A 56254-nucleotide genomic window follows, 5' to 3' on the forward strand; every position below is an offset into this window, starting at 1 on the left:
AGGCCTGCGGCAGATGGCGGCCATCGCATCCATATCGTCCCTGGTGGCCGGGTGCGGCGTACTGTCGTCGGACGCCTCAGGCGAGGAGGGGACGATCGCCGTGGGGACGACCAGCGCCCCCAGCACCCTTGACCCCGCCGCGTCCTGGGACGGCTCCTGGGAATTGTTCCGCAACATTTACCAGACGTTGCTCAGCTACCCCTCCGGCGCTTCCGTCCCGGAGCCGGACGCGGCCGAGAGCTGTGCCTTCACCGACGCGACGAACACGGCGTACCGCTGCGAGCTGCGTGAGGACCTGAAGTTCTCCGACGGCAGCGTGCTCGACGCACAGGCCGTGAAGCACTCGATCGACCGGATCAGGAAGATCGGCGTCAACGGCGGTCCCGCCGGTCTGCTCGGCAGCCTCGACCGGGTCCAGGCGCGAGGCGACCGTGAGGTCGTCTTCCACCTCAACCAGCCGGACGCCACCTTCCCGTTCGTGCTCGCCACGCCCGCCATGTCGATCGTCGACCCCGACGCATACCCGGCAGACGCCCTGCGCGAGGACGGTGGAGTCGTCGGGTCGGGGCCGTACACCCTGGAGTCCTACGACGACGGCAAGCAGGCCGAGCTGGTCAAGAACGAGTCGTACGACGGGATCGCGGAGCGCAGAAACGATGCGGTGACCATCCGTTATTTCCAGGACTCGACCACCATGACCACCGCACTCCAGGACAAGGAGCTGGACGTCGCATTCCGCGGTCTCGCCGCCGACGACATCGTCGACCTCCAGGACCAGGACTCCGAGGGCGAGCTCCAGCTCGTCGAGGGCTCCGGCACCGAGATCAGTTACCTGGTGTTCAACCCGAAGGACCCCTGGGCCGCGAAGCCCGCCGTGCGCAAGGCGGTCGCCCAGGTCGTCGACCGCGCGGCGATCGCGCACAACGTCTACAAGGACACCGTCGAGCCGCTGTACTCCATGGTCCCGAAGGGCGTGACCGGCCACACCACCGGCTTCTTCGACGACTTCGGCAACCCCAGCACCGCCAAGGCCCGCAAGATTCTCACCGACGCGGGCATCACCGAGACCGTCCCGCTCACGTTCTGGTACACCAGCGACCGCTACGGCTCCGCCACCAAGGCGGAGTTCGAGGAGCTCAAGCGCCAGCTGGAGGAGTCCGGCCTCTTCAAGATCACCCTCAAGAGCCGCCCCTGGAACACCTATGTGACGGGCTACCAGAACGGCGAGTACCCGGTGTTCGGGCGCGGCTGGTTCCCTGACTTCCCGGACGCCGACAACTTCATCGCCCCGTTCGTCGGCGAGCAGAACGCGCTCGGTACGCCCTACGAGGTGCCCGAGATCACCGATGACCTGCTGCCCCGCTCCCGTGGGGAGAGCGACCGTGCCAACGTGGTGCGGGACTTCGAGGAGGCCCAGCAGATCCTGGTCGACGACGCACGGCTGATCCCGCTGTGGCAGGGCCGGCAGTACGTGGCCGCGAGCGAGGACATCTCGGGTGCGGCCCAGGCCCTCGACCCGTCGACGATCATGATGATGTGGGAGCTGTCCCGGAAGACCAGCTGGTAGTGCGGGAGGCGGCGCCGATTGTCAGTGGTCGCCGGTAGGTTCTGGGACATCGAAGCGACCGCACATCGTAAGGAAGTCGACGTGACCGACATCTCCATGCTGCCCGAGTCCTGGCGCGGGGTTCTGGGCGACGAACTGCAGCAGCCCTACTTCAAGGAGCTGACGGAGTTCGTCGAGGAGGAGCGGGCGAAGGGTCCCGTCTACCCTCCGCGCGAGGAGGTCTTCGCCGCGCTGGCGGCGACGCCGTACGACAAGGTGAAGGTCCTGATCCTCGGCCAGGACCCGTACCACGGCGAGGGCCAGGGGCACGGCCTGTGCTTCTCGGTCCGCCCCGGGGTGAAGACCCCGCCCTCCCTCCGCAACATCTACAAGGAGATGCAGGCCGAGCTGGGCACGCCCGTCCCGGACAACGGCTATCTCATGCCCTGGGCAGAGCAGGGCGTCCTCCTGCTCAACGCGGTGCTCACGGTCCGCGCCGGCGAGGCCAACTCGCACAAGGGCAAGGGCTGGGAGAAGTTCACCGACGCGGTGATCCGGGCCGTGGCCGGCCGCCCGGACCCGGCGGTCTTCGTCCTGTGGGGGAACTACGCGCAGAAGAAGCTCCCGCTGATCGACGAGCAGCGCCATGCGGTGGTGAAGGGCGCGCACCCCTCCCCGCTGTCGGCGAAGAAGTTCTTCGGCTCCCGCCCCTTCACGCAGATCGATGAGGCCGTCGCCCGGCAGGGCCACGAGCCGATCGACTGGCGCCTCCCGAACCTCGGCTGACCTGGAAGGGGCCGACTCCTGGGCCGACTCCCGGGTCGGCCCCGCCTCGCCGGGATTGTCAGTGGCTGCGGTTAGCGTCGTCAGCGAGTGACATCGGTGACGGGCTGGGAGGGTGCGGTGGCGGAGCGACAGGAGCAGGCGGCGCCGGATGCGGTCATGACCCGGATCGGCCAGGTCGTCATGCTGCACCACGCGGGCGACCGCGAGGAGGCCCGGCACCGCTTCCTGGACCTGTGGGCGGAGATCGGCGAGAGCGGGGATCCGCTGCACCGCTGCACTCTGGCGCACTACATGGCCGACACCCAGGATGATCCCGTGGACGAACTGGCCTGGGACCTGCGGGCGTTGACCGCGGCGGAAGAACTCACAAACGAGCGGCTCGCCGAGCACGAGGGGGCTCTGGCGGCGCGGGCGCTGTATCCCTCCCTGCATCTCAATCTCGCCGCCGACTATGTGAAGCTGGGCCGCGCAGAGGCCGCGCGTGCGCATGTCCGGCGGGCGCGAGGTGCGGTGGACGCCCTGGGGGACGATCCCTACGGGGACGGGGTGCGGGCCGCCATCAGCCGGCTGGAACTGCGGTTGGGGACGTAGGGAGCGGTCCGGCGCGACCACCACCCGGCATCCTCAACGCCCGTACGTCTGCTCGCAGATCCTCGACTGCGGGCTGTCCTGCGGCCACCCGCCGTACTGTCTGCCGAGGTCACAGACATCGCCGAGGTCCATGGGAGCCGTCTGGGGCACCTCGGCGCGCGGACGCTGCGGTGCCTGGGGGGTCCGCGGTGCCGGACGCGGCTGTCTCGGGCGTGACGGCGCCGGTTTCCCGGTGGCCGGCATCGGCCGGGCGGGCCGCCGCGCCGATGCCGTCGCCGACGGCTCACGCGGCGGTGTCCGGGGCCGCCCGATCCGCTCCAGCGCCTCCCGCGCCGGCGCCTGCACGACCTGCGGCTCCGCACTTGCGTCCGGCCGGGACGGAACGGTCCGGGACGGCGGTGCGGAGGGCGCCGACGCGGGCGGCAGCTGGACCGTCACACAGCCGGAGAGGGCCGAGACGGCCATGGTGACCAGGAGCGTTGCGGTGGTCGACGTTCGATGCACACGCGCAACTCTGCTGCGTCGGCTGCCTTCTGGGGCGCCGGTCGGCCCAGGATGCCCCGCATGGGTGATCGACGCCCGGTACGGACGCGCGTCGGCGTCAGTCGCCGGTGCTGCCGTCGATCCGCTCACGGATCAGGTCGGCGTGGCCGTTGTGGCGGGCGTATTCCTCGATCATGTGGGTGTAGAGCCAGCGCAGGTTGAATCGCTTGCCGGTACGCCGGTGCTTGCCCTCGCTGAGGTCGTCCAGGCCGAAGCGGGCCGCGTTGCGCCGGGCGACCTCGATCTCGGCCTGCCATGTGGCGCGGGCCTCGTCCCAGGTGTCCGCCTCGGTGAGGCGGAACTCGCCGTCCGGATCCGCGTCGCTGTAGTAGAGGGGCCCCGCGTCTTCGTCCGTGAGCACCCTGCGGAACCAGCTCCGCTCCACCTCCGCCATGTGGCGCACCAGCCCCATCAGGGAGAGCGAGGACGGCTCCACGGAGGAGCTTCTGAGCTGGGCGTCGGTCAGACCCTCGCATTTCAGCACGAGCGTCTGGCGGTGATACTCCAGCCAGCCCTCCAGCATCGTGCGTTCGTCGGCGGTGTTCCCGGGAAGTCGGCGCTCGATGGTCATGCCAGCATCTTGACCCAACTTCTCGGGTCCTACCAGGAATTAAGGATGCCCCGGGCAGCAGGCGGGACCGGCGCTGTTTCTGCCGGGCTGCGACGGGATCGCCGGCCGGCGGCCACCGCGGCCACCGTATGCTTCCGAGGAGACCCAGGCAGGCAACCGTCAGAGGAGCGCACCCCGTGAAGGTCGGCTGCATCGGACTCGGTGATATCGCGCAGAAGGCGTACCTTCCGGTGCTGGGCACGCAGCCGGACGTCGAACTGCACCTTCAGACCCGTACGCCCGCGACGCTCGACCGTGTCGCCGACACGTTGCACCTTCCCGGCACCCGGCGCCACCGGGACCTCGACGCGCTCCTCGCCGAGGATCTCGACGCCGCGTTCGTGCACGCGCCCACCGTCGCGCACCCCGAGATCGTCGCCCGGCTGCTGGAGGCGGGCGTACCGACGTACGTCGACAAACCGTTGGCGTACCAGCTCGCCGACTCCGAGCGGCTGGTGGCGCTCGCGGAGCAGCGCGGCGTTTCGCTGGCCGTCGGGTTCAACCGGCGGTACGCGCCCGGGTATGTGCAGTGTGCCGATCACCCGCGCGAGCTGATCCTGATGCAGAAAAACCGGGTCGGGCTGCCGGAGGAGCCGCGCACGATGGTCCTCGACGACTTCATCCATGTCGTGGACACGCTGCGCTTCCTGGTGCCCGGTCCGGTCGACGACGTGACCGTGCGCGCCCGCGCCGAGGGGGGTCTGCTGCACCACGTCGTGCTCCAGCTCTCCGGGGACGGCTTCACCGCGCTCGGTGTGATGAACAGGCTCAGCGGCTCGGCGGAGGAGATCCTGGAGGTGTCGGGGCAGGACACCAAGCGTCAGGTGGTCAACCTCGCCGAGGTGATCGACCACAAGGGGCAGCCGACGGTGCGGCGACGCGGCGACTGGGTGCCGGTGGCCCGGCAGCGCGGCATCGAGCAGGCCGCGGGTGCCTTCCTCGACGCGGTGCGCGCGGGCAAGGTGCTCAGTGCCCGTGACGCGCTGGCCACCCACGAGCTGTGCGAACGGGTCGTACGGGCGGTCGAGGAGCGTGCCGCCTGAACCGCAGCGTCCGTACGCCCTCGACGGTGCACCACGCGGCCATGATCAGTAGCGCGGCCTTCACTGTCCAGTCGCCGTAGCGGACGTACGGCGTGACGCCATGGGCCAGCGGCACGTCGTAGACCCGCGAGGCGCTCTCGCTCGTGCCGAGCCACGCACCCACGCGCTCTCCGTCGGGCCCGTAGACCGCGGAGACGCCGGTCAGCGTGGCGTGCACCATCGGGCGGCCGGTCTCGGCGGCCCGTAGCGCGGCGAGCGAGGCATGCTGCTCGGGGGCCCAGCTCTGCTGGAACGTCGAGGTCGCAGACTGGGCGATCAGTACGTCGGCGCCGTCGTCGGCGAGATGGCGGCTCATGTCGGGAAACGCGGACTCGAAGCACACCATCGGCCCGACCCGCAGCCCCTCGCCCACGTCCATGACGACCTGCTCGGTGCCGCGCCTGCGGTCCTCGCCCGCCGCCTCGCCGACGGAGGTCGCCCAGCCGAGGACCGAGCGGAACGGGACGTACTCGCCGAAGGGGACGAGCCGCATCTTGTCGTAGCGGGCGCCGGTGTAACCGTTCGGGCCGACGAGCACCGAGCTCTTGTAGATGCCGGGCCGGTCGGAGCGCCGGGCGTCCACGTTGACGAGGATTTCCGCCGCGGTCTCACGGGACAGCGCGGCGATCCGCCGTTCGAGGTCGGGACGCTCGCCGAGGTCGTAGCCGACGCTGCTCTCGCCCCAGACGATCAGGTCGAGGTCCTGTCCGGCCAGCTCGCGGGTGAGCTGCTCCTCGCGCGTGAAGCGGTTGTCGGGGCCGGGGACGACGCCCGGCTGCACGACGGCGATCCGCATCCGGCCGTCCGTGTCGGGGCGCGGTGCCCACACCCACACCGCCGAGGTGGCGGCCGCGGTGGCGACGAGCCCGGCGACGGCGGGCATGCGGGACGCCCGTATCGCCACGAGCACGGTGACCGCGACGTTCACGGCGACCATCAGGAAGCTCAGCAGCCACACCCCGCCGACCGAGGCGAGCCGCAGCGCGGGTTCCACCTGCCACTGGCTGGAGCCGAGCATGCCCCACGGCCCGCCCAGCCCCTGCCAGGACCGCACCAGCTCGATCATCAGCCAGCCGGCCGGCAGGACGGCCAGCGCGGCGGCGACGCGGGCCGCGGACGGCCTGCCGGTCAGGAAATGCCGTACCAGCCAGCCCCACGGGGCCCAGAGGGCGCCGAGCAGGGCCGCGATCACGAAGGTGAAGACGTGCAGGTTCGGCAGCAGCCAGTGGTGCATCGCCAGCATGAACCCGAAGCCGCCGCTCCAGCCGTCGTACAGGGCCCGTCTCCTGGTCGGTGCGGAGCGGATCAGCGCGATCCAGGGGACCAGGGCGACGTAGGCGAACCACCACAGCGACGGCGCGGGGTACGCGAGCACGGGCAGGGCGCCGGCCAAGGCGGCGAGCGTGGAACGGCGCCACGGGGAGCTGAGCCACTGCCCGAACGACTTCATACGGCGCCTCCCAGAACGGTGTCCCTCCAGTGTGCGCGCCTGGATGATCGCGGGACAGACAGCCTAGTCCGACTTGATCACGCCGGGGCTGTCAGGGCGTCGGCTGTCCGCCAGTGACATCGGCCGGTCAGCCGAGGGCCGCCCTCCGGCGCCGGGGAGGCTGCAGGCCGGTCGGGGCGGCGGTCGGGGCGGTGCGGTCGGGGCTCGGCGGTTGGCGCGGTGCGGTTTGTGCGGCGGGTGCGGTGGGCGGTGCGGTCAGTGCGGCGGGTGCGGTGGGCGGTGCGGTCGGGGCGGTGCGGTCTGTGCGGCGGGTGCGGTGGGCGGTGCGGTCGGGGCGGTGCGGTCGGGGCGGTGCGGTCTGTGCGGCGGGTGCGGTGGGCGGCGTGGTCAGGCGGTGCGGTCAGGGCGGTGCGGTCAGGGCGCCGTCGCCCGGTCGGGCATGCGGCGCCACTTCTCCTGCACCACGACCTCGCGCAGCCGCCAGCCGTCGTACGTGCGCAGCAGGGAGAAGGCGTAACGGCCGCCGCACAGGAAGTCCGGAGCGGCCGACCCGCCGTCGTCACCGGCGAACCGCATCGGATTCACATAGTCGGCCTGCACCCGGGCGGTGTCGCCGGTGTCCTGCTCCAGGACCCCGAACCGCACCCGGCGGTTGACGATCAGGTGCTGCCGCATCGGAAACAGCCGCATGGTCTCCGCGAGCCAGCCGGCGACGTTCCCAGCGTCCCCCTCGATCCCGCCGGCCGAGCGGTAGTCCGCCCGCCCGTCCGCCGTGAACAACTTCCGGTACGCCTCCCAGTCGCCGTCGTCCACGGCTACCGCGTAGTCGGTGATCAGTCCGTCGACCGCCAGCCGGTCCATCACGGTGGCGAGCTCCACACGCTGCGTCATCGGCTCAGTTTTGGGCATGTGACGAGCCGAGCCAAGGGGTACGCGGCGATATTCGAGGGCCATTCAGGGGACGGTACCGAGCGGTGTACGCCTTCTGCGAAGCTGGGGTGATCTTCATGCCGTGATCGAGCCAGGAGGTACTGATGAGCCGTCCCGTCACCGTGGTCACCGGCGGCAGCCGGGGCATCGGCGCCGCGACCTGTCTGCGGCTCGCCGCGGAGGGGCACGACGTCGTGGTGGGGTACGTCCGGGACGCCGAGGCCGCCGAGACGGTCGCCGACGGGGTGCGGAAAGCCGGCGGCCGGTCGGTGCCGGTGCGGGTGGACACATCGGTCGAGGCGGATGTGGTGCGGCTGTTCGAGGTGGCGGAGGATCGACTCGGGCCGGTGACAGGGCTGGTGAACAACGCCGCGGTGACCGGCCCGCTGGGGCGGTTCGCGGACACCGACCCCGCGGTACTGCGGCGGGTCGTCGACGTCAACCTGCTGGGCCCGCTGCTGTGTTCGCGCCGGGCGGCGCAGCTGATGACGGGACGGGGCAGCGGTGTGATCGTGAACGTCTCGTCGGCTGCCGCGACCCTGGGCAGCCCCGGCGAGTACGTGCACTACGCGGCGACCAAGGCGGCGGTGGACGCGTTGACCCTGGGCCTGGCCAAGGAGCTGGGGCCGGACGGCATCCGTGTCAACGCCGTGGCGCCCGGTGTGATCGACACCGAGATGCACGCGACCATGGGCGACCCGGATCGCGCTCGGCGCGCGGCCGCCACGATCCCGCTGCGCCGTCCGGGACAGGCCGAGGAGATCGCCGCCGCGGTGGCGTGGCTGATGTCACCGGACGCGTCCTACGCGACGGGGGCGGTGCTGCGGGTGTCGGGCGGAAGATGACCTGCCGCTTCGCCGAACGCTCACACCACGGGCGGGGCGCCACCAGACCCCGCCTCGGTTTCGCCGACCGCTGACGCTCGCCTCGGTGTCGCTGAACGCTGAGGCTCGCCTTGGTTTCGCCGACCGCTCGGGTCCGCTTCGGTGTTGCTGAAGGCTCAGGTCCGCCTGGGTTCTGAGCGCTGAGGCTCGCCTCGGTGTCGCTGAACGCTGAGGCTCGCCCCGGTTTCGCCGACCGCTCAGGCTGCCTCGATCACATCGCCGCGGATCGCGGTCGCCCACTCGACCACCAACAGCTCGTACTCCGCGCGCTCCTGGGCCGACAGCGAGCCGCCCGCGCGCAGCCACAGCGCGCGGATCTGCTCGTTCACCTCGGCGGCAGACCGCAGGGATCCAGAGGACAAGGATTCGGGGGGCATGCGGACAAGCCTAGGGGCAAGGACTGACACTGCGCTACCGGACGGCTACTCATTCCTGTGCGGTTGGTCACGGGCGCCGGGACGGCCTACGGCACCGGCAAGTACCGCAGTGCCGCGAGGAGTTGCGGTCGGCGCGGGCGAGACCCGCCTCCCGTGGCCGTCGGTGAATCCCACACCGGCCCGCGGCTGCGCGACACCGTGTGGGAGGGGCTGCGGAAACAGCTCGGCGAGGTCGAGGCGCTTGAGGCCCTCGTCCTCGCCGGGAGGTATCGCATGCCCGCAGAGTGGGTGTCAGCCCGCCGACTCCGCCGCGTGCGGGCTCAGGACGCCCGCCGTCACGAGTATGACGATCACGATGCCGAGCGCTATGCGGTACCAGACGAACGGCATGAAGCTCTTGGTCGAGATGAACTTCATGAACCAGGCGATCACGACATATCCGCTCGCGAACGCGATCACCGTCGCGAACGCCGTCGGCCCCCAGGCGACGTGGTCGGTCTGCATCGCGTCCCTGAGCTCGAACAGGCCGGAGGCGAGCACGGCGGGGATGGCGAGGAGGAACGAGTAGCGGGCCGCGGCCTCGCGCTGGTAGCCCATGAAGAGGCCGCCGCTGATCGTCGCGCCGGAGCGGGAGACGCCGGGGATGAGGGCCATGGCCTGGCAGACGCCGTATATCAGGCCGTCCCGCGCATTCAGGTCCGCGAGCTGCTTGCGCTGCTTGGCGGCGCGGTGCCGGCCGCCGCTCTCGTCCCGGGCCGCCAGCCGGTCGGCGACGCCGATGATGATGCCGACCACGATCAGCATGGTCGCCGTGATCCGCAGATCGCGGAACGGCCCCTCGATCTGGTCCGTCAGCGTCAGGCCGAGCACGCCGATCGGGATCGAGCCGATGATCACCAGCCAGCCCATCTGCGCGTCGTGGTTCTTGCGCATGGCCTTGTTGGTGAGCGATCTCGACCAGGCCCAGATGATGCGCCCGATGTCCTTGCGGAAGTAGATCAGCACCGCGGTCTCCGTGCCGATCTGGGTGATCGCCGTGAAGGCCGCGCCAGGGTCCTCCCAACCCGAGAAGGCCGCCGTCAGCCGCAGATGCGCGCTGGAGGAGACGGGCAGAAACTCGGTCAGCCCCTGGACGAGTCCGAGGATGAGGGATTCAAACCAAGACATGAAGTTTCGGAGTCCAAGTGCTGATCGGGCCGGAACGACGGGTGCCCCAGCCGCCGGGTGCGGTGATCGCTGGTGTCGAGGGGCAGCGTAGCGTCCCGGGACGACCCGCCCGGCACAGGGGCGTCGTAGCCGGGCGCTCGCACCGGGTTCGACGGTGTTGACCTGCGGCGGGGGCGGCGCTTACGTTGCAGCGGTCGAGAAAGCGCTTGCTGGCTCCCTGGGGAGTCCTGCTCGTTCCCTGAGGAGTGCTGATCACGTCCATGCCAGAATCCGAGTCCGAACCCTGGACGTATCGTCCGCACTCCGCCCCGCCGGGACGCGCACCGCGCGGAAGCGCGAGTACGTCCGGTACGGCGACTTCCGCCGGTACGGCAACTTCCGCCGGTACGGCAACTTCCGCCGGTACGGGAACCTCCGCCGGTACGGGAACCTCCGCCCGGCATGCCGAGGGCACCCACGTGGAATCGCCGCCCGGCCGGCCCTCCGCGCGGACGACGCCACTTCCGGCACGGGCCCTGGCCGGCCGCCGCGTCAAGGTCGCTGTCGTCGGCACCGGCGCGGTCGCCCGTGACTCGCATCTGCCCGCGCTGGCCCGGCTCGCCGAGGAGGGCGAGGTCGAGGTCGTCGCCGCCGTTGACATCGATGCCGCCTCGGCGGACGCCTTCTGCGCGGAGGCCGGTATTCCGCACGCGTACACCGACCTGGACCGGATGCTCCGGGAACAGCGGCCCGACCTGGTCACCATCTGCACCCCGCCGACGCTCCACCGCGACCAGACCGTCGCCGCTCTGCGCGCCGGTGCCTGGGTGTGGTGCGAGAAGCCGCCGGTGCCGACGCTGGCCGACTTCGACGCCGTCGAGGCCGTGGAGGGCGAGGGCGGTGGGCCGTACGCCGCCATCGTCTTCCAGCACCGCTTCGGCTCCGGCTCCCGGCATGTACGGCGGCTGCTTGCCGAGCAGACCCTGGGCCGGCCGCTGGTCGCGCACTGCCAGACCACCTGGTACCGCGACACCGCCTACTACGCGGTGCCCTGGCGCGGGCGCTGGCAGACCGAGGGCGGAGGCCCGGCCATGGGCCACGGCATCCATCAGATGGATCTGCTGCTCGATCTGCTCGGACCGTGGACCGAGGTCCGGGCGATGGCCGGACGGCTGGTGCACGACGTGGAGACGGAGGACGTCTCCACCGCCCTGGTGCGCTTCGAGAACGGCGCGCTGGCGACCGTCGTCAACAGCGTCCTGTCGCCCGACGAGGTCAGCCGCATCCGCATCGACTGCGCCCGCGCCACCGTCGAGCTCACCCACCTCTACGGCCACAGCAACGCTCACTGGCGCATCACCCCGGCCTCCGACGTGCCCGCCGAACTCGCCGCGCGCTGGCAGGACTTCGGTCAGGACGAGCCCAGCTCGCATCTCGCGCAGCTGCGGGAGCTGGTCGCGAGCATGCGGGCCGGACAGCGACCGCGCAGCAGCGGCGTGGACGGGCGGACGAGCCTGGAACTGATCGCCGCGCTCTACAAGTCGGCGTTCACGGACGCGACCGTGAAGGCGGGCGAGATCGGCCCGGGCGACCCGTACTACACGGCGATGCACGGGGGCGCTCCCGGCTGGGCGCCCGTCGCCGGCGAGGGGGTGTCCGCGTGACCGGGCTGCGTATCACGCACGCGTACGGCGACCGCATCACGGTGACCGAGCCGGTCACCGGTGTGGAACTGCTCGCCTATGTCTACCGGCCGGAGGCCGCCTGGGAGGCGCCGAGGCCGTACGTCCATCCGATCCGGACCCTGGCGGGCGACGTCGTCACCGACTACCGGCCCCATGACCACCGCTGGCACAAGGGCCTGTCGCTCACGGCCTCGCATCTGTCCGGCGCGAATCTGTGGGGCGGCAACACGTATGTGCACGGGCAGGGGTATCTCGAACTCCCGGAGCGCGTCGGGTCGATGGCACACGCCGGCTTCGACGAGGTCTCCTCGGACGGTGACCGCCTCGTCATCGCCGAGCGGCTGACCTGGCATCCCTACGACGGCGAGTTGTGGGCCGAGGAGCAGCGCCGGATCGAGGTGCACGACGTCGATCCCGCGGCGGGGTCCTGGGCGCTGACCTGGACGACCGCGGTCACCAACCGGCGTGCCGAGCCGCTGCGGTTCGGCAGCCCGACCACCGCCGGGCGCGACATGGCCGGCTACACGGGCCTGTTCTGGCGCGGCCCGCGCGCCTTCCGGGACGGGCGGATCATCGGGCCGGACGGCGAGGGCCCGGAGCTGATGGGCACCCAGGCGCCCTGGCTCGCCCTGTCCGGTGAGCACGACGGCACCGACGGCCACGCGACCCTCGTCTTCGCGCACGCCCCCGAGAACGACCACCTCGGCGACCGCGGGGCGCACCCCGCCCACTGGTTCGTCCGTAACGAGCCCTTCGCCGGCGTCGCCCCCTCGTGGGCCTTCTTCGACGAACTGGAACTCGCTCCCGGCGCCACGCTCACCCGCCGCTACCGGATCGTCGTGGCCGACGGCGCCTGGGAGCGGGACGAGGTCGCCAAGTACCTGGAGACGCACGCATGGTGACTCCGGCGGCGTGTCATGCGCTTCATGCGCCGCAGACGATGTGCGAGGCGGGCGGGCCGGCCGGCGCGATGGTGCCGGAGCGGGGCTGACCGGCCGTCAACGCCGGCGCAGATGATGGCGCTTGCGCCAGGCCACGACCACCCCCGCGAGCGCCGGCAGGGCTATGGCGGCCGTCGCGATCAGGAACGCCGGAGACGTCGGCGTCGAGGCCCGGGCGCCGGCGACGACGTACGCGGCGACGTTGGGGATCGTACCGAGCGCGGTGGCGAGCAGGAACGGCACGTAACCCATGCGGGAGACGGCGGCGGCGTAGTTCGCGGCCCAGAACGGCACACCGGGGAACAGGCGCACCGCCAGCATCGACCGGAAGCCGTGCTTGCTGAACTGGCCGTCCAGCGCTTTCAGCAACCTGCCGCGCAGCAGCGGGCGCAGCGCGTCCTGGCCGAGCATCCGGCCGAGGGTGAAGGAGATGCCGGCGCCCAGCACCGTGCCCATCATGGCCGCGGCTATGCCCAGTTCCGAGCCGAAGAGCGCGCCCGCGGCGAGGTTCAGCAGTGGCCGCGGCACGAACGCCACGGCGATCAGCCCGTAGGCCACCGCGAACAGCGCCACCGCCGAGCTGCCCTCGACCTGCGGCGGCCAGCCGTCGGCCAGGAGCTTGTGCGGCTGGAACAGCAGCACGGACGCCCCGGCCCCCGCCAGCAGGACCAGGAGCAGCGAGAGCCGCGACCACGGCGAGAGCAGCGCTCTTCTGCAGCGCGCGGCGAGCCCGGTGGGTGAGGCGGCGGGTACGGCGGCGGCGAGTTCCGCGACGGAAGCCGGGGGAGAGGCCGTGGCGGTGCCCCCAGGGCCGGTGGTGGCATCGAGCATTCGGCGACAGTAACCGACGTAGTTGTGTGATCGCCGTATGGTCCGTCTCATGAGCGTCACAGACGCGGGAACCACGAAAGTCCCCCGCAGCGACATCGCCGACACCGTCCTGGAACGGCTCACCACCACCTATGCCGCCGCGGCGGACCCGGAGCGGGCCGCGGCCATGCGGGCGTACATGAGAGATGTCACTCCCTTCCTCGGCCTCCCCACACCCGTGCGACGCGCCCTGTCCCGCACCGTCCTGGCCGGCGTGCCCCGCCCCGACGAATCCGACTGCGCGGCGATCGCCCTGCGCTGCTGGCGGCTGCCCGAGCGGGAGTACCACTACTTCGCCGTCGACTGTCTGCGCCGTCACGTCGGCCGCTGCACCTCGGGCTTCCTGCCGGTGGTCCGGCACCTGGTGAGCACCGTCCCGTGGTGGGACACCGTCGACGCACTCGCCTCCCACGTGGTGGGAGGCCTGGTCGCCGCCGATCCGAAGCTGAAGACCGAGATGGACGCCTGGATCGTCGACGACGACCTGTGGATCGCCCGCACGGCCCTGCTCCACCAGCTGCGCTACAAGGAACGCACCGACGCCGAGCGCCTCTTCGCCTACTGCCTGCATCAGTCGGGTCACCCGGACTTCTTCATCCGCAAGGCGATCGGCTGGTGCCTGCGCGAGTACGCCAAGACCGACCCGGAGGCCGTACGGGCCTTCCTGGCCCGGGAGCAGGGGAGGCTCGCGCCGCTGTCGGTGCGGGAGGCGCTGAAGAACATCGGAGCCTGAACTCCGCCGCCCCGGAAAATCATTCGACGTCGGGCAAAGCGTCGGCAATGATCGGAGCCATGTTCCGGTACGCCTTCGTCGTTGCAGCATCCGCGGTCGCGGATGCTCCGAAGGCTGCCGTCGCGCTCTTCCCGGCCGCTGCCGACGGCGCCCGAAGCTGACCCTCTCCGGATCGTCCGGCGGACCCCGCAGGGGGAGGGTCGGCAAGTCCTCGGGGTCCCCGCTCTCCACACCAGAGACTTCGAGGTACAGCCATGCCCAAGACGGCGTACGTGCGCACCAAACCGCATCTGAACATCGGCACGATGGGCCACGTAGACCATGGCAAGACCACCCTGACCGCCGCCATCACCAAGGTGCTCGCCGAGCGCGGCGCCGCGTCCTTCGTCCCGTTCGACCGGATCGACCGGGCGCCGGAGGAGGCCGCGCGCGGTATCACCATCAACATCGCGCACGTCGAGTACGAGACCGACACCCGGCACTACGCGCATGTGGACATGCCGGGTCACGCCGACTACGTCAAGAACATGGTCACCGGGGCCGCGCAGCTCGACGGGGCGATCCTCGTCGTCTCCGCGCTCGACGGGATCATGCCGCAGACCGCCGAACACGTCCTGCTCGCCCGGCAGGTGGGCGTCGACCACATCGTCGTCGCCCTGAACAAGGCCGACGCGGGCGACGAGGAACTGACCGACCTGGTCGAGCTGGAGGTGCGTGACCTGCTCTCCCAGCACGGGTACGGCGGTGACGCGGCGCCTGTCGTACGGGTCTCCGGGCTGAAGGCGCTGGAGGGGGACCCGCGCTGGACGGCGTCCGTGGAGGCGCTGCTGGACGCCGTAGACACCTATGTGCCGATGCCGGAGCGGTACGTGGACGCGCCGTTCCTGTTGTCCGTCGAGAACGTGCTCACCATCACCGGCCGGGGGACCGTGGTGACCGGCGCGGTCGAACGGGGCACCGTGCGGGTGGGTGACCGGGTCGACGTGCTTGGCGCCTCCGTCGACACCGTGGTCACCGGCCTGGAGACCTTCGGCAAGCCGATGGAGGAGGCGCAGGCAGGGGACAACGTGGCGCTGTTGCTGCGGGGGGTCGCCCGCGATGTGGTGCGGCGCGGGCATGTCGTGGCTGCGCCCGGCAGTGTGGTGCCCAGTCGTCGGTTCTCGGCGCGGGTGTATGTCCTGTCGGCGCGTGAAGGTGGGCGTACGACGCCGGTTTCGACCGGGTATCGGCCGCAGTTCTATATCCGGACCGCGGATGTGGTGGGGGACATCGACCTCGGTGAGGTGGGGGTCGCACGGCCTGGGGAGACGGTGGCGATGACCGTCGAGCTGGGGCGGGAGGTTCCCCTGGAGCCCGGACTCGGATTCGCCGTCCGTGAGGGCGGACGAACCGTCGGGGCGGGGACCGTGACTGCCGTCGTGTGAGGGCGGTGCGGGTTTGCGGGGGACTGCGGGGCCGTTGTGGCCGGTCGCGCAGTCCCCCGCGCCGCTGAAGGGGCGCCGCGGCCCGGGCACAATGGGATCGTGAAGGACGAGCCCGTACCCGTGACCAGGACGGTCGATCACGGCACCGCCAAGCTCATGCCCGACGTCGACCGGAAGCGGGCCTGGCTGCTCACCGTCGACGGGGCGCCCCAGTCGTACATCGACCTGGATGAGCCCACGCATCTGGAGTTCGAGTACGCGCGACGGCTCGGGCACGTCCTGGACATCCTTGCCGAGCCGGGGCTGCCGCTGGACGTCCTGCACCTCGGTGGGGGAGCGCTCACCCTGCCCCGGTATGTGGCAGCCACGCGGCCCGGCTCCCGGCAGGACGTCGTGGAGGCCGACCGCGCACTGCTGGCGCTGGTCGGCGAGCACCTGCCGCTCCCGGACGGGTCCGGCATCGCCCGGCATGCCGGGGACGCGCGTGCGTGGCTGGCGGACGCACCCGCCGACTCGGCGGACGTCATCGTCGCGGACGTCTTCGGCGGCTCACGTGTCCCGGCGCATCTGACGTCGGTCGCCTACGCCGCGGAGGCCGACCGGGTGCTGCGCGCCGGGGGCGTCTATCTCGCCAACCTCGCCGACGCCGCGCCCTTCGACTTCCTGCGCTCCCAACTCGCCACCTTCGCCACGGTGTTCCAGGAGCTGGCGCTGATCGCCGAACCCGCCGTCCTGCGCGGCCGGCGCTTCGGCAACGTGGTGCTCGTCGCCGCGCACCACCCCGTCGACACCACCGCGCTGACCCGGCTCACCGCCGCCGACCCCTTTCCGGCCCGCGTCGAACACGGCCGCCCCCTACGCCACTTCACCGGCGACGCCCGTCCGGTCCGGGACGAGAACGCCGTGCCGTCCCCCGAGCCCCCAGACGGGGCGTTCGGTGTCGGCTGAGCTGGTGTCCGTGCTCGGGCCTTCTTGGTGACGGGCGTTGAGGCGTGTGGCGGTTTTCGTACGTTGGGCATGGCGTGGAACGCGGGCTCGTCCGTGGTGTTTTTCCGGTGAGGCGTTTTGGGTGCGGGGTGTGGGGGCTGTGCCGTCACCCGAGGTCTCCGATGGGGTGTTCGGTGTCGGCTGAGCCGTTGTCCGTGCTCGGGGTCCTCTTGGTGACGGGCGTTGAGGCGCGGCGCAGATTTCGTACGTCTGGTGTGCAGAGTGCCGCTGTGGTCACCACGACGACGAGCGCCGCGCAACCCCACAGCGCGTTCGTCCGCCCGACCGCCTCCTCCGCGGGACCGGCCAGCGCCGTCGCCAGTGGCACGAGAGCGACCGAGCCGAACCAGTCGTAGGCGGCGACCCGCGAGAGCTTGTCCTCGGGGATCTCCTGGTGGAGTGCGGTCATCCAGGAAACGCCGAAGACCTCAAGGGTCACCCCGGTCACGAACATCACCACGGACAGCGCGGCGATCGGCACGGGCACGGCGAGGGCGGCGGACGGCAGGGCGAGGGGGAAGACGCAGAGGGTGCCGGCGAGGAGGAGACGGCGTGGCTTCCAGCGGGTCATCAGGAGCGCCCCGGCGACCGTGCCCGCGCCGAAGCAGGCGAGTGCCACACCCCAGGGGCCCGCCCCGCCGAGGTGGTCCCGGGCGACGAGGGGGCCGTAGACCGCCTCGGCCGCGGCGACGACGGCGTTGGCGACGGAGAACTGCACCACGACGGCCCACAGCCACGGCCGGCCGGTGAACTCCCGCCAGCCTTCCCGGAGGTCGGCGAGGAGCCCGCCGCCCGGCTCGCGCGGTGGAATGTGGCCGACGTCGAGGAAGGACCGCAGCGATGCGGCGACCGCGAAGGCGGCGGCGTCGGCGGCGAGGACCCAGCCGGGCCCGGTCGCGGCGACCATCGCGCCGCCCAGGGCGGCACCGCCCACCGCCGCCCCTTGCATCGCCATCCGGAACACCGCGAACGCGCGGCTCGCCTGCTCCCCGCTGACCGTGGACAGCAGCATGCCCTCCGCTGCCGGGCTGAAGAACGCGTGACCGGTGCCGCCCAGCGCGGTCAGCAGCATCATCTGCCACAGCCGCGGCTCCCCGGCGAGGACCAGCACGGCGAACACGCCCTGCGAGAGCATGTTGAGGAGGTTCGCCGCGACCATCACGCGATGCCGGGGCAGCCGGTCCGCGACGGCGCCGCCGATCAGCAGGAAGAGCACCAGCGGCACGGTGCGGGCGGCGGCCACCAGGCCCACGTCGCCGCCGTCGCCACCGGTCTCGATCACCGCGAACGCGGCGGCGATCAGCGCGCCGTTGCTGCCGAGGTTCGTGACGAACGCGGCGGCGGTCAGCAGGCTGTAGTTGCGGCCCGCCCACTCGGGCCTGCGAGGGCGTCGGGCGGAGGATTCGGCAGGGGAGGTCACCGGCCGACTATCCCCGCCGCGGCCCCGGCTTGCCAAACCTCTTTCCGGCCGTCAGGGACGTGGTGACTCCGGCCACAGGGATCTGGCCAGCCAGTGCTACTCGCGGGTAACATGCCGGTCATGAGCGCAGACCAGATGTCGATCGGCGAACTGCTCGCCGCCACGGTGCCGATGGTTCGGACCCTGAACCTGGCGTACCTGGAGACCACCCCGGAGAAGGCCGTGCTGGCCCTTCCGGACCAGAGCGAGTACCGCAATCACGTCGGCGGTCCGCACGCCGGAGCGATGTTCACCCTCGGCGAGTCCGCCAGCGGCGCGATCGTCCTGGCCGCCTTCGGGGACCAGCTCTCGCGCGCCGTACCGCTTCCGGTCAACGCCGAGATCGCCTTCAAGAAGATCGCGCTCGGCCCGGTCAGGGCCACCGCGACCCTCGGTCGCCCGGCCGCCGACGTCGTCGCCGAACTCGACGAGGGAGGGCGTCCGGAATTCCCGGTGACCGTCGTCATCCAGCGCGAGGACGGCGCCGTCACCGGCGAGATGACGGTCGTGTGGACACTACGGCCCCATGGCTGAGCAGCTGTCGTGAGGACGAAGGCCCCGGGGCGTGTCCCGGCGCCTTCGCGCGGGCGCCCTGCCGGTCAGGCGGCGAACCGTTCGCCAGGTCGTGCCCCGGCGTCGCTCTCAAGTCCGGTGACGAACTCCTTGAGCCAGGCGGTGAATTCGGGCCCGAGGTCGGGCCGGTCGCAGGCCAGCCGTACCACCGTGCGCAGATAGTCGGCCTTGTCACCGGTGTCGTAGCGCAGTCCGTCGAAGACGGCCCCGTGGACCGTGCCGCCCGCGGCCAGTTCCTGGAGGGCGTCGGTCAGCTGGATCTCGCCGCCGCGGCCCGGCGCGGTGCCTTCCAGGACGTCGAAGACGGCGGCGTCGAGGACGTAGCGGCCGATGACGGCGAGGTTGCTGGGCGCGTCCTGGCGTGCGGGCTTCTCGACCAGGCCGGTGACGCGTACGACGCCGTCCTCGCCGGTGGGCTCTACGGCCGCGCAGCCGTAGAGGTGGACCTGCTCCGGCTCCACCTCCATGAGGGCGATCACGCTGCCGTCGTACCGGTCGCGGATGTCGAGCATCCGGCTGAGCAGGGTCTCGCGCGGGTCGATCAGGTCGTCACCGAGGAGGACGGCGAACGGCTCGGCGCCGACGTGCTTCCGGGCGCAGAGCACCGCATGCCCGAGGCCGAGGGGTTCGCCCTGGCGGATGTGGTGGACGTTGGCCAGGCGTGCCGGGTCGCGCACGGCGCCCAGGCGCACGGTGTCGCCCTTGGCCACGAGTGCCTGTTCCAGTTCGAGGGCGTTGTCGAAGTGGTCCTCGATGGCCCGCTTGTGGCGGCCGGTGACCATCAGCACGTCGTCGAGTCCGGCCGCGGCGGCCTCCTCGACGACGTACTGGATGGCGGGCTTGTCGACGACCGGGAGCATCTCCTTCGGCGTGGCCTTCGTCGCGGGCAGGAACCGCGTGCCGAGCCCGGCGGCCGGGACGACCGCCTTGCGGACCGTGCGGGTGGCGTCGGGGGTGGGGTGGGGGATGGAGTGGGTGGAGATCATGCGGCCCATGGTCGGAGACCGGAATGAGAGCGTCCCGAGAAATCCATGGGAGGTGGCTGTGAGTGCGTGCGGCTTCTTCTTGCAGGCGAGAGTTGGAGGTTTCGTGTGCCAACCCGCTTTGAACGCACACAACTTGGGGGCACACTCCGGCAATTTTTCGAATGCGGGTACGGATACCGTTGGTAACGGTTCCGAACTCCCCGCTTTTTGAACATAGGTCACTCGAACTTCTTGTTCCCCGTGAGTCGTTTGTGCGAAAGTGAGCCACCCCGCGAGAAGTCCAAGGTCAGGGGCCTGTCTCCGGTCTGCACCCATCACGCACCTGCTTTTTCCGACGGGCGGCCTTTCCCTTTGCCGCCCAGCGGCTTGGAAGGAAACGGTTCCGTGCAATCTCCCTACCCCCCACGGCCCCCGTATCCGCCACGGCCCGGAGCGAGCCCGGGGGAGTCCGACCACCATCTCGTCGCCCAGGCGAACGGACCCGAGGGCGGCGGGCGTGCCGTCGCGCTGCTGCTGGCCCGGCATTGGCGGGCGACGTACGAATACGCCGTCATCTGCCTTGCCTCCTCGGAGAGTTCCGCGGCGATGGCGGCCACCGCCGCGTTCGACCAGGTGCTCGCCCGGCCCACCGGCGGCGCGCTGCGGCCCCGCCTCCTCGCAGCCGTCCGGGACACGGTCAAGGCGTGGGCCGCCGACGAGGCCATTTCCGCGGTGCTGCCCGAACTCCGCAAACCGACCGGTGGTCGCGGACTGCTCGCGGCGCGCTCCGTGTCGCCCGAAAGGCGGCGGCTCGCCGAGCGCGCTTTCCAAGCCCTTCCGGGGGCGTCGCAATGCCTGCTCTGGCACACCGAGGCCGAGGCCGAACCCATATCCGTACCAGCCGGTCTGCTGGGGGTGGATTCGGGCACCGCGGGAGCCGCTCTCGAACAGGCTCGGGAGCAATTCCGGGTGGGCTGTGTACGTGCCCACCGGGAACTCGCGCCCTCGGCGGAATGCCGCTTCTACAACCGCCTCCTCGACGTCCCGATTCGCCGTGGCGGTGCGCTGCTGCCGGATGTCCAGCGCCATCTGATGGAGTGCCGGTACTGCCGTCACGCCGCCGAGCAGCTCAGTCATTTCGAAGGCGGCCTGGAAGTGCTGCTCGCCGAAACGGTGCTCGGCTGGGGGGCCGTCCGCTATCTCGACTCACGGCCCGGCCGCGGCGGGCCCCCGGAACTGCCCGCCGCACGCGCGATCGCCCGTCCCAGAAGCGGCGGACGCCACCGTCCCGCGCCTGACGGCCTCCTCGCTGCGGTCCGACGGCGCACCAAGGCCGTCATCGGAGTCGGCCTGACCGTCCTGGTGCTGGTGGCCACCGTGCTCACCGCCAAGTGCTGGTCCGATGACGACGGTGTCCCCGGCGCGCAGGCCGCCCGGGATGTGCCCAGCGGCAGCTCCGGGCGGCCGAGCACGGCGTCCCAGCCGTCGTCCGCCACAGCGCAGCGGCCGACGGGGGCCGGGCGCGGCAGGTTCCGCACCCTGGCCGCCGACGCGTGCCTCGATGTCGGCGACGGCCGGGTGCAGCCCGGTGCGGTGGCCCTACCGGCGGCCTGTTCGTCCGGCGGGTCGCCGCAGTGGTCGTACGAGAACGACGGTCTGCTGCGCGCTCTCGCCGATCCGGCCCTCTTCCGCGCCTCCGACGCCGACCGGGGAGCGGTCGCGCCGGCCCGCTGCGTGGTGCACGCGGGACAGGTGCGGTACGACCTGACCCTGCGCGGTGAACTTCCGCTCCGCCGGCCCGACGCGCGGGCCGTCACGCCCGGCCGGGCCAGGACGTGATCGTCGCCGACCGGGACGGATCCCGGGACCAGAGACGGGTGCTCGAACCGGGGAACGACGCGACCGACGGGTCCAGGGCCCCCGAGCCGGAGGTACGGAAGGCTTCCGTCCCAGGGTCACGTCCTGGAGGCGGCGTCGGCGCCGACTGCGCCCGTCCCCGCATCTCTTGAAGCCGTTCTCCCCTGATCACCCGGTCACCCTGCCGAGGGGTGAACCCGCACCCTCGCACATAGATTTCCCGCCGCCCCCGTGGTGTCTAACGGAGTGTCAAGTCGTTCTGGCGCATAGTGCGTTCAAAGGGTGAATGCCGCCACGGGCGCCCGGCGCGTCCGCGGTGCACACCGTCGTGCCCGCACACCGAAGGAGTGACGGCCCATGACCGACACCGTCTCCCGGCGATCCACGCTGCGTCTGCTGGGCGCCGCGATCGCCGTCGCCACGGCGGCCTCCGGCGGACTCACCCCGCCGTCGCGCGCCCATGCGCAGGGCAAGCCCGGTGCGGGGGCCGGGCCCCGCGTCGAGGAACTCATCGCCAAGCTCACGCTCGACGAGAAGATCTCCCTGCTGCACGGCGCCACCGACCCCGCCACACTCGGCCAGGCGGGCTACGTCCCCGGAGTGAAACGCCTCGGCATCCCGCCGCTGCGCCTCGCCGACGGCCCGGCCGGAGTCCGCGTCACCCGGCACGCCACCGCCCTGCCCGCCCCCGTGCTGCTGGCGTCCGCCTTCGATCCGGCCCTCGCTCGCCGCTACGGACAGGTCATCGGACGCGAGGGCCGCGCCCTCGGCCAGGACGTCCTGCTGTCCCCGATGGTCAACCTCATCCGCACCCCGTACGCGGGCCGCAACTTCGAGACCTTCAGCGAGGACCCGCTGCTCTCCTCCGACCTGGTCGCCGCCGAGATCGAGGGCATCCAGGGCGAGGGGCTCATCGCGACCGTCAAGCACTACGCGATGAACAACCAGGAGAAGGACCGTACGACCGTCGACGTGCGGGTCGACGAGCAGACCATGAACGAGACCGAACTGCGAGCCTTCGAAGCGGCCGTCAAGGCCGGCACCGGCGCGGTCATGGGCGCCTACAACAAGGTCAACGGCACCTACGCCTGCGAGAACAAGGCCCTCCTCACTGACGTCCTGCGCACCCGGTGGGGCTTCGACGGCTGGGTGATGACGGACTGGCGGGCCGCGCACAGCACCGCCAAGGCCCTGACCGCGGGCCTCGACATGGAGATGCCGGGCGACGTCTATTTCGGCGAGGCGCTCAAGAAGGCCGCCGAGAACCGCAGCGTGCCCGAGCACCACATCGACCAGGCGGTACGCCGCATCCTCACCGTGCTCGACCGCTTCGGCCTGCTCGACGGCAGCGCCCCGGCCCGCCCCGCCCGGGACGCCGACGCGGGCGCGGCCGTCGCTCTGGAGGTCGCCAAGGCGGGCGCGACCCTGCTGCACAACGAGCGCGACACCCTCCCGCTGACCGCCGGCGACATCGCGGTGATCGGCCCGACCGGCGGCCTGCCCTTCGTCAGCGGCGGCGGCAGCGCCCATGTCGTCCCCGACCGCGCAGACAGCCCCCTCGACGCGATCCGGGTGCGCGCCGGACGGGCCGCGAAGGTGACGTACGCGCTCGGCGAGGACCTCTACGGCAGAGCGCTCCCGGCGTCCGCGCTCTCCCCCGGCCTCAAGAGCGAGGGCCAGGGCGTCGGCGCCGGGACGACATGGACGTACGACGGAGAACTGACCGTCTCCGAGACCGATGAGTGGACCTTCGTCATCCACTACTCGGGCGCGGCCGAACTCCGACCCAGGGTGCTCGTCGACGGCAAGGACCTCTTCCCGGTCAGGCCCGGCTACGGCGAATGGTTCAGCGGCGGCCTCATCTACACCGCGCCCGACCAGCTGTCCGTGCGCCGTACGACCCTGCAACTCGCCAAGGGCACCCACACCCTGAAGATCACCGCGCAGGGCGGGGACACCGGCCAGCTGTTCCGGCTGCGGCACACCACCGGCGCGATCCGTACCCAGGACGTCGCCGAGGCGGTACGCGCCGCCCGCGCCGCCCGCCATGCCGTGCTGTTCGCCTACGAGGACGCCACCGAGGGCCAGGACCGCACCACCATCGCGCTCCCCGGCCACCAGGATGAGCTGATCGACGCGGTGACCTCGGCGAACCCGCGTACCACCGTCGTTCTCAACACGTCGTCCGCCACGTCGATGCCGTGGCTGACCCGTACCGGCGCCGTGCTCCAGATGTACTACCCGGGCCAGGAGGGCGCCGCCGCAACCGCCGCCGTCCTGTTCGGCGACTGCGACCCGGGCGGCCGGCTCACCCAGACCTTCCCCGTCGACGACGACCACCATCCCGTCGCGGGCGACGCCGCCCGCTACCCCGGTGTCGGCGGCCGTGAGGAGTACTCGGAGGGCATCCACCTCGGCTACCGCTGGTACGAGGCCGAGGGTGTGCCGCCCCTGTTCCCCTTCGGGCACGGGCTGTCGTACACCTCCTTCTCCTACGAGGACCTGACCGTGAGCCCCTCCCGAGGCGGGCTCGACGTCACCTTCGCCGTCCGCAACACGGGCCGACGTGCCGGTGTCGCCGTGCCGCAGGTGTACGTCGGGAAGTCCCCCGACCTCCAACTCGACCAGGCGGTACGGGTGCTGGGTGCCTACCGGCGGCTCTCCCTGCCCCCGGGCGGACAGCGTCGCGTCACCCTGCGCGTCGCCGCCCGCACCCTCTCCTCATGGGACCCGACGCGCCACGACTGGACGCTCGGCACGGGCCTGCGCGTGGTGTGGGTCGGGGCGTCGGCGCGGGATCTGCGGCTGCGGGGTCTGGGAGAGGTGCGCGGGTAGGGCGGCGCGCGCATGCACTCGGCGCGCGCGATCGTGGTCCTGGGCGCCTGACCGGCGCCGTTTCCCGCCCTACTCCCGGGCGAGCACCCGGTGAACACCCTGCAACCTGTGCGACGCCTTGGTGTCCGGTGTGACCCGGTAGGCTTCCCGCCGTGCGCCCGGAGCCGGGGGCACGCCGGGCAGAGATGCAGGATGCGGATCGGGAGGAAGCGGCGTTGCACGTCCAGGAATGGCTTGAGACGGTACCCGCGGTCGCCATCTACGCACTGGTGGGCGTGGTGATCGGCCTGGAGAGCCTGGGCATCCCGCTGCCGGGCGAGATCATCCTGGTCTCCTCCGCGCTGCTCGCCTCCCAGCACGGCGAAATCGACCCCGTCATCCTCGGCGCGTGCGCCAGCGCCGGTGCCATCGTCGGCGACTCCATCGGCTACGCCATCGGCCGCAGGGGCGGACGTCCCCTGCTGGCCTGGCTCGGCAAGAGGTTCCCCAAACACTTCAGTGAGGGGCACATCGCCACCGCCGAGCGCTCCTTCCAGAAGTGGGGCATGTGGGCCGTCTTCTTCGGCCGCTTCGTCGCCCTCCTCCGCATCTTCGCCGGCCCTCTCGCGGGCGTCCTGCGCATGCCGTACTGGAAGTTCCTCGTCGCCAACGTCTTCGGCGGCATCCTCTGGGCGGGCGGCACCACCGCGGTCATCTACTACGTCGGCGTCGTGGCCGAGTCCTGGCTGCGGCGCTTCTCATGGCTGGGCCTGGTGGCAGCGGCCCTGATCGGCCTGACGTCGATGCTGATCATCAGGCGCAGGGCGAAGGCGGCCCAGGTCGTGCAGTCGGAGCCGGATCCCGTCCCCGCCGGGGACTGAGGCGCCCCGCTCGTACGGCTCAGCCCCCGTGCTCTTCCCGGTGCGCCTTCGCCAACTCCGCGTACATGGTCCCGTTGAGCGTGACGCCCTCACGCTCCTCACCCGTCAGCTCCCGCCTGACCTTTGCGGGAACGCCCGCGACCAGCGATCCGGGCGGCACCCGCATCCCCTGCGGCACCAACGCCTGCGCGGCGACCAGGGAACCCGCCCCGATCACCGCACCGTTGAGAACCGTCGCCCCCATCCCGATCAGACAGTCGTCCTCCACGGTCGCCCCATGCACCACCGCGTTGTGCCCCACGGACACCCGCGCACCGATGCTCACGGGGAAACCGGGGTCGGCGTGCAGGGTGCAGTTGTCCTGGATGTTGCTCTGGGCCCCGACGGAGATCCGCTCCACATCGCCCCGCACCACCGCGCCGTACCAGACGCTCGCGCCCGCCTCCAGCGTCACGTCGCCGATCACCGAGGCTGTCGGCGCCACGAAGGCCTCGTCGTCCACCTCCGGGTCCCTGTCCCCGATCCCCGTGATCAGCGCCCTGCGCGTCATCGGCCTCTCCTCACCGCGAACGTCGTAGACGAACCGTACGCCACCGCGTAGGGCGAAGATCACAGGCCTCCCATCTCAAAAGGGCGCCGCACGCTCAGTACGGTGACCTCGTGCCGAAGCGCAAGAACACGTTCTCATCCTGGCGGCGCCGACTGGCGCAGCGCGCCGTCCACGCGGGCTGGGCCTGGGCGCAGCGCACGGGTTCGGTGACGGCCGAGAGCCCCGGCCGATTCCACTTCGGCGCGATCGGCGAGGCCACCCGCCTCGCCTTCCCGCTCGGCACGGTCTTCGGCGAACCGTGGATCCACCTCGGCTCCCACTGCATCGTCGGCGAGCAGGTGACGCTGACCGCCGGTCTGATGCCCGACCTGGACCTCGGCCCGGAGCCGATCCTGCGCGTAGGCGACGGAGTCGTCCTGGGCCGCGGCAGCCATGTCATCGCCGACACGACGGTCACCATCGGCAGCGACTGCTACTTCGGGCCGTACGTCTACGTCACGTCCACGAACCACTCCTACGACGATCCGCACCAGCCCATCGGCAAGCAGTGGCCGCGGATGGAGCCGGTGGAGATCGGTCCGGGCTGCTGGATCGGTACCGGCGCGGTGATCCTGCCCGGCGCCCGGATCGGACGGAACGTCGTGGTGGCGGCGGGTGCGGTCGTACGAGGTGTGGTGCCCGACCATGCCGTGGTGGCGGGGGCGCCGGCCCGGGTCGTACGGCGGTGGATTTCCGGCGAGGGCTGGCAGCCGCCGCTGCGGACCCCGGCGCCGGTGCCGATTCCGGACGGCGTCACCCCCGAGCAGTTGCTGGCGCTGGGCGAGTTGGACGAGGAGGCCGCGGCCAGGCTCGCCCAACTGGATGCCGAGGCCTGAGCGGCGGCGGGCGGCATGGGGCGTGCCGGCCACCTCACCGGGGGCGCTCAGCCCGCCGCCAGCAGCAGCGTGCCGACCAGGGCGAGGCCCGCGCCGGCCGCCTGGACCGTCCGCAGCCGTTCGCTGAGGAAGCCGCGCGCGGCCAGGGCGGTCACCACCGGGTAGAGCGAGGCGAGTACCGCGGCCACCGTGACCGGGCCGTGCTGGGCGGCGATCGAGTAGGTGCCGTTCGCCGCCACGTCCGCCAGACCGACGAAGGCCAGCGCGGGCAGGGACCCCCACGGGAAGCCGCCCTCGGGGACGGCCGCGGCGCCCCTCCGCACGGAGGCGTACAGCGCGAGGCCGCCCGCCGCCACGTTCGTCACGCGCTGCACGAAGAGCGCGAGGAAGAGTCCGGTGACGGTGGTCGACGCCTCCGCGATCAGCGCGAACACCGTCCCGAATCCGACCGCCGCGACCAGGGTGAGGAGGATGGCCTGCCGCTGCACCGGCAGGCCCCTGAGCTGCGGTCCGCCCGCGAGGGCGACACCGAGGACGGCGACCGCGATGCCCGCGACCTGCACCAGGCCGGGCCGTTCACCGAGGAACAGCCCGACACCGACCGGGACGGCGATGCCCAGCGTGCCGAGCGGGGAGACCACGCCCATCGGCCCGAGCGCCAGCGCCTGGTAGAAGCAGAGGAGGGCGGCGGGGCCGACCAGCCCCGCCGCGACGGCGAACCACAGCCGCGGACCGGCCTCGCTCCAGGCGCCCGTGGCGACCACGATCACGCCGAGCACGGCCGTCGCGACCGTCTGCGAGACGACGACGACCGTGAGCGCCGGGGTGCGCCGGGTCAGCAGTCCGCCGCCGAAGTCGGCCAGCCCCCACAGCAGGCTGGTGGCCAGGGCGAAGAGTGCTGTCACGGGGAGCCTCGCAGTACAGTTCGGTGAACACATCAGGTGCGTCGGTTGCACCTCACCGTAGTTCAATGAAATGCACTATGTCATTCAGAATATTGGCCTAGATGTTGGACGGAACGTGTCGGACCTCGACCTGCTGACCCAATCCCTGGCGCGCAACGTCAAGCACTGGCGATCGGTGCGCGGCTACACCCTGGACGTGCTCGCCGCCCGCTCCGGCGTCAGTCGCGGCATGCTCATCCAGATCGAGCAGGCCCGCACCAATCCCAGCCTCGGCACGGTCGTCAAGATCGGCGACGCCCTGGGGGTCAGCATCACCACCCTCCTCGACTACGAGCAGGGCCCCAGGGTCCGCATCGTCCCCGCCGAGCAGGCCGTACGGCTGTGGCACACCGACGCCGGCAGCCACAACCTCCTCCTCGCGGGCACCGAGGCACCCGGTCCGCTGGAGATGTGGCAGTGGCTCCTGATGCCGGGCGAGAGCAGTCCCTCGGATCCGCACCCCACCGGCACGGTCGAGCTGCTGCACGTCACGGAAGGCGAGCTGACGCTCACGGTCGACGGCGTGGAGTACCGCGTCCCGGCCGGTTCGAGCGCCTCCTTCGAGGCCGACACCCCGCATGTGTACGGCAATACGGGCGACGCGCCGATGCGCATGGTCATGGCGGTCTCCGTCCCGCCCGTGCACTGAGGCGGCCCTGTTAGCGTGCGGTCATGGACGCACCCATCGGACACTTCGACACCGCCGCCCCCGCCCCCGACTCCCTCGACGAGCTGACCCGCCCGGTCGCCGACGCCGTACGTCTGTGGAGCGGCAGCGTCTCCGCCGACCGGATCGTCTACGTCGACACCGACCCGCGGTGGGCCGACACCGCCGTCTTCGTGGAGCACTACGGCCGCGAGCTGCTGGAGCAGTCGGCGAACTGTGTGGTGGTCGCGGGCAAGCGCGGCGGCGAGACGACGCTCGCCGCCTGTGTGGTCCTGTCCACCGCCCGGGTCGACGTCAACGGCGTCGTCCGCCGCCAACTCGGCGCGCGCAAGGCCTCCTTCGCGTCGATGGACACCGCGACCGGCGAGACCGGCATGGAGTACGGCGGCATCACCCCGATCGGACTGCCCGCCGACTGGCAGGTGCTGGTGGACCCGGCCGTCGTCGACCTGCCGTACGTCCTGGTCGGCAGCGGGCGCCGGCGCGGCAAGCTGCTGGTGCCGGGGAAGGCGTTCGCGGAGCTGCCGGGAGCCGTGGTCCTGGAGGGGCTGGGCGTTCCGGTGTGACGGTCAGGTGTGGTGGGCCAGCGCCAGATGCGGGTCCGCCTCGCCCGGGACCGGCGCCGGATCGGCGTGCACCAGAGCCGCGGTGAGCCGCGGTACGGCGTGCAGCAGCGCGTGTTCGGCGTCCACGGCGACGGCGTGGGCCTGACGTACCGTCACCTCGCCGTCCACGACGACCGCCACCTCGGCGCGCAGCCGGTGTCCGATCCAGCGCAGCCGCAGCTCACCCACCTCCCGCACCCCAGGCACCTCCCGCAGCGCCCGCTCGGCCCGGTCCACCAGGGCCGGGTCGACGGCGTCCATCACGCGCCGGAACACCTCCCGTGCCGCGTCGCGCAGCACCAGCGCGATCGCGGCCGTGATCGCCAACCCCACGATCGGGTCGGCGAGTTGCCAGCCCAGCGCCGCACCGCCGGCGCCCAACAGCACCGCCAGTGACGTGAATCCGTCCGTGCGGGCGTGCAGCCCGTCCGCCACCAGTGCGGCCGAGCCGATCTCCCGCCCGACCCTGATCCGGTAGCGGGCCACCCATTCGTTGCCCGCGAAGCCGACGAGGGCGGCCACGGCGACTGCCGGAATGTGCTCCACCGGGCGAGGGTCGATCAGCCGCTCGATCGCCGTCCACCCCGCGAAGGCCGCAGACGCGGCGATCGTCAGCACGATCGCGATGCCCGCCAGGTCCTCGGCGCGTCCGTAGCCGTACGTGAAGCGCCGCGTCGCCGCGCGCCGGCCCAGCACGAACGCGATCCCCAGCGGTACGGCGGTCAGCGCGTCCGCGGTGTTGTGCACCGTGTCGCCGAGCAGCGCGACCGAGCCGGACGCCGCCACCACGACCGCCTGCGCCAGCGCCGTCACGCCCAGTACCGCCAGCGAGACCCACAGCGCCCGCATCCCGCGTGCGGAGGACTCCAGGGCGGAGTCGAGTTTGTCGGCGGTCTCGTGGGAGTGGGGGGTGCGGAGATGGCTCAGACGGTGGCGGAGGGAGTGCGCATGGTCGTGGTGGTGTCCGTGCCCGTGTCCATGGTGCTGCGCGTCGCTCACGTGGCTCCCCTTTCGGCGTGCTGGTGGACATCTTCCCGTCCACGACGCCATTATGTGCGTATGAGCGCACGCATGCACCTTTCACCTGCGCACCATGCGCATCCGCGCAGCCCCGGCGAGGAGCAGTTCGCACTCGCCGCCGAGATCCTGGCGCTGCTCGGCGACCGCACCCGGCTCACGCTGCTGCACGCCCTGAGGGCGGGGGAGGCCGACGTCACGACGCTGACGGAGGCGTGCGGAGCGGCGCGGCCGGCGGTGAGCCAGCACCTGGCCAGGCTGCGGCTGGCGGGGCTGGTGAACACGCGGAAGGAGGGGCGCCGGGTGATCTACTCGCTGCGTGACGGGCATCTGCGCCGGCTGGTGGACGAGGCGCTGAACGTGGCCGACCACCGGCTCAGCGACCGGCCCGTGCACGACTGAGGGCGGCGACGGCTGCCGGTCGCCGGTATTGAGTCGGTGCTGTCAGTGGCGGTGCTTTCAGTCGGCGGTGTTTCAGTCGGCGGTGTTTCAGTCGGTGGTGTTCAACCCCAGATAGCCCTCCGCGAACGAGGCCGCCGCGAGGCGTGAGTCGAAGAGGCGGTGCAGCCGGGCGCGGGTGGTACCCGCGCGGTACGGGTCGCCGGACGAGGTGCCGTGGTAGACCTCGGAGAGCCACTGCGAGAACTCCGCGTAGTCCCAGGCACGGTTCACGCAGGTCGCCGAATAGCCGTCAAGGCCGCTGTCGTCGCCCTTCGTGAGGTGGGCGACGAGCGCGTCGCCGAGCAGGAAGGCGTCGTGCAGGGCGAGGTTCATGCCCTTGGCCGCGATCGGCGCGGTGAGGTGAGCCGCGTCACCCGCCAGGAACAGCCGCCCGAACACCATCGGTTCGACGACGTAGTTGTGCATGTCGAGGACGCGCTTCTCGATCAGCCGCCCCTCGGTGAGCGGCGGCGCCCCGGCCGCGCCGAGCCTCGACTGCAGCTCGGACCAGACCCTGTCGTGCGACCAGTTCTCCGGGTCGTCCCCGGGCGGGCACTGAAGGTAGTAGCGGGTGATCTCGGGGCTGCGGGCCATGTGTCCGGCGAAGCCGCCTGGGTGCAGGCCGAACAGGACACAGTCCGCGGACTGCGGCGCCTCGGCGAGGAGCGCCAGCCAGCCGATGCCGTAGTCGTGCCGCGCGATCCGGGCCCGGTCGGGCGGCAGCACGGCCCGGGTCACTCCGCGCGCCCCGTCGCAGCCCGCCACGAAGTCGCAGTGCAGGACCTGCCGCCCACCCGTGTCGGGGCAGAGGTACGACACCGACGGCCGGTCCGAGTCGAGGTCGTGCAGCTCCACGTCCCGCACGCCGAAGCGGACGGCGCCGCCCCGCACGTCCGCGTACTCGCGCACCAGGTCCGTCACCAGCAACGGCTGCGGATAGACGAAGTGATGCCGCCCCGTCAGCTCTCCGTACGAGAAGCGGAACCGCTCGCCGGCGAAGCGGAACTCGCACTCGGTGTGCAGCTGGGCGCGCTCCAGCAGATTCGCGGCGAGTCCGCGCCGTTCCAGGCCGCGTACCGCCCACTCCTCGATGACTCCGGCCCGCGGCCGGCGCTCGATGAACTCCCGGGTCCCGGTCTCCAGGACCACGCAGTCGACGGAGGCGGCCCGCAGGATGTTGCCGATGGTCAGCCCGGCGGGCCCGGCGCCCACGATGACGACCGGAAAGCGTTGCGGGGCGGGGGAGTCGGCGTGGGAAGCGGCGGAGATCACCCGTGCATTATGGGGCGCCGGGGCGCCGCGAAGGAGTGCCCATCCGGTTCACGGGCGTATGTCCCCTGCGCAGCGGAAACCGGTGTGGCCGCTGGAGCTGTCGGGGGTGTTGGCGCTGCGGGCGGCGACGCGGTAGCGGTTGCAGTAGGACTCGTGGCACATGTGCGAGCCACCGCGGATGACCTTGGCGGTGCCGGAGCCGGGACCGGTGGGGTTGGAGTGGATCGCGGTGCTGTGGTCGGTGGCCCACCAGTCGGCGCACCACTCCCAGACGTTCCCGGACACGTTGTGCAGGCCGAAGCCGTTGGGTGCGAAGGAGTCCACGGGCGCGGTGGCGCGGTAACCGTCGGCGGCGGTGTTCTTCGTCGGGAAGGTGCCGCGCCAGATGTTGCAGCGGAACTCGCCGCCCGGGTTCAGCTCGTCGCCCCAGGGATAGCGCCGCTGCTCCAGCCCGCCGCGGGCGGCGTACTCCCACTCGGCCTCCGTGGGCAGCCGCTTGCCCGCCCAGGCCGCGTAAGCCGCCGCGTCCTGCCACGACACATGCACCACCGGGTGGTCGCCGCGCTCCGCCACCGTGCTGCCGGGCCCCTCCGGACGCTGCCAGGTCGCGCCCTCGATCCCGCACCACCAGGGCGTCTGCTCGGGACGCGGGGCACCGCGCCGCAGGGCGCCGGGCAGGAAGCCCGCGAAGACGTACGACCAGCCGAACCGCTCGGCGTCGGTGATGTGCCCGGTGTCGGCGACGAAGGCCGCGAACTGCTCGTTGGTCACCGCGCAGGCGTCGATCCGGAACGCGTCGAGCCGCACCGCCCGTACCGGACCCTCACCGTCGGCCGGGAACCCCTCGCTGTCCTGCGCGCCCATCAGGAACTCGCCGCCGGGCAGCAGCACCATGCCTTCCGCGGAGCCGTCTCCTGTCCCCGTCGGCGGCGCTGCGGACAACGCCAGAGGCTGCGCCTGCCCGCGTCCCGACGGCGGGCAGCAGGGGGACTCGTGCATCTGTGTTCCTCAAGGTGGAGAGCGTCTGGTACCCGTCCGGACCTTAGCCCAGCCGGGGTATCTCGATCGCCGGGCACCGGTCCATCACCATCTCCACGCCCGCCGCCCGGGTGCGGTCGTACGCCGCCTCGTCGATGACGTCGAGCTGGAACCAGACCGCCTCGGCGCCCTTCGCCACCGCCTCGTCGGCGATCGCACCGGCGAGGTCGCTGTTGACGAAGACGTCGACGACGTCGACGGGGAAGGGGATCGCCTCCAGGGAGGGGTATCCCTTCTCCCCGAGGACCGTCTCGGCCTTCGGGTGGACGGGCACGATCCGCTTGCCGAAGCGCTGCAGGACGCCGGCGACGCCATGGGCCGCGCGCCGCTGGTTGTTCGACAGGCCCACCACGGCCCAGGTGTCGCCGAGCTCGGTGAGGATCTTGCGGACCGTCGCTGCGTCGCCGTACACCGCTGGCCTCCTGGGCGTCGAGGAAGTGCTGTCGTAGCGCACAACGGGTGAAGCGGCGCCGTGATTCCCGTTCCACGCCGACTCGCACGTCCTGGTGATTCCCGCCATCGGGTCTGGATTTCGCGCCGGATCCCGCGTACGGCCCTCCGTCCGCCTACGCTCACCCCGTGCTGCGCATCACCGACGCCCGTACCGGCGACTTCGTCGCCGCCGCCCCCGTCCGGCGCGGGCTGACCCGTGTGGAGGCCCATCCGCCGGGCTTCGGCATGACCGGGCTGCGGGTGCTGCTCGCCGCGGATCTGCTCGTCCGCGCGCTGGAACTCGGCGGCACGCCGGTCTGGGCGCTGCTGAGCTGCGAGCGGGAGCCCGCCGAACTGGCGGCGGGCGCCGCGACGCTCGGCGTCCGGCCCTTCGAGCAGCGCCGGGACACCGACCCGGGCCTGGGTGAGGCGCAGGTCATCCATGTGGTGACCGAGGGCGGCAGCGCACCCGACGGCGTCCGGGTCGCCGTGGCCCCCGTCCAGCCGGAGCCGTCCGAAGCGGCCGACCCCGCCGTGCTGAGGCTGGCGCTGCTCTCCCGTCCGCGCGCCGCGTCGGTGCGGCTCGACGAGGCCGCTCTCGCGGAGGCGGACGAGACGCTCCGGCGCTGGCGCAGTGCCGTCGCCGCGTGGGCGCACCGGCCGTCGCGGCCGGTCCCCGACGAGGTGCGCGACCGGCTCCGTACCGCCTGGGAGGACGATCTCGACGTCCCCGAAGTGCTCGCCACCCTGCGGTGGGCGGAGACCGCGGTCGGCCTCCCCGACGGCGCCCGCTTCGAAACGTACGCCTACGCCGACCGGCTGCTGGGCCTGGACCTGACGCGCGATCTGGGGGCCCTGGCATGACCGCACGCTTCGGCACCGGCCCTCTGCGCCGCCTGGTCGTCCTGCGGCACGCCAAGTCCGCCTGGCCGGACGGCGTCGCCGACCACGCCCGCCCGCTCGCCCCGCGCGGCCGACGGGACGCGCCCGCCGCGGGCGTCGCGCTCGCCGCGGCCGACTGTCTGCCGGACCTGGCGCTGTGCTCCACCGCCGTCCGCGCCCGGCAGACCTGGGAGCTGGCCTCCGCCCAGTGGGGCACCCCGCCGCCGGTGCGTTACGACCCGAGGCTGTACGCGGCCGGCGTCCCGGACCTGCTCGCCGTCGTGCACGACGTGTCCGCCGAGGTCGAGACGCTGCTGCTGATCGGGCACAACCCCGGCCTGGAGGAACTGGTCCTCGGGCTCGCCGGGGACGGTCTCGACGACTCGCTGGAGAGGGTCCGGGTGAAGTTCCCGACCTCGGCGATCGCCGTCCTGGCCTGGTACGGCACATCGTGGCGGGGTCTCGCCAGGGGCGGGGCCCTGCTGACGTCGGTGATGGTGCCGCGCGGCAAGAAGTAGCGGCAAGAAGCAGCCGTCCACGCGCGCGTGCCCTGCGCATAGGCTGGCCCGATGCAGGACGAGTACCGCACAGTGGCCCGCGCGGGCGTGCACGAGACCGAGGTCAACCGCTCCCGTTTCCTGTGCGCACTGGCGCCCGCGGCCACCGAGCAGGAGGCGCAGGACTTCGTCGCGGCCGTCCGCAAGGAGCACGCGGACGCCACCCACAACTGCTACGCGTACGTCATCGGGGCCGGCGCCGCGATCCAGAAGGCGAGCGACGACGGCGAACCCGGTGGCACGGCGGGCGTCCCCATGCTCCAGATGCTGCTCCGTCGCGACATGCGGTACGTCGTCGCCGTCGTCACCCGCTACTACGGCGGCGTCAAGCTCGGCGCGGGCGGCCTCATCAGGGCGTACGGCGGTGCCGTGGGCGAGGCCCTGGACACCCTCGGCACGATCACCCGCAGGCGCTTCCGGCTCGCCACGGTGACCGTCGACCACCAGCGCGCGGGCAAGGTCCAGAACGACCTGCGCGCCACCGGCCGCGAGGTGCGCGACGTGCGCTACGCCGAGGCCGTCACGATCGAGATCGGGCTGCCGGACGCCGACGTGGCGGCGTTCCGGGCGTGGCTGGCCGACGTCACCGCGGGGACGGCCGGGTTCGAACTGGGCGGAGAGGCGTACGGCGACGCCTGACGGAACCGGCAAGAAGTGCATAACGGGCAGTCTCATGTGCGGTCATGACGGGCCGATACGGGAGTAACCACTCGTGATGTCAGACCCGGCCGTTAGTCTTCGGGGATCATGAGGCTCCTGCACACTTCCGACTGGCATCTGGGCCGGGCGTTCCACCGCGTGAACATGCTCGGTGCCCAGGCCGAGTTCATCACGCACCTCGTCACGACCGTGCGCGAGCGCGAGGTGGACGCGGTGGTCGTGTCGGGAGACGTGTACGACCGGGCGGTGCCGCCGCTCGCCGCGGTGGAGCTGTTCGACGGCGCCCTGCACCGGCTAGCCGGCCTCGGCGTGCCGACGGTGATGATCTCCGGGAACCACGATTCGGCGCGGCGGCTCGGCGTCGGTGCCGGGCTGATCGGGCGCGCGGGCATCCACCTGCGCACCGAGCCGTCGGCTTGCGGGACGCCGGTGGTGCTGTCCGACGTGCATGGCGATGTGGCCTTCTACGGTCTGCCGTATCTCGAACCGGCGCTGGTGAAGGACGAGTTCGGCGTGACGAAGGCGGGACACGAAACCGTCCTCGCCGCGGCCATGGACCGGGTCCGCGCCGACCTCGCCGCACGCGCGCGTGGCACACGCTCCGTCGTCCTCGCGCACGCCTTCGTCACCGGCGGCGACACCAGCGACAGCGAACGGGACATCGCGGTCGGCGGGGTGGACTCGGTGCCCGCCGGGGTGTTCGACGGCGTCGACTATGCGGCGCTCGGGCATCTGCACGGCTGCCAGACCATCACCGAGCGCGTGCGCTACTCCGGTTCGCCGCTGCCGTACTCCTTCTCGGAGGCCCGCCACCGCAAGAGCATGTGGCTCGTCGACCTGGCCGCCGACGGGTCGGTGGCCGCGGAGCGCGTCAACTGCCCGGTGCCCCGTGCGCTGGCCCGGATCCGCGGCACCCTGGAGGAGCTGCTCGCCGACCCTGACCTCGCCCGGCACGAGGAGGCCTGGGTCGAGGCCACGCTCACCGACGCGGTCCGCCCGGCCGAGCCCATGGCCCGGCTCGCCGAGCGCTTCCCGCACACCCTCAGCCTCGTCTTCGCCCCCGAGCGGACCCCGGACGACCCCGATGTGTCGTATGCGAAGCGGCTCGCCGGACGCAGCGACCAGCAGATCGCCGAGGACTTCGTGGCCCATGTGCGCGGCGCCGGGCCCGACGAGCACGAGCGGACCGTGCTGCGGGACGCGTTCGACGCGGTGCGCGCGGCCCGTCGTGGGGACGAGCGGGTCGTGCCGGAGGTGACGCGATGAGGCTGCACCGCCTGGACATGACCGCCTTCGGACCGTTCGGCGGCTCCCAGTCCGTCGACTTCGACGAGTTGTCGGCGGCCGGCCTCTTCCTGCTGCACGGGCCGACCGGCGCCGGAAAGACCTCCGTCCTGGACGCCGTCTGCTACGCGCTGTACGGCTCGGTGCCCGGTGCCCGCCAGGGCGGTTCGCTGCGCAGCGACCATGCGGCGGCCGGCACCCGCACCGAGGTGACCCTCGAACTCACGGTCGCCGGACGCCGATTGGAGCTGATCCGACAGCCGCCCTGGGAGCGGCCGAAGAGGAAGGGCGGTCCGGGTACCACCGTCGACAAGGCGCAGAGCCGGCTGCGCGAGTACGACGCGGACGGCGGCGCCTGGAAGGACCTCAGCCGCTCCCACCAGGAGATCGGCGAGGAGATCACCCAGCTCCTCGGCATGAGCCGCGAGCAGTTCTGCCAGGTCGTGCTGTTGCCTCAGGGCGACTTCGCTCGCTTCCTGCGCGCGGACGCCGAGGCACGCGGCCGACTGCTGGGCCGCCTCTTCGACACGCACCGCTTCGCGGAGGTCGAGAAGAGCCTGGCCGAGCGCAGGCGCGTGACCGAGGCCCGGGTGCGCGACCAGGACGCCGCTCTGCTGGCCGACGCACACCGCATGCAGCAGGCGGCGGGTGACGCCATGGACCTGGCGGAGCTGGCGCCCGGCGACCCCGGACTGGCCGACGCCGTCATGAGCGCCGCCGCCGTCGCCCGCAGCACCGCCCGCGAACAGCTGACGGTCGCTCACTGCCGCCTCACCGCCGCCGAGTCTGGGCAGGCCGCAGCCGACCGCGCCCTGGCCGACGTACGCGAACTGGCGCGGCTGCAACAGCGCTTCGCCCAGGCACGCGAGCGCGCGGCGCTGATGCAGGAGCGTGTCGGTGCCTGCCGGGAAGCGCAGGCGCGGATGGAGCGGGCCCGCAAGGCGGAGGCGGTGGCGCCCGCGCTGGAGCTGCGGGAGGCCGCAGAGGCCGAACACCGGCGCGCGGCGGCGGCACAGGCACACGCGCGTGCCCTGCTGCCGGAGACCTTCGCCGTCTCGGGCGCGGGCGGACTCGCCACCGCCGCACGCCGGGCCGCCGAGGAACTGGGCGGCCTGGAGTCGGCCCGCCGCGCCGAACACCGGCTGGCCGAACTCGTCGCCGAGCGGGCCGACCTGGACCGTCAGGAGCGTGCCGACGACGACGTCCGCCAGGAGGCGGAGGCGTGGCTCGCCGAATGGGAGGCGACCCGCGCCGCGCTCCAGGCCCGCATCGACGCCGCCCAGCAGGCCGCGACCCGGGCCGAACAGCTCGCCGTGCAGCGTGGACCGGCACAGCGGCGGCTCGCGGCGGCCCGGCAGCGGGACCAGTTCGCGGGCGACACCGAAGCCGCCCAGCAGCAGGCGCTCGCCTCGGCCGAGCGAGCGGTCGAGGCCCGCGCGCACTGGCTCGACCTCAAGGAACAGCGCCTGAACGGCATCGCCGCCGAACTCGCCGCGAACCTCACCGACGGCGAGCCCTGCGCTGTCTGCGGCGCCACCGAACACCCCGCTCCCGCACGGAAGGTCGCCGGACACGTCGACCGGGAGGCGGAGGAGCGCGCGCTCGCCGCCTACCAGCGCGCCGACGAACAGCGCGCCGAGGACGAGCGCCGCCTCGGCGTCGTACGGGAGGCCCTGGCCGCCGCCACCGCGGAGGCCAAAGACGCGCCCACAGCCGAACTCGCCGTAGAAACAGATGAGTTGGAGCGGCTGTACGAGCAGGCACGCCGGGATGCTTCCGCGCTGCACTCCGGGCACGAGGAGCTGCGCCGGGCCGGGCAGGAGCACGAGCGGCGCACCGCCGAACGGCAGGAGGCGGCCGTACGAACCGCCTCGCGGATCGGTCAACGGGAGCGCCTGGAGCTGGAGAAGGCCGCCCTGGAGGAGGAGCTGGCGCAGGCCCGGGGCGCCTCGGCGAGCGTGGCCGCGCGGTCCGCGCAGCTGGAGCAGCTGGTCGCCCTGCTCTCCGACGCCGCCGATGCCGCGCGCACCGCCGAGGAGAGCGCCGAGCGGCTCAAGGCCGCGGACGGCCGGCTCGCCGAGTCCGCGTTCCGCGCCGGGTTCGACACCCCGCAGGCCGCGGCGTCCGCCCTCCTCGACGACGCGTCCCACCGCGAGCTGCAACGGCGGCTGGACGCCTGGCAGTCCGAGGAGGCCGCCGTCCGCGCGGTCCTCGCCGAGGCCGACACCGCGGCCGCCGCCCAGCAGCCGACCGCCGACCTCGAAGCGGCCGAGCGGACCGCGTCGGCCGCGGCCCAGCGCCTGCGCGACGCCGCCTCCGCACGCGACGCGGCGGCCCGGCGCTGCGCCGAACTCGACCGGCTCTCCGCGCGATCGGCGGAGGGCATACGACGACTGGCGCCGCTGCGCGAGGAGTACGACCGGGTGGCCCGTCTGGCGGGCCTGAGCGCGGGCACCTCCGCGGACAACGAACGCAGGATGCGCCTGGAGTCGTATGTGCTCGCCGCCCGCCTGGAACAGGTGGCCGCCGCCGCGACCGTACGGCTGCGGCGCATGTCCTCCGGCCGCTACACCCTCGTCCACTCCGCCGACCGGGCCGGGCGCGGTCGCAGCGGCCTCGGACTGCACGTCGTCGACGCCTGGACCGGACGCGAGCGGGACACGGCGACCCTGTCGGGCGGCGAGACGTTCTTCGCCTCGCTCGCCCTCGCCCTCGGCCTCGCGGACGTCGTCACGGACGAGACCGGCGGCGTCCGGCTGGACACCCTCTTCATCGACGAGGGCTTCGGCAGCCTCGACGAGCAGACCCTCGACGAGGTGCTCGACGTGCTCGACGCGCTGCGGGAGCGGGACCGCAGCGTCGGCATCGTCAGCCACGTCGCCGACCTGCGCAGACGCGTTCACGCGCAGCTGGAGGTCGTCAAGGGCAGGGCGGGCTCAGAGCTGCGCCGGCGGGGCGTCGGCTGAGGTCAGCGGCCGAGCGGACGGCGGGGCAGCGGCGACGAGTACACCACGCTGGTGGTGACCGAACCCAGGGCGCCGATCTTCCCGGACACCTCCTCCAGGTGGCGCATCGAGCGGGCGGTGACCTTGATGACGAAGCAGTCGTCGCCCGTGACGTGGTGCGCCTCCAGGATCTCGGGCGTCGCGGCGACGAGGTCGTGGAACGGCTTGTAGTTGCCGTTCGGATAGCGCAGCCGGACGAACGCCAGGATCGGCAGCCCCAGCCGTTGCGGGTCGACGACCGCGGCGTATCCCTGGATGACGCCCGCCTCCTCCAGTCGCCGCACCCGTTCGGTGACCGCGCTCGGCGACATGGAGACGGCGCGCGCCAGCTCGGCGAAACTGGCCCGGCCCTCCCGCTGGAGGACGTCGAGGATGCGCCAGTCGGTGGCGTCCGGGGAAAACGTGGTCATGGGCGATGGATAGCAGGGGAATCCCCGGCCGATCAAGTAGAGCGCCGGTGATCGCCCCTTCAGGGGGCGGCGCAACGACCGTAGGTTCTTGCCCATGACGACCACCACCGTGAACCCCGTCCTGCGCGTCGCCCCCGCCACCCCGGCCGAGGCCGCCGCCTACTTCCGTGCCGGCCTCGCGTTCCATACAGACGTCTCCGACGTGGCCGCCGCGCTCTCGGCCGGCGGCGAGGCGGGCTTCGTCGTGCTGGACTGCCGTTCCACCGAGTCCTGGGACCAGGGCCACATCCCGGGCGCCGTCCACCTCCCGACCGCGCTCATCCGCGAGCAGGCCGGGCGACTCCTCGACAAGTCGGTGCCGGTCGTGACGTACTGCTGGGGCCCCGGCTGCAACGGCGCGACCCGGGCCGCCCTCGCCCTCGCCGAACTCGGTTACCAGGTCAAGGAGTTGCTGGGCGGCTTCGAGTACTGGGTGCGCGAGGGCTTCGAGTTCGAGACCTGGCAGGGCCGCGAACGCCGCGCCCCCGACCCCCTGACGGTGCCCGTGGACGCGGAGGACTGCGGCTGCTGAGCGCCCCGCGGGCAGTGCCGGGACGAGCCTTCGCGTCCTCGCGTCCCTTCCGAGCGTCCGCCGAACCGCGGCCGACCCCACCGGGCCCTGAACCACCGTGACTTGTGGGGCCCTTGTGCGTGTAGGTTTCTGCGCCATGGTGCGATACGCGGAACCGGGCGCGGTGGACTGGGTCGAGTCGGGCGGCGGGCCGCTCATAGCGGTGCCGGAGACGGTGCTGCCGTTCTGGGCGGGAGCCGACGGCGACGAGACCGCCTCGGACTACGACCGGGCCTGCGAGGTGGACGGCTTCGTCGGACTGCTCCCGGTCGGTGACTCCGCGGCCCTGGTCCTGGGTGACGAGCCCGCGTCGACCGCCTTCCTGCCGGTCCACGACACCTTCGTACGGTGGTGCGCGGGCGACTCCGAGGACGAACTGCTGGCCCGGGTCCCCGCGGCCCTCGCCACCGCGGTCTGGGCGGACGAGGTGCGCTGGCACGTGCCCGGGCCGGTGCTGCTGTTCGACTCGGCCTGGCCCGGACGGGATTCCGAGCGGGCCGGCAACCTGAGGATCGCTCTGGAGCCGGGGCCGTACGCGGTCCGGGCGGCACAGGTGCGCCCCGGCCCGGAGACCTGGCTGGGGCTGGTGCAGTTGCGGCGGCTGGCGGACTGAATTCCGGGTGGCGGTCCTGGGGCACCCGGGAAACCAGAGATGCGCGGACGCCCGCCGGTTCCCCATCATGGTCGACCATGCCCCGACTCCCGCACCCCACCCCCGAAGCCCTGCGCCGTGCACCCCTGCCGCTGCGTGGCCGCACCGCCCTCGTGACCGGTGCCAGCCGGCGCGGCGGTATCGGCCATGCGGTGGCCCGGCGGCTCGCCGCGTACGGCGCGAGCGTCTACCTGCATCACCATGTGCCGCACGACGCCGCCATGCCCTGGGGCGCCGACCGCCCGCAGGACGTGACCGCCTCGGTGCGCGCCGCGCTCGGCGATCCCGGCGCCCGGGTCCACGCCGGCCCCGGCGACCTCTCCGACCCGTCCGCACCCGCCCGGCTGATCGCCACGGCGGCTTCGGCGCTGGGCGGACGGCTCGACATCCTCGTCGCCAACCACGCCCTCAGCGGCTCCGACGGGACGCTCGACGAGATCGACGCCGCGATGCTCGACGCGCACTGGACGGTCGACACCCGCTCGGTGCTGCTGCTGATCCAGGCCTACGCCCGGCAACCGGAGCGCCCCCGGGGCGGGCGCGTGGTGATGATGACGTCCGGACAGGACATCGCGGGCGGCATGCCCGGCGAGATCGCCTACGCCCTGCAGAAGGGCGCCCTCGCCTCGATCACCCGGTCCCTGTCGACCACGCTCGCCGAGCAGGCGATCACGGTGAACACCGTCAACCCCGGTCCCGTGGACACGGATTACCTGACCGGTGACGCCTACGAGGCCGTCGCCGCCCGGTTCCCCGCCGGTCGCTGGGGCATGCCCGACGACCCCGCCCGTCTCATCGCCTGGCTGGCGACGGACGAGGCGGAGTGGGTCACGGGTCAGGTGATCGATTCGGAGGGCGGGTTCAGACGCTGAGGCCTACAGGCGCGACAATTCGTCCACGAGGTCGTCCAGACCCAGCGAGCCCTGCGACAGCGCCGCCATGTGCCACGCCTTGAGGTCGAAGGCCTCGCCGTGCCGCTCGCGCGCCTTCTCGCGGCCCAGCAGCCACGCCCGCTCGCCGAGCTTGTACCCGATCGCCTGGCCCGGCATCGTCAGATAGCGCGTCAGTTCGCTCTCCACGAAGTCGGCCGGGCGGCTGCTGTGCGCGCCGAAGAACTCCTGGGCCAGCTCCGGCGTCCAGAGCTCGCCCGGGTGGAAGGGGGAGTCGGCCGGGATCTCCAGCTCCAGGTGCATGCCGATGTCGACGATGACCCGCGCCGCCCGCATCATCTGCGCGTCGAGATAGCCCAGCCGCTGCTCCGGGTCCGTGAGGAAGCCGAGTTCGTCCATCAGCCGCTCCGCGTACAGCGCCCAGCCCTCGGCGTTGGCGCTGACGCCGCCGACGGTGGCCTGGTAGCGGGAGAGGTTGGCGGCGACGTGGGCCCACTGGGCGAGTTGCAGGTGATGTCCGGGAACGCCCTCGTGGTACCAGGTCGAGACGAGGTCGTACACCGGGAAGCGCGTCTGCCCCATCGTCGGCAGCCAGGTGCGGCCCGGGCGTGAGAAGTCCTCCGACGGGGGCGTGTAGTACGGGGCCGCCGCGCCGCCGGGCGGTGCGATCCGGGACTCCACCTTCCGTACCCGCTCGGCGAGTTCGAAGTGCGTGCCGTCGAGCGCCTCGATGGCCTGGTCCATCAGGCCCTGGAGCCACTCGCGGACCTCGTCGACGCCCTCGATGTGCCGGCCGTGCTCGTCGAGGTGCGCGAGTGCCACCCATGGCGTCGCGGCGCCCGGCAGGATCTTCTCCGCCTCCTGCTTCATCTCGCCGAGCAGCCGGTGGTACTCGGACCAGCCGTAGGCGTACGCCTCGTCCAGATCGAGTTCGGTGCCGTTGAAGTAGCGCGACCAGCGCGCGTACCGTTCCCGGCCGACCGTGTTCGGCGCGTCCGCGGCGGTCGGCGCGTACACGTCGCGCATCCAGTCCCGCAGCTCCACGACGGCCGCGGTCGCCCCGCGTGCCGCCTCGTCCAGCGCGGTGCGCAGCGTCTCGGGGCCCGACGACGCGAAGTCCTCGAACCAGCCGCGTCCCTCGCCGGTGTCCGCCCACTCGGTGAGCTGCCCGACGAATGTGGCGGTGGGGCGCGGGGCCGCGTACAGCTTGCGCTCCAGGCCGAGTTGGAGGGACGCGCGGTAGCCCGCCAGCGCGGCCGGTACCGCCCGCAGCCGCTCGGCGATCGCCGCCCAGTCCTCCTCCGTCTGCGCCGGCGTGACGGTGAACACCTCGCGGACCGCATGGGCGATCGTGTACAGGTTGCCGACCGCGCGCAGGCCCTCGTCGGCCTCGTGCATGGCGAGTTCCGCGCTCAGCCGCTCACGCAGCAGGCGCGCACACCGGCGCTCGATGTCACTGTCCGCGCCGTCCTGCCGTTCGGCCTCGTCGAGCTTCGTGAGCGTCGCCCGCTGGAGTTCCGCGAGCGCCTCCTGACCCGCGGGCGAGGTGTCGGGCAGCCGGCTCGAACTCTCCTTGGCGCCGAGATACGTACCGGTGATCGGATCGAGGGCGATGAGCTCGTCGACGTAGGCGTCGGCGACCTCTCGGGGCAGCGGGCTCTTCGTCTCTGACATGCGGACATCCTCGTACGAGGGGCTGCCGCGCGTCACCCGGATTGAACCGGCGGCGAAGGCGGCAGCAGCGGACCGCCCTCCCACTGAGCGCCGTGCTTCTCGTACGGGGCTCGCTCGGCCTGCCCCATGTGGTGGCCGTACGTCCCCTGTACGGCTGCAGCGACCATCTGCTCACCGCCGGTCTGCTGGGCTCGGAGGTGACCTGGACCGACGCGGCCGGGATCGCGGGGGCGTCGCGGCCGGACACCGGACCGGTCATGGCCGGGTCCCCGGCCAACCGGACGCTCGCCGAATCGCCCCGCGCGCCGTCGCTCACGCCTGCGGCTCCGTGCCGCTGCCCGCCGACAACGCGTTCGCCACTCCGGTGCTGTCACGCCCCGCCGAACAGGGTGCCCGGCTCGTGCCGCACGGCGCCACCAAGTACCTCGGCGGGCACGGCGATGCGATGGCCGGCGTGATCGCCTGCGACGAGGAGTTCGCCGGGCGGCTGCGGCAGGCCCGGTTCGCCACCGGCGGCGTCCCGCGTCCGCCGGCCCCTGCCTGCTGCTGCGCGGCCTCGCGACGCCACCGGTGCGCATACGGGCCGCGTCCGCGAAGGCCGCCGAACTCGCCCGCCGACTCGCCGGCCATCCGTGCGTCGCCCGTGTCCCCTACCCGCGTATCAAGGACGCCGTGATCGCCTTCGAGACCCAAGGCGACCCCCACCAGGTCATCGCCGACGTCCGCCTGATCACCGCGGCCGTCGGCCTCGGCAGGGCAGACACCCTCATCCCGGCTGTATCGACATGCGGCTTCGCCCCGCGGGCGCGACGAGCCACCACGAACCCGCGGCCGACACCAGGCCCAACGCCGCCACGGCGCCTAGGAGTTCCCCGACTCACCCGCACTCGACGGCCGCCCCGCGACCACCTCGCCCAACGGAGCATCCAGACGTGCGGTGATCACCAGAATCCCCTCCTCGACCTGATAGTCGAGGGGCAGCCCCAGACCACGCATCGCGGCAACCATGCCGGTGTTGGACGACTGCGTCAGCGCGTACACCCTCGCGCAGCCCGCCTCGACCGCCATCGCCACCAGCCTGCGGAGCAACTCGCTGCCGATGCCACGTCCTTGCCACTCGTCCTCGACGAGCAGCGCGACCTCGGTCTCGTCCCCGTCCCACAGCAGATGACCGAGTCCGACGACGCGGCCGGACGCCGTGTGCACGGCGAGCGTCCGGCCGAAGCGCGGGCTGAGCAGATGGTGGAGGTAACGGTCCGCGTCACCGACCGGCCCGTGGTACCGCAGGGACAGCGTCCGTGCCGAGCACCGCTCGTGCATCGCCGTCGCGGCCTGAAGATCGTCCGTGTCCGCCCGGCGGATGGTGATCGCCTTGCCTGCCGGGAGCGTGAGGACGTCCTGGCCACGGGGAACGCGCGGGCCGAGCCGGGCGTCCAGCTCCACCAGCGCCCGCGCCCGGGCGAACTCGGTCGGGGTGAACGGCAGATACGGCCGCTCCACGATGATCACTCCGCCTTCCGGTGCCCGCAGGCGCATCACGGTGTCCTCCAACGCCCCTTCCACCGGCACGCCTTCGGGCGCGCTGCCACCGCCGGGCGGGGCCGCGGGGAGTGAGCGGATCGTGCAGCGGCCCAGCAACTGGCGCAGCGCGAGCGGGAGTTCCGCCGTGTCCAGGGCGGTGCGGGTGGCGAGACCGAGCACCCGGGTCGGCGCGTCGACCAGGTCATGGGCGTCGGCCCGCTCGATCCACGTACCGGTACCCCCGGCCTGTGCGATCGCCCGGGTGACGTCGTCCGCGGCCAGCTCACCGGGAGCCCGCAGCAGAAACTCGTCGACCGTGCCCTCGGCGAGCGGATGCGTCTGGAGGCTGAGGATGTCGACCCGCTGCTCGGCGAGGGCGCCGCACAGCGCGGCCAGCGACCCCGGTACGTCCTTCACCGTCGTCCGCATCCGCCACAGGGCACGCTCCCGGATCCCGGCCTGCTCCGTGGGGAGCGGCCGGGCGCCGGTATCACTCGTCGGCGGGGCATGACCGTGGCGTCGTGTCCACCATGTGTGGAGCGCCGCCGTGATGCTCCGCCGCCAGTGGCGGACCGTACGACCGTGCTTCGCACGTGTCACTTCAGATATGTCTCGACTCATGCATCCACTGTGCAGGAAGGGTGTTGCGTGATCACGAACGCACTGTGACTGACGGGTATACGGGGTTACGGGGACCTACTGGCCGACACGTCCCGGCTGCAGCACCTGCGTGAAGAGCACCGTGCCGTCCGACTCGCGCAGCCGTACCGTCAGTTCTCCGCTGTGGCCGTCGATGTCGACCTCGCCGAAGAACTGGTAGCCGCCGGCGGGGGAGACGTTCGCCGTGGCCGGCGCCTTGATGAACACCCGGTCCGGGCCGAAGGTGTCGTCGAGTGCGTTCGCGGGGAAGGCACCGGCGTTGAGCGGGCCCGAGACGAACTCCCAGAACGGCTCGAAGTCGGTGAACGCGGCCCGGGACGGCAGGTAGTGCTGGGCCGAGGTGTAGTGCACGTCTGCGGTCAGCCACACCGTGCCCGTGATCCGGCGGTGCTTGATGAACCGCAGCAGCTCGGCGATCTGCAGCTCACGTCCGAGCGGGGCGCCGGGGTCGCCCTGCGCGACCGCCTCGACGTTGGGCTTGCCGTCGCCGGTGTCGGGTACGACCAGGCCGAGCGGCATGTCGGAGGCGATCACCTTCCACACCGCACGGGAGCGGGACAGCTCGCGCCCCAGCCACTCCAGCTGCTCACTGCCCAGGATGCCCACCGGGTCGGTGGTCTGGTTGTCCGGCGAGTTAGCGTTGCGGTAGGTCCGCATGTCCAGGACGAAGACGTCGAGGAGCGGGCCGTGGTGCTGCACGCGGTAGACCCGGCCGTCGGGGCGGCGCAGCGTCGAGATGGGGAAGTACTCGGAGAACGCCTGCCGGGCGCGCGCGGCGAGCACGTCGACGTTCTTCTCGGTGTACCGGGTGTCGGTGAGGATCTCGCCCGGATACCAGTTGTTGGTGACCTCGTGGTCGTCCCACTGGATGATGGACGGGACCTGGGCGTTGAAGGCGCGCAGGTGCTCGTCCAGCAGGTTGTAGCGGAAGTTGCCGCGGAACTCCGCCAGCGTCTCGGCCACCTTGGACTTCTCCTCGGTGGTGATGTTGCGCCAGGTGCTGCCGTCCGGCAGGGCCGCGGTCTCGGTGATCGGGCCGTCGGCGTAGACGTTGTCGCCGCTGCAGATGAAGAAGTCGGGGTCGAGCTTCGCCATCGCGTCGTAGATCCGGTAGCCCCCGAACTCCGGATTGATGCCCCAGCCCTGCCCGGCCAGGTCGCCGGACCAGACGAACCGCACGCCGTCGCGGAGCCTGCCGGAGGCCGTACGGAAGGTGCCGGTGACGGGCTCGCCGGTGCGGCGCGGGTCGTCCGGGTCGGCCAGCAGCACGCGGTAGTGGATCTGCTCACCGGACGGGAGCCCGCGCAGCCGGGTCGTGCCGGTGAAGTCCGTGCCGGCGCCGAGCAGCGGACCGTGCCATCTGCGCGGGTTGCGGAACGACTCGGTCGCGGAGGTCTCGACGATCATCCGCGCGGGACGGTCGGACCGTACCCACACCAGACCGGAGTCGCAGGTCACGTCTCCCGTCTGTACGCCCCAGCCCGCCGTGGGGCGCCCGGACAACGCGAGGGCCGGTACCGCGCCCAGCGCGGGCGGCAGGGCCAGGGCCGCCGACGCGGCGAGGGAGCCGCGCAGGACACTGCGGCGGCCGGGGAAGGGACGGTGTGCCATGGATGCGCCTCCGGCGACGGGATCCGGTCGATGTGCGATGCCACAACTACTGGGGCACCGCAGCGTGCACGGAAACCACAAGTGAACAACCGGCCGCGCGAACAAGGGAACAGGCCGGCTGGCCAAGGGCACACACCCTCGTCATGCCCTCACGGCCTCACGCCCTCACGGCCTCCGCCATCAGCCGCACGCCCGCCCGGATCCGCGCCGGTGACAGGTGGGCGTAGCCCAGCACCAGCCGTACGTCCTCGCTGCCGCCGGTGTCCGCCGTCCCGTGCGCGTAGTCCGCCAGCGGACGCACGGTGACACCCGCGTCGGCCGCGCGCGCGAGGAACTGCTTCTCGGGCCCGTACCGGTCGGGGAGGGTGGCGATGACGTGCAGGCCCGCCGCGATCCCGGACACCGTCGAGCCGGGGAAGTGCTCCGCCAGGGCGGCGACGAGCGTGTCGCGCCGCTCGCGGTAAGCGCGCTGGCAGCGGCGCAGCTGACGGTCGTATTCGCCGCGCTCCACGAACCGGGCGAACAGGGCCTGGTCGAGGGTGGGATGGCCGAGATCCATGGTGCGTTTGCGCTCGATCACCTCGTCGGCGAGCACCTCCGGTACGAGCAGCCAGCCGAGCCGCAGCCCCGGAGCGAGGGACTTGCTCACCGACCCGGCGTAGGCGACGCGTTCCGGATCGAGGCCTTGGAGGGCGCCGACGGGAGCGCGGTCGTAGCGGAAGTCGCCGTCGTAGTCGTCCTCCAGGACGAAGCCGTCCACGGACCGTGCCCAGTCGAGCAGTTCGGCACGGCGGCGCGCGGAGTAGGCGATCCCGGTGGGGAACTGGTGGGCTGGCGTTACCACCACCGACCGCACGCCCGAGGCCCGCAGCGGGACGACGGCAAGCCCTTCGTCGTCCAGGGGTACCGGCACGGTGGTGACCCCGGCCGCGGCGTACAGGGCGTCGTGCTGCGGGCTGCCCGGGTCCTCGACCCCGACGGCTGCCGTCCCGCGCGCGTGCAGCACGAATCCGAGCAGCGTCGTGGCCTGCGCCACGCCGGAGACGATCAGGATCCGCTCCGGATCCGCGACCACGCCGCGGCGGCGGGCGAGCAGTTCGGCCAGCGCCGTACGCAGCCGGGGCAGGCCGCGCGGATCGGGATAGCCGAGGTCGTGGTGCGGCAGCTCGGCCAGCACACCGCGCTGCGTTGCCGCCCACGCGGCACGCGGGAACAGCGCCAGATCCGGCGTCCCCGCCACGAAGCCGGCCCGGGCGCCGGGCGGGCGCGGAGCGAGGTCGCGCGCGCGGGGCCGCGCCGACCGTACGGCACCGCCCACCCAGGTTCCCGCACCTCGCCCGCTGCGCAGATAGCCCTCCGCGGTCAGCTGCTCGTACGCCTCCGTGATCAGCCCGCGCGACACCCCGAGGTCGGCGGCGAGATCACGGCTCGACGGCAGCCGGGTGCCCGGCGCGAGCCTGCCCGCCCGCACCGCCTCCCGCAGCGCCGCCTGCAACGAGCGCCCACGCGCGCGTGCCGGCGCGGAAGCGGCCGGCAGGAGCAGCTCCCAGGCCGCCGATCCCGGACGCCCCCCGGCCGTCGGCGGCTCCTCACCCCGATTGGTCTGCGATGGCCTCATGAAAGTGGACCTTAAACCGGACCGCCGCGGTTCCTAGCGTCGTTTCCATGAACGCCACCATCACTCGGGGAGCCCTGCTCGCCGCGCTCGCCTGTCTCCTCGTAGGAGGGTCCTTCACCGCCAACAGCGTCCTCGGCGAATACCCGTACGCCGGCGGCCAGTTCCTCCGCTACGGCCTGGCGTTCGTGCTGCTCGTGCCGCTGGCCGGCCGGGACGCCACGGCCCGGCTGCGGACGCTCACGGCCCGCCACTGGGCCCGCCTCGCGCTGCTCGCGGGCGTGGGCATGGTCGGTTTCAACGTGGCGGTCCTCGCGGCGGAACGCACCGCCGAACCGGCCGTTCCGGGTGTCTTCGTCGGCTGCGCGCCGGTGGTGGTGGCGGTCCTCGTGCCCCTCCTGGACGGACGCCGCCCACAACGCGTCGTGCTGTACGGCGCGTTGCTCGTCGCCGTCGGCGCGGTCACGGTCCAGGGCTGGGGACGCACGGACGGTGCCGGAATCGCGTTCTCGGCGTGTGCGCTCGCCGGTGAGGTCGGTTTCGCGGTGCTCGCCGTGCCCGTGCTGCGGCCCCTGGGCCCGCGGCTGCTGTCCGCCACGGTGTGCGGTGTCGCGGCGATCGAGTCCCTGGCGGCAGGGCTCCTGCTGTCCGGCGGCGCATGGCTGCGGCGGCCCGACGGCACGGAGACCGCCGCGCTGCTGTGGCAGGCGGCGGTCGTCACCGTCGTCGGATTCGTGTGCTGGTACATGGGCATGCAGCGGATCGGCGCGGAGCGCGCCACGCTGTTCTCCGGCCTGATCCCGGTCGCGGCCGCCTGCACCGCACCCCTCGTCGGAACGGGCTCCTACGGGCCCGTGCAGGCCGTCGGCAGTGCCCTGGTCGGCGCCGGAGTCGCCCTCGGATCGGGCGCGTTGGCCCGGCGCCGGTCAGCGACTGCCGTCGAGGATCACCCGAGCGACCAGCGCCGGGTCGTCGTTCATGGGGACATGACCGCAGCCGGGCAGCCGAACCAGCCGGGCCCGCGGAATGATCTGCTTGGCCCGGACCCCCTGCCGGCGCACGAGCAGCCGGTCCCTGGAGCCCCACGCCACGGTGACCGGGATGCCCTGGATGTCGTCGGTCCACTGGACGCCGGAGCCCGCCCGGAGCGTCTCGGAGAAGCCGGTGGCGTTCGCCAGCGCGAGGGTCTCGGCGACCACGGCCTCCGGTGAACGGCGTGCCGGGCGGGCGTAGATGGTGCTCGTCAGCACCGTACGGCCGGCCGCCGACCGGGACAGCCGCTCGACCAGCGGCGGAGGCATCCGGGTGGCGAACTGCCGCATCCCCAGCAGGACGCCGAAGGCGTAGCGCCGTTCGGCCGGTGTCCAGAACCCGGCCGGGGACAGGGCGGTCACGGACCGTACGAGGTTCACGCGGCCGAGTTCCAGGGCCAGCAGGCCGCCGAGCGAATTTCCCGCGACGTGCGGCCGTTCGACCTCCAGCGCCGCGCACAGGGCGGCGAGCGCCGCGTTCATCGTGGGCAGGTCGTGCGCGAGGCCGTCCGGAAGGGCCGGGGACGCGCCGCATCCGGGCAGATCGACGGCGATGACGTCGCGCTCGGTCGCGAGGATGTCCACCACCGGGTCCCAGGCCTGCCGGTGGTGCCCGATGCCGTGCAGCAGGAGCAGCGGATCGCCGGCCCCCACGCGCGCGTAGGAGAGGGTCAGGGTCCGCGGGCCGTGGGCGGAGGGGACCTTGAAGGAGACGGTGGCCGGCACGAACTGCTCCTCGTCTGGGCTCGCTGGGGGCTGCTCGGAGACAGCTTGCCAGCAGTTGCTACCGACGGGTAGCCCCTGGGAGTCCCATCCGTCCGCAGATATCGCCTGGACAGGTCCGGATGTGTCGGTTGGGATGGAATCCGTGACCACCGACATCGAGACCGACGTCTTCGAAGAGCACCGTCCCGTTCTCCTGGGAGTCGCCTACCGCATGCTGGGGCGGGTGGCCGACGCGGAGGACGTGGTCCAGGAGGCCTGGCTGCGCTGGTCCGGGGCGGACCGGAGCGAGGTGCGCGAGCCGCGCGGCTATCTGGTGCGCATCACCACCCGCCTCGCCATCGACCGGCTGCGCCAGGTCAAGGCGCGGGGCGAGACCTATGTCGGCCCGTGGCTCCCGGAGCCGTACGTCACCGACTTCGCGGACACCGTCCCGGACGCCGCGGACCGTGCCGTGCTCGCCGACTCCGTCTCCCTCGCGGTCCTCGTCGTACTGGAGTCGCTGTCGCCGCTGGAGCGGGCGGTCTTCGTCCTGAGGGAGGCGTTCGGCTATCCGTTCGCCGACATCGCCGCGATGCTCGACCGCAGTGAACCGGCGGTACGGCAGCTCGGCGGGCGGGCGCGCAAGCATGTCGAGGAGCGGCGCCCGCGCTACGACGTCGACCCGGCCCAGCGTCGTGACCTCACCGAGCGTTTCCTCGCCGCCGCAGGGGAGGGCGACATCGAAGGGCTCATGGCGCTGCTCGCGCCGGACGTCCGTCTCGTGGGCGACAGCGGTGGCAAGGCCAAGGCGCCGGTGCGGGTCCTTCAGACCGCCGACAAGGTGGGCCGCTTCATCGCCGGCGTCGCCAAGAACGGCGGCGGCGTTCCGGATCTGTCCTTCCGGTTCCTGGAGGTCAACGGCGGTCCCGCGGTGCTGGTGCTGTCCGGGGACAAGCCCGACAGCGTCCTCCAGCTGGAGGTCCTGGACGGGCGCATCCAGTCCGTCTACATCATCCGCAACCCCGACAAGCTCCGGTCGCTGACCGTCGCCTGAACGCGCCCTCGGTGCCGTTCCTATGGGTTGGCCAAGGGATCGCGGATTGGTCTTGACCAAGGGTGGGGGCCGCCCTATGGTCGCAGATAAGTGCAACAACCTTTAATAAACAAGGGCGCTGAAAAGCCGCCGGACCACGGCGATTGCGGAGGACAGGGTGGGGACCACGCAGCTGGAATCGGTGCCGGAACCGAAGTACTGGCATCTCAGGACCGTGCTCAGTGAGGCATTGGACTCCGAGTTCTCCGTGGGCGAGATCCTGCCCAACGAGCGCGACCTCGCCGCCCGCTTCGGCGTCGCCCGGGCCACGCTCCGCCAGGCTCTGGAACAGCTCGAACTCGAAGGCAGGCTGCAGCGCCGCCGCGGCGTCGGTACGACGGTCGCCCCGCCGCGCGTAGGCGTCGCCCTCGGCACCGAGCAGCACACCTGGCCGGGTGCCGCGGGCGACGCCTGGCAGCCCGTCGACTGCACCACCGAGGTGCCGCCCGCGGCGGTCGCGAGCGCCCTGGAGACGGGCGCCGAGGAGCCGGTGCACACGGTGCGCCGTTCTCGTCGGACGCACGGCCAGCCCGTCGCCGCCGAACTGCTCTACGTCCCGCAGCCCGCGGTGCCCGATCTCTCCGCCATCGACGCCCCGTCGGGGCCGGCACGCGCGCGTGCCGTGCTGCGCGAGCTGCAGCGTCTGGAGCTGGAGGGCCAGGAGAGCGCCGTCGAACTCGGCTCGGCCCGCGCGGACGACGCCAAGCAGCTGGACCGGCTCCCCGGATCGCCCGTTCTCGTCGTCACCACCCGCTTCAACGCCGAGGGCCGCACCACCGCGCTCTCCGTCGCCACGTACCGCGCGGACACCTGCCGGCTGACCTTCGGGGACTCGGGCGGGGTGGAGATCCACCAGGGGCCGGAACGCCAGGCATCCTGAGAGACGGAACGCCAGGCCTCCAGAGACCTGTATGACAGACAGCGTCGTATGACAGACGGCGTCGTACGACAGCGTGGTGCGACCCCCCGAGCGCGCCCCGGAGCTTCTCCGGGGCGCGACGCGTTTCCGGCCCGGCGCGGGTCAGCGGCGGGCCGTCACCGTGCCCTCCACCGCGAAGAGCTGCTCCTCCACATGGTCGAGGGCGAGACGCAGCGCACCCGTCGTCACGGCCGCCTCGCCGAGGAGGGACAGCGTCACCTTCGGGGGCCGCAGACAGTAGCGCTCCAGTTCGCTCCGCAGCGGCTCCAGTACGCCGTCCAGCCCGGCCGCCCAGCCGCCGATGACGACCAGCTCGGGGTCGAGGGCGAGGACGAGTGCGGCCACGTCGTGGACCAGGCGCCGGAGGAAGCGGTCGACGGCCGCGCGGGCCCGCTGGTCGCCCCCGCGTGCCTGCGCGAACACCTCGGCCACGGCCTGCTCGTCCAGCGGATGGAGCGGCTCGTCCGTCGTGGACAGCAGCGTCTCGGGAGTCACCTCACGGCCCAGCAGATGCAGTGCGCCGATCTCGCCGGCCGCCCCGCCGTACCCGCGGTGCAGCCGGCCGCCGATCAGTGACCCGGCGCCCGGGCTGAGCCCGGCCAGCACGAACACGACGTCGTCCGACTCGGTGGCGGCGCCCTTCCAGTGCTCGGCGACCGCGGCGGCGTTGGCGTCGTTCTCGACCAGGACCGGGCACTTGAAGGAACGGCTCAGCCGCTCGCCCAGGTGCAGTCCCGTCCACTCGGGCAGCGCGGTGCCCAGCCGTACGGTGCCGTCCTCCTCGACGATCCCGGGCGTGGCGACGCCGACGGCCCGCAGGGAGCTGCGCGCGACACCGGCCCGGCGCAGCAGCTCGGCGACCGCGGTGCGCAGCCGCTCCAGGCGCTCGTCCGCGGCAGCCGTCTCGTCGACGTCCTTGGCGTTCGCGCCCAGCACCCGGCCGTCGAGGTCGGCGAGGAGCGCGGCGACACGATGCGCCCCTATCTCCAGGCCCAGCAGGTGACCGGCTTCGGCCCGGAACCGGAAGCGCCGCGCCGGCCGCCCCTGCCGCCGGACGACACTCTCGTCGGCGGCCTTCTCGACGACGAGTCCGGCCACGATGAGCCCCTCGACGACGCCCTCGACCGTCGGCCGGGACAGTCCGGTCACCCGGGTGATCTCGGTCAGCGTGGCGCAGTCCGTGGCGCGCAGCGCATGCAGCACCACCGCGGAATTGATCCTTCGCAGCAGCGAGGGATCCCCGCCGGTCAGCTGCCCCAACGTCCGTCCTCCCAGCTCGTGCGCGTGTTGGGCGGATCGTACTCGGCGCACCGGACCCCGGCGAGTGCCTGGCGCATGCTGATCTGCGGCAGCAGCGGGATCACCCCGGCGCGACGAACCCCGACTCGTACGCCGCGATCACCGCTTGTGTGCGATCGCGCGCCCCCAACTTGGCCAGCAGGGCGCTGACATGAGACTTGACCGTCTCCGTGCCGACGACCAGCCGGGCGGCGATCTCCGCGTTCGACAGCCCTCCGGCCATCAGCCGCAGCACCTCGGCCTCCCGCTCGGTCAACTGCGCCCGCTCCATCACGGCGCGAGCCGCGCGGTTCCCGCCGCCCTCCGCGTACTCGGTGGCGAGCTGCCGCACCGAGGCCGGGAACAGCAGCGACTCGCCCTCGGCGACCAGCCGCACCGCGTGCACGATCTCGGCGGGCCGCGCCCGCTTCAGCAGGAACCCGTGGGCGCCGGCTCGCAGTGCCTCGTACACGTACTCGTCGTTCTCGAAGGTCGTCACCACCAGGATCTTCGGCGGCTCGGCCACGGTTCGCAGTACCGCGCGCGTGGCCTCGATGCCGTCCAGGAGCGGCATCCGTACGTCCATGGCGACCACGTCCGGCCGCAGTCGCCGCACCAGCGGGATCACCGCCGCCCCGTCGGCCGCCTCGCCGACCACCTCGTCGTCCTCGGCCGGGGCCGCCTGCTGGCCGACACCCCGATGCGGGAGTTCATCCACGCGCGCGTGCAGCCCAGGGTGCGGATCCGCACGACGGACGCCATCGCGCTCAAGGATGTCCTCGCCCGGCACGGCCACGACGCCGTGGAGCACGAGGACGGGCACTGGACGGTGTCCCACGCGCGCGTGGACGACATCGGCCGGCTCACGTCGGCCGCCGGCGTACCCATCCTCGAACTGAGTACGGAGGAAGGCACCTTGGAGCAGGCCTATCTCGATCTCACCGCCTCCGAGACCGAGTTCACCGCACAGCCGCAGGAGGCCTGACATGTCGTTCGCACCCGTACTCCACTCCGAGTGGCTGAAGATCCGTACGCTCCGCTCGCTGCTCGGCGCGCTCCTTGCCCTGTTCGCGGCGACCACGCTGTTCTCCGCGATCGCCGGCGTCTCCGACACGTCCGACCCGGAGTTCGACCCGCTGTTCATGGCGCTGTCCGGTGTCGCGCCCGGTCAGATCGCCGCCATGTCCTTCGGGGCCATGGCGGTGTCGTCGGAGTTCCACGGGGGTGGACTCCGGCTGTCGCTCGCGGCGGTGCCGCAGCGCGGGCGGTGGTTCGCGGGCAAGCTGGCGGTGATCGCCGTACCGACGCTGGTCGTCGGGCTGGCGACCGCGTTCGCCGCCCTGCTCGCCGCGCGTGCGGGCCTGGGCTCGGAGGCGAGCGGGCTGACGGTGGGCGAGCAGGTGCGGGGCGTCGTGGGCGCCGGCCTCTATCTCACGCTCATGGCGCTGCTCGCTGCCGGGCTCACGGTCCTGCTGCGCAGCGGGGTGGGCGCCCTGTCCCTGCTGATCCCGTTCGTCCTCGTCGTCTCGTTCGTGATCGGCGACGTGGCCGGCGGGCTCACCGACTACCTGCCCGACAGGGCGGGGCAGGTCGTGCTGTACGAGACGCACGACGGAACGCCGGGTCCATGGACGGGCCTTGCGGTGACCGCGCTGTGGACGGCCGCCGTGGTGGTGGCGGGAGCGTGGAGCGTACGACGCCGGGACGCCTGAGCCAGGAGTCGTCTGACGCCACGCCAATTGTCAGAGGCAGGCGCTTTACTGGATCACATGGACATGGTGAAGGACCTGACCCTCGTGGACCTGCTGTGCACCAGGGAGTTTCCCGCGGAGCACGGCAGCACGGACGAGGGCGCGGGCGGGCCCGGTTACCTCATGGCCCGGTTAGGGCCCGGCGAGTGGCCCCAACCGGAGGACTGCTATGCCTATGAGACGGCGATGACCGGCCAGTTGACCATGCGGTGGGGAACGCCGTCGCGGTCGGGGACCGTGACGCTCGGCGAGCGCATCGCAGAAGGTGAGGACATATCCGAGCCGTGGACAACGCTCAACGCCCTCGCGCACGACGTGCGTACATGGGAGGCGACCGGCACCGGGCGCACGGTCATGTTGGCGGTCGCCGACCGCGAGGCGGAGCACGAGCCCCAGCTGTTCGTCGTCGTCACGGACCTGGACTGGCCGTGACCTGCCAGGCGCTCGGCGGGAAGTGCGGCGAGAGGCCGT

At 72.3% G+C, this 56254-nt stretch carries 52 protein-coding genes and 3 pseudogenes (1 of these 55 running past the window's edge); 33 read left to right on the forward strand and 22 right to left on the reverse strand.

The window, feature by feature from the left end:
- The 3 genes from GFH49_RS16730 to GFH49_RS16740 all read left to right on the forward strand — a co-directional run.
- Positions 1-1567, forward strand: the 3' portion of a protein-coding gene (locus GFH49_RS16730; RefSeq protein WP_155056684.1) for an ABC transporter substrate-binding protein. It extends 17 nt beyond the left edge of the window; only the last 1567 of its 1584 coding nucleotides appear in the window; the start codon falls outside the window, past its left edge; its stop codon occupies positions 1565-1567.
- Between the two features lie 81 nt (positions 1568-1648).
- Complete coding sequence (gene ung, locus GFH49_RS16735; protein ID WP_155056685.1) at positions 1649-2332, forward strand: uracil-DNA glycosylase; 684 nt, start codon at positions 1649-1651, stop codon at positions 2330-2332.
- A 117-nt stretch (positions 2333-2449) separates the two neighbouring features.
- A complete protein-coding gene (locus GFH49_RS16740; RefSeq protein ID WP_155056686.1) occupies positions 2450-2923 on the forward strand; it encodes a hypothetical protein in 474 nt (157 codons plus the stop codon).
- Between the two features lie 601 nt (positions 2924-3524).
- On the opposite strand, the gene GFH49_RS16745 is transcribed toward GFH49_RS16740, so the two are convergent.
- On the reverse strand, positions 3525-4037 hold the full coding sequence (locus tag GFH49_RS16745; protein ID WP_155056687.1) for a DinB family protein: 513 nt from the start codon (positions 4035-4037) through the stop codon (positions 3525-3527).
- A gap of 176 nt (positions 4038-4213) precedes the next feature.
- On the opposite strand from GFH49_RS16745, the gene GFH49_RS16750 reads away from it, so the two are divergent.
- On the forward strand, positions 4214-5119 hold the full coding sequence (locus tag GFH49_RS16750) for a Gfo/Idh/MocA family protein (protein ID WP_155056688.1): 906 nt from the start codon (positions 4214-4216) through the stop codon (positions 5117-5119).
- On the opposite strand, the gene lnt is transcribed toward GFH49_RS16750, so the two are convergent.
- Both lnt and GFH49_RS16760 read right to left on the reverse strand, forming a co-directional pair.
- A complete protein-coding gene (lnt, locus tag GFH49_RS16755) occupies positions 5043-6608 on the reverse strand; it encodes an apolipoprotein N-acyltransferase (protein ID WP_155056689.1) in 1566 nt (521 codons plus the stop codon). The genes GFH49_RS16750 and lnt overlap by 77 nt on opposite strands.
- 414 nt (positions 6609-7022) lie before the next feature.
- Positions 7023-7499: a nuclear transport factor 2 family protein gene (locus tag GFH49_RS16760; protein ID WP_155056690.1), complete on the reverse strand. Its 477-nt coding sequence runs from the start codon at positions 7497-7499 to the stop codon at positions 7023-7025.
- A 143-nt stretch (positions 7500-7642) separates the two neighbouring features.
- On the opposite strand from GFH49_RS16760, the gene GFH49_RS16765 reads away from it, so the two are divergent.
- Positions 7643-8383, forward strand: coding sequence for an SDR family NAD(P)-dependent oxidoreductase (locus GFH49_RS16765; RefSeq protein ID WP_155056691.1), 741 nt, complete (start codon positions 7643-7645; stop codon positions 8381-8383).
- A 236-nt stretch (positions 8384-8619) separates the two neighbouring features.
- On the opposite strand, the gene GFH49_RS16770 is transcribed toward GFH49_RS16765, so the two are convergent.
- Both GFH49_RS16770 and GFH49_RS16775 read right to left on the reverse strand, forming a co-directional pair.
- Positions 8620-8799: a hypothetical protein gene (locus tag GFH49_RS16770; protein ID WP_155056692.1), complete on the reverse strand. Its 180-nt coding sequence runs from the start codon at positions 8797-8799 to the stop codon at positions 8620-8622.
- A gap of 291 nt (positions 8800-9090) precedes the next feature.
- Positions 9091-9966 (reverse strand): undecaprenyl-diphosphate phosphatase, encoded by an 876-nt coding sequence (locus tag GFH49_RS16775; protein WP_155056693.1) that lies wholly within the window; start codon positions 9964-9966, stop codon positions 9091-9093.
- Positions 9967-10424: 458 nt separating this feature from the next.
- On the opposite strand from GFH49_RS16775, the gene GFH49_RS16780 reads away from it, so the two are divergent.
- Together GFH49_RS16780 and GFH49_RS16785 are read left to right on the forward strand one after the other, a co-directional pair.
- Entirely contained in the window at positions 10425-11609 is a 1185-nt protein-coding gene (locus GFH49_RS16780; protein WP_155056694.1) for a Gfo/Idh/MocA family protein, read from the forward strand.
- Positions 11606-12532, forward strand: coding sequence for a DUF6807 domain-containing protein (locus tag GFH49_RS16785; RefSeq protein ID WP_155056695.1), 927 nt, complete (start codon positions 11606-11608; stop codon positions 12530-12532). The genes GFH49_RS16780 and GFH49_RS16785 overlap by 4 nt, the downstream gene beginning before the upstream one ends.
- 96 nt (positions 12533-12628) lie before the next feature.
- On the opposite strand, the gene GFH49_RS16790 is transcribed toward GFH49_RS16785, so the two are convergent.
- The gene (locus GFH49_RS16790; RefSeq protein ID WP_155056696.1) at positions 12629-13402 is read right to left on the reverse strand and encodes a TVP38/TMEM64 family protein; all 774 of its coding nucleotides are present in this window, start codon (positions 13400-13402) and stop codon (positions 12629-12631) included.
- A 49-nt stretch (positions 13403-13451) separates the two neighbouring features.
- On the opposite strand from GFH49_RS16790, the gene GFH49_RS16795 reads away from it, so the two are divergent.
- The 3 genes from GFH49_RS16795 (at position 13452) to GFH49_RS16805 (ending at position 16546) form a co-directional block, all read left to right on the forward strand.
- Positions 13452-14174: a DNA alkylation repair protein gene (locus GFH49_RS16795; RefSeq protein ID WP_155056697.1), complete on the forward strand. Its 723-nt coding sequence runs from the start codon at positions 13452-13454 to the stop codon at positions 14172-14174.
- Positions 14175-14428: 254 nt separating this feature from the next.
- Positions 14429-15598: an elongation factor Tu gene (gene tuf / locus GFH49_RS16800; protein WP_155056698.1), complete on the forward strand. Its 1170-nt coding sequence runs from the start codon at positions 14429-14431 to the stop codon at positions 15596-15598.
- Between the two features lie 156 nt (positions 15599-15754).
- Positions 15755-16546, forward strand: a complete 792-nt coding sequence (locus tag GFH49_RS16805) for a spermidine synthase (protein ID WP_155056755.1) — start codon at positions 15755-15757, stop codon at positions 16544-16546.
- 145 nt (positions 16547-16691) lie between these two features.
- Here GFH49_RS16805 and GFH49_RS16810 read toward each other — a convergent pair whose 3' ends face one another.
- The gene (locus tag GFH49_RS16810; protein WP_155056699.1) at positions 16692-18005 is read right to left on the reverse strand and encodes an MFS transporter; all 1314 of its coding nucleotides are present in this window, start codon (positions 18003-18005) and stop codon (positions 16692-16694) included.
- A 135-nt stretch (positions 18006-18140) separates the two neighbouring features.
- Here GFH49_RS16810 and GFH49_RS16815 point away from each other — a divergent pair, with 135 nt between their 5' ends.
- Positions 18141-18578, forward strand: coding sequence for a DUF4442 domain-containing protein (locus GFH49_RS16815; RefSeq protein WP_155056756.1), 438 nt, complete (start codon positions 18141-18143; stop codon positions 18576-18578).
- 65 nt (positions 18579-18643) lie between these two features.
- Here GFH49_RS16815 and galU read toward each other — a convergent pair whose 3' ends face one another.
- Complete coding sequence (galU, locus tag GFH49_RS16820) at positions 18644-19612, reverse strand: UTP--glucose-1-phosphate uridylyltransferase GalU (protein WP_408055917.1); 969 nt, start codon at positions 19610-19612, stop codon at positions 18644-18646.
- 375 nt (positions 19613-19987) lie between these two features.
- Here galU and GFH49_RS16825 point away from each other — a divergent pair, with 375 nt between their 5' ends.
- The 3 genes from GFH49_RS16825 to GFH49_RS16835 all read left to right on the forward strand — a co-directional run bounded on the left by GFH49_RS16825 (position 19988) and on the right by GFH49_RS16835 (position 25134).
- Entirely contained in the window at positions 19988-21421 is a 1434-nt protein-coding gene (locus GFH49_RS16825; RefSeq protein WP_155056701.1) for a DNA-directed RNA polymerase subunit beta family protein, read from the forward strand.
- A 375-nt stretch (positions 21422-21796) separates the two neighbouring features.
- Complete coding sequence (locus GFH49_RS16830; protein WP_155056702.1) at positions 21797-24274, forward strand: beta-glucosidase H; 2478 nt, start codon at positions 21797-21799, stop codon at positions 24272-24274.
- A 215-nt stretch (positions 24275-24489) separates the two neighbouring features.
- Positions 24490-25134, forward strand: coding sequence for a DedA family protein (locus GFH49_RS16835; RefSeq protein WP_155056757.1), 645 nt, complete (start codon positions 24490-24492; stop codon positions 25132-25134).
- Positions 25135-25153: 19 nt separating this feature from the next.
- Here the strand turns inward: GFH49_RS16835 and GFH49_RS16840 are convergent, their stop codons facing one another.
- Complete coding sequence (locus GFH49_RS16840) at positions 25154-25684, reverse strand: gamma carbonic anhydrase family protein (RefSeq protein WP_155056703.1); 531 nt, start codon at positions 25682-25684, stop codon at positions 25154-25156.
- A gap of 110 nt (positions 25685-25794) precedes the next feature.
- On the opposite strand from GFH49_RS16840, the gene GFH49_RS16845 reads away from it, so the two are divergent.
- Positions 25795-26559, forward strand: a complete 765-nt coding sequence (locus GFH49_RS16845; protein WP_155056704.1) for an acyltransferase — start codon at positions 25795-25797, stop codon at positions 26557-26559.
- Between the two features lie 47 nt (positions 26560-26606).
- Here GFH49_RS16845 and GFH49_RS16850 read toward each other — a convergent pair whose 3' ends face one another.
- Complete coding sequence (locus tag GFH49_RS16850; RefSeq protein WP_155056705.1) at positions 26607-27464, reverse strand: DMT family transporter; 858 nt, start codon at positions 27462-27464, stop codon at positions 26607-26609.
- Between the two features lie 115 nt (positions 27465-27579).
- Here GFH49_RS16850 and GFH49_RS16855 point away from each other — a divergent pair, with 115 nt between their 5' ends.
- On the forward strand, positions 27580-28152 hold the full coding sequence (locus GFH49_RS16855; protein ID WP_196218021.1) for a helix-turn-helix domain-containing protein: 573 nt from the start codon (positions 27580-27582) through the stop codon (positions 28150-28152).
- A 23-nt stretch (positions 28153-28175) separates the two neighbouring features.
- The gene (locus tag GFH49_RS16860; RefSeq protein ID WP_155056707.1) at positions 28176-28736 is read left to right on the forward strand and encodes a YbaK/EbsC family protein; all 561 of its coding nucleotides are present in this window, start codon (positions 28176-28178) and stop codon (positions 28734-28736) included.
- A gap of 3 nt (positions 28737-28739) precedes the next feature.
- Here GFH49_RS16860 and GFH49_RS16865 read toward each other — a convergent pair whose 3' ends face one another.
- On the reverse strand, positions 28740-29774 hold the full coding sequence (locus GFH49_RS16865; protein ID WP_155056708.1) for a cation diffusion facilitator family transporter: 1035 nt from the start codon (positions 29772-29774) through the stop codon (positions 28740-28742).
- A gap of 60 nt (positions 29775-29834) precedes the next feature.
- Between GFH49_RS16865 and GFH49_RS16870 the strand changes: the two genes are divergently transcribed.
- On the forward strand, positions 29835-30194 hold the full coding sequence (locus tag GFH49_RS16870) for an ArsR/SmtB family transcription factor (RefSeq protein WP_196218022.1): 360 nt from the start codon (positions 29835-29837) through the stop codon (positions 30192-30194).
- An 87-nt stretch (positions 30195-30281) separates the two neighbouring features.
- Here the strand turns inward: GFH49_RS16870 and GFH49_RS16875 are convergent, their stop codons facing one another.
- The 3 genes from GFH49_RS16875 to GFH49_RS16885 are packed head-to-tail and all read right to left on the reverse strand — an operon-like array spanning position 30282 to position 32955.
- Positions 30282-31505: a 4-hydroxybenzoate 3-monooxygenase gene (locus tag GFH49_RS16875; RefSeq protein ID WP_155056709.1), complete on the reverse strand. Its 1224-nt coding sequence runs from the start codon at positions 31503-31505 to the stop codon at positions 30282-30284.
- Between the two features lie 48 nt (positions 31506-31553).
- The gene (locus GFH49_RS16880) at positions 31554-32504 is read right to left on the reverse strand and encodes a formylglycine-generating enzyme family protein (RefSeq protein ID WP_155056710.1); all 951 of its coding nucleotides are present in this window, start codon (positions 32502-32504) and stop codon (positions 31554-31556) included.
- A gap of 43 nt (positions 32505-32547) precedes the next feature.
- Positions 32548-32955, reverse strand: a complete 408-nt coding sequence (locus GFH49_RS16885; RefSeq protein ID WP_155056711.1) for a CoA-binding protein — start codon at positions 32953-32955, stop codon at positions 32548-32550.
- A gap of 167 nt (positions 32956-33122) precedes the next feature.
- On the opposite strand from GFH49_RS16885, the gene GFH49_RS16890 reads away from it, so the two are divergent.
- From GFH49_RS16890 to GFH49_RS16910, 5 genes are all read left to right on the forward strand, one after another.
- Positions 33123-33839, forward strand: a complete 717-nt coding sequence (locus GFH49_RS16890; RefSeq protein WP_196218023.1) for a hypothetical protein — start codon at positions 33123-33125, stop codon at positions 33837-33839.
- Entirely contained in the window at positions 33836-34375 is a 540-nt protein-coding gene (locus GFH49_RS16895; RefSeq protein WP_155056713.1) for a SixA phosphatase family protein, read from the forward strand. Before GFH49_RS16890 ends, GFH49_RS16895 begins: the two co-directional genes overlap by 4 nt.
- Positions 34376-34426: 51 nt before the next feature.
- Positions 34427-35053, forward strand: a complete 627-nt coding sequence (locus tag GFH49_RS16900; protein WP_155056714.1) for a YigZ family protein — start codon at positions 34427-34429, stop codon at positions 35051-35053.
- 108 nt (positions 35054-35161) lie between these two features.
- Entirely contained in the window at positions 35162-36340 is a 1179-nt protein-coding gene (locus tag GFH49_RS16905) for an exonuclease SbcCD subunit D (RefSeq protein WP_155056715.1), read from the forward strand.
- Positions 36337-39324 (forward strand): AAA family ATPase, encoded by a 2988-nt coding sequence (locus GFH49_RS16910; RefSeq protein ID WP_155056716.1) that lies wholly within the window; start codon positions 36337-36339, stop codon positions 39322-39324. Before GFH49_RS16905 ends, GFH49_RS16910 begins: the two co-directional genes overlap by 4 nt.
- Before the next feature lie 2 nt (positions 39325-39326).
- On the opposite strand, the gene GFH49_RS16915 is transcribed toward GFH49_RS16910, so the two are convergent.
- Complete coding sequence (locus GFH49_RS16915) at positions 39327-39773, reverse strand: Lrp/AsnC family transcriptional regulator (protein WP_155056717.1); 447 nt, start codon at positions 39771-39773, stop codon at positions 39327-39329.
- A gap of 94 nt (positions 39774-39867) precedes the next feature.
- On the opposite strand from GFH49_RS16915, the gene GFH49_RS16920 reads away from it, so the two are divergent.
- The 3 genes from GFH49_RS16920 to GFH49_RS16930 all read left to right on the forward strand — a co-directional run bounded on the left by GFH49_RS16920 (position 39868) and on the right by GFH49_RS16930 (position 41907).
- Entirely contained in the window at positions 39868-40344 is a 477-nt protein-coding gene (locus GFH49_RS16920) for a rhodanese-like domain-containing protein (protein WP_155056718.1), read from the forward strand.
- A 136-nt stretch (positions 40345-40480) separates the two neighbouring features.
- The gene (locus GFH49_RS16925) at positions 40481-40996 is read left to right on the forward strand and encodes an immunity 21 family protein (RefSeq protein WP_155056719.1); all 516 of its coding nucleotides are present in this window, start codon (positions 40481-40483) and stop codon (positions 40994-40996) included.
- Positions 40997-41073: 77 nt separating this feature from the next.
- Positions 41074-41907 carry an SDR family oxidoreductase gene (locus GFH49_RS16930; RefSeq protein ID WP_155056720.1) on the forward strand — a complete coding sequence of 278 codons (834 nt, stop codon included), beginning with the start codon at positions 41074-41076 and terminating at the stop codon, positions 41905-41907.
- Positions 41908-41910: 3 nt separating this feature from the next.
- On the opposite strand, the gene GFH49_RS16935 is transcribed toward GFH49_RS16930, so the two are convergent.
- A complete protein-coding gene (locus GFH49_RS16935; RefSeq protein WP_155056721.1) occupies positions 41911-43599 on the reverse strand; it encodes a DUF885 domain-containing protein in 1689 nt (562 codons plus the stop codon).
- Between the two features lie 83 nt (positions 43600-43682).
- On the opposite strand from GFH49_RS16935, the pseudogene GFH49_RS16940 reads away from it, so the two are divergent.
- A pseudogene (locus GFH49_RS16940) lies at positions 43683-44370 on the forward strand (PLP-dependent transferase); the annotation flags it as partial.
- 90 nt (positions 44371-44460) lie between these two features.
- On the opposite strand, the gene GFH49_RS16945 reads toward GFH49_RS16940, so the two are convergent.
- The 3 genes from GFH49_RS16945 to pdxR form a co-directional block, all read right to left on the reverse strand.
- Positions 44461-45741, reverse strand: a complete 1281-nt coding sequence (locus GFH49_RS16945) for a GNAT family N-acetyltransferase (RefSeq protein WP_155056722.1) — start codon at positions 45739-45741, stop codon at positions 44461-44463.
- A 75-nt stretch (positions 45742-45816) separates the two neighbouring features.
- A complete protein-coding gene (locus GFH49_RS16950; RefSeq protein WP_155056723.1) occupies positions 45817-47391 on the reverse strand; it encodes an alkaline phosphatase D family protein in 1575 nt (524 codons plus the stop codon).
- 157 nt (positions 47392-47548) lie between these two features.
- Positions 47549-49009: a MocR-like pyridoxine biosynthesis transcription factor PdxR gene (gene pdxR / locus GFH49_RS16955; protein ID WP_155056724.1), complete on the reverse strand. Its 1461-nt coding sequence runs from the start codon at positions 49007-49009 to the stop codon at positions 47549-47551.
- Positions 49010-49056: 47 nt separating this feature from the next.
- Between pdxR and GFH49_RS16960 the strand changes: the two are divergent.
- Positions 49057-49845 (forward strand): annotated as a pseudogene (locus tag GFH49_RS16960) (DMT family transporter); the annotation flags it as partial.
- An 87-nt stretch (positions 49846-49932) separates the two neighbouring features.
- Here GFH49_RS16960 and GFH49_RS16965 read toward each other — a convergent pair.
- Positions 49933-50763 (reverse strand): alpha/beta fold hydrolase, encoded by an 831-nt coding sequence (locus tag GFH49_RS16965; RefSeq protein ID WP_155056725.1) that lies wholly within the window; start codon positions 50761-50763, stop codon positions 49933-49935.
- Between the two features lie 142 nt (positions 50764-50905).
- Between GFH49_RS16965 and sigJ the strand changes: the two genes are divergently transcribed.
- Together sigJ and GFH49_RS16975 are read left to right on the forward strand one after the other, a co-directional pair.
- A complete protein-coding gene (gene sigJ, locus GFH49_RS16970; protein ID WP_155056726.1) occupies positions 50906-51796 on the forward strand; it encodes an RNA polymerase sigma factor SigJ in 891 nt (296 codons plus the stop codon).
- 157 nt (positions 51797-51953) lie between these two features.
- Positions 51954-52715: a GntR family transcriptional regulator gene (locus tag GFH49_RS16975; RefSeq protein WP_155056727.1), complete on the forward strand. Its 762-nt coding sequence runs from the start codon at positions 51954-51956 to the stop codon at positions 52713-52715.
- A 141-nt stretch (positions 52716-52856) separates the two neighbouring features.
- Here GFH49_RS16975 and GFH49_RS16980 read toward each other — a convergent pair whose 3' ends face one another.
- Both GFH49_RS16980 and GFH49_RS16985 read right to left on the reverse strand, forming a co-directional pair.
- On the reverse strand, positions 52857-54014 hold the full coding sequence (locus GFH49_RS16980; RefSeq protein ID WP_155056728.1) for an ROK family transcriptional regulator: 1158 nt from the start codon (positions 54012-54014) through the stop codon (positions 52857-52859).
- A gap of 100 nt (positions 54015-54114) precedes the next feature.
- On the reverse strand, positions 54115-54750 hold the full coding sequence (locus GFH49_RS16985; RefSeq protein ID WP_230396341.1) for a response regulator: 636 nt from the start codon (positions 54748-54750) through the stop codon (positions 54115-54117).
- On the opposite strand from GFH49_RS16985, the pseudogene GFH49_RS16990 reads away from it, so the two are divergent.
- From GFH49_RS16990 to GFH49_RS17000, 3 genes and pseudogenes are all read left to right on the forward strand, one after another.
- Positions 54682-55017, forward strand: a pseudogene (locus tag GFH49_RS16990) (DUF8746 domain-containing protein); the annotation flags it as partial. The gene GFH49_RS16985 and the pseudogene GFH49_RS16990 sit on opposite strands and share 69 nt — an antisense overlap.
- Position 55018: 1 nt before the next feature.
- The gene (locus GFH49_RS16995; RefSeq protein WP_155056729.1) at positions 55019-55744 is read left to right on the forward strand and encodes an ABC transporter permease; all 726 of its coding nucleotides are present in this window, start codon (positions 55019-55021) and stop codon (positions 55742-55744) included.
- A 57-nt stretch (positions 55745-55801) separates the two neighbouring features.
- Positions 55802-56215 (forward strand): hypothetical protein, encoded by a 414-nt coding sequence (locus GFH49_RS17000; RefSeq protein ID WP_155056730.1) that lies wholly within the window; start codon positions 55802-55804, stop codon positions 56213-56215.
- The last annotated feature ends 39 nt before the right edge of the window (positions 56216-56254 follow it).

Source organism: Streptomyces blattellae (genome assembly GCF_009709555.1).
Taxonomy (GTDB): domain Bacteria; phylum Actinomycetota; class Actinomycetes; order Streptomycetales; family Streptomycetaceae; genus Streptomyces; species Streptomyces blattellae.

Excerpts from the sequence above, each read along its gene's own strand:
- GFH49_RS16745 (WP_155056687.1), bottom strand. The coding sequence starts at position 4,037 with ATGACCATCGAGCGCCGACTTCCCGGGAACACCGCCGACGAACGCACG.
- lnt (WP_155056689.1), bottom strand. The coding sequence starts at position 6,608 with ATGAAGTCGTTCGGGCAGTGGCTCAGCTCCCCGTGGCGCCGTTCCACG.
- GFH49_RS16760 (WP_155056690.1), bottom strand. The coding sequence starts at position 7,499 with ATGACGCAGCGTGTGGAGCTCGCCACCGTGATGGACCGGCTGGCGGTC.
- GFH49_RS16765 (WP_155056691.1), top strand. The coding sequence starts at position 7,643 with ATGAGCCGTCCCGTCACCGTGGTCACCGGCGGCAGCCGGGGCATCGGC.
- GFH49_RS16770 (WP_155056692.1), bottom strand. The coding sequence starts at position 8,799 with ATGCCCCCCGAATCCTTGTCCTCTGGATCCCTGCGGTCTGCCGCCGAG.
- GFH49_RS16775 (WP_155056693.1), bottom strand. The coding sequence starts at position 9,966 with ATGTCTTGGTTTGAATCCCTCATCCTCGGACTCGTCCAGGGGCTGACC.
- GFH49_RS16790 (WP_155056696.1), bottom strand. The coding sequence starts at position 13,402 with ATGCTCGATGCCACCACCGGCCCTGGGGGCACCGCCACGGCCTCTCCC.
- GFH49_RS16795 (WP_155056697.1), top strand. The coding sequence starts at position 13,452 with ATGAGCGTCACAGACGCGGGAACCACGAAAGTCCCCCGCAGCGACATC.
- tuf (WP_155056698.1), top strand. The coding sequence starts at position 14,429 with ATGCCCAAGACGGCGTACGTGCGCACCAAACCGCATCTGAACATCGGC.
- GFH49_RS16805 (WP_155056755.1), top strand. The coding sequence starts at position 15,755 with ATGCCCGACGTCGACCGGAAGCGGGCCTGGCTGCTCACCGTCGACGGG.
- GFH49_RS16815 (WP_155056756.1), top strand. The coding sequence starts at position 18,141 with ATGTCGATCGGCGAACTGCTCGCCGCCACGGTGCCGATGGTTCGGACC.
- galU (WP_408055917.1), bottom strand. The coding sequence starts at position 19,612 with ATGGGCCGCATGATCTCCACCCACTCCATCCCCCACCCCACCCCCGAC.
- GFH49_RS16830 (WP_155056702.1), top strand. The coding sequence starts at position 21,797 with ATGACCGACACCGTCTCCCGGCGATCCACGCTGCGTCTGCTGGGCGCC.
- GFH49_RS16840 (WP_155056703.1), bottom strand. The coding sequence starts at position 25,684 with ATGACGCGCAGGGCGCTGATCACGGGGATCGGGGACAGGGACCCGGAG.
- GFH49_RS16860 (WP_155056707.1), top strand. The coding sequence starts at position 28,176 with ATGGACGCACCCATCGGACACTTCGACACCGCCGCCCCCGCCCCCGAC.
- GFH49_RS16870 (WP_196218022.1), top strand. The coding sequence starts at position 29,835 with ATGAGCGCACGCATGCACCTTTCACCTGCGCACCATGCGCATCCGCGC.
- GFH49_RS16880 (WP_155056710.1), bottom strand. The coding sequence starts at position 32,504 with ATGCACGAGTCCCCCTGCTGCCCGCCGTCGGGACGCGGGCAGGCGCAG.
- GFH49_RS16895 (WP_155056713.1), top strand. The coding sequence starts at position 33,836 with ATGACCGCACGCTTCGGCACCGGCCCTCTGCGCCGCCTGGTCGTCCTG.
- GFH49_RS16900 (WP_155056714.1), top strand. The coding sequence starts at position 34,427 with ATGCAGGACGAGTACCGCACAGTGGCCCGCGCGGGCGTGCACGAGACC.
- GFH49_RS16905 (WP_155056715.1), top strand. The coding sequence starts at position 35,162 with ATGAGGCTCCTGCACACTTCCGACTGGCATCTGGGCCGGGCGTTCCAC.
- GFH49_RS16910 (WP_155056716.1), top strand. The coding sequence starts at position 36,337 with ATGAGGCTGCACCGCCTGGACATGACCGCCTTCGGACCGTTCGGCGGC.
- GFH49_RS16915 (WP_155056717.1), bottom strand. The coding sequence starts at position 39,773 with ATGACCACGTTTTCCCCGGACGCCACCGACTGGCGCATCCTCGACGTC.
- GFH49_RS16920 (WP_155056718.1), top strand. The coding sequence starts at position 39,868 with ATGACGACCACCACCGTGAACCCCGTCCTGCGCGTCGCCCCCGCCACC.
- GFH49_RS16925 (WP_155056719.1), top strand. The coding sequence starts at position 40,481 with ATGGTGCGATACGCGGAACCGGGCGCGGTGGACTGGGTCGAGTCGGGC.
- GFH49_RS16930 (WP_155056720.1), top strand. The coding sequence starts at position 41,074 with ATGCCCCGACTCCCGCACCCCACCCCCGAAGCCCTGCGCCGTGCACCC.
- GFH49_RS16935 (WP_155056721.1), bottom strand. The coding sequence starts at position 43,599 with ATGTCAGAGACGAAGAGCCCGCTGCCCCGAGAGGTCGCCGACGCCTAC.
- GFH49_RS16945 (WP_155056722.1), bottom strand. The coding sequence starts at position 45,741 with ATGAGTCGAGACATATCTGAAGTGACACGTGCGAAGCACGGTCGTACG.
- GFH49_RS16950 (WP_155056723.1), bottom strand. The coding sequence starts at position 47,391 with ATGGCACACCGTCCCTTCCCCGGCCGCCGCAGTGTCCTGCGCGGCTCC.
- pdxR (WP_155056724.1), bottom strand. The coding sequence starts at position 49,009 with ATGAGGCCATCGCAGACCAATCGGGGTGAGGAGCCGCCGACGGCCGGG.
- GFH49_RS16995 (WP_155056729.1), top strand. The coding sequence starts at position 55,019 with ATGTCGTTCGCACCCGTACTCCACTCCGAGTGGCTGAAGATCCGTACG.
- GFH49_RS17000 (WP_155056730.1), top strand. The coding sequence starts at position 55,802 with ATGGACATGGTGAAGGACCTGACCCTCGTGGACCTGCTGTGCACCAGG.